General features: G+C 66.3%; 57 protein-coding genes and 1 pseudogene (2 of these 58 only partly in view). 37 read left to right on the top strand and 21 right to left on the bottom strand.

What is annotated here, in order from left to right:
• A protein-coding gene (locus TX88_RS27205; protein WP_044522199.1) for an acyl-CoA dehydrogenase family protein crosses the window boundary here: on the top strand, window positions 1–11 show its end. It extends 1,078 nt beyond the left edge of the window; the window shows 11 of its 1,089 coding nt (coding positions 1,079–1,089); its start codon lies beyond the left edge, outside the window; it ends in the stop codon at window positions 9–11.
• 4 nt (window positions 12–15) lie between these two features.
• A complete protein-coding gene (locus TX88_RS27210) occupies window positions 16–780 on the top strand; it encodes an enoyl-CoA hydratase/isomerase family protein (RefSeq protein ID WP_044522200.1) in 765 nt (254 codons plus the stop codon).
• Between the two features lie 105 nt (window positions 781–885).
• Here the strand turns inward: TX88_RS27210 and TX88_RS27215 are convergent, their stop codons facing one another.
• Both TX88_RS27215 and TX88_RS27220 read right to left on the bottom strand, forming a co-directional pair.
• Window positions 886–1,626: an SDR family NAD(P)-dependent oxidoreductase gene (locus TX88_RS27215; protein WP_044522201.1), complete on the bottom strand. Its 741-nt coding sequence runs from the start codon at window positions 1,624–1,626 to the stop codon at window positions 886–888.
• A 12-nt stretch (window positions 1,627–1,638) separates the two neighbouring features.
• A complete protein-coding gene (locus tag TX88_RS27220; RefSeq protein WP_044522203.1) occupies window positions 1,639–2,403 on the bottom strand; it encodes an SDR family NAD(P)-dependent oxidoreductase in 765 nt (254 codons plus the stop codon).
• 79 nt (window positions 2,404–2,482) lie between these two features.
• On the opposite strand from TX88_RS27220, the gene TX88_RS27225 reads away from it, so the two are divergent.
• On the top strand, window positions 2,483–3,643 hold the full coding sequence (locus TX88_RS27225; RefSeq protein ID WP_044522205.1) for a thiolase family protein: 1,161 nt from the start codon (window positions 2,483–2,485) through the stop codon (window positions 3,641–3,643).
• An 11-nt stretch (window positions 3,644–3,654) separates the two neighbouring features.
• A complete protein-coding gene (gene meaB / locus TX88_RS27230; RefSeq protein ID WP_044524106.1) occupies window positions 3,655–4,536 on the top strand; it encodes a methylmalonyl Co-A mutase-associated GTPase MeaB in 882 nt (293 codons plus the stop codon).
• Here the strand turns inward: meaB and TX88_RS27235 are convergent.
• The 3 genes from TX88_RS27235 to TX88_RS27245 are packed head-to-tail and all read right to left on the bottom strand — an operon-like array spanning window position 4,525 to window position 7,465.
• Window positions 4,525–5,082 carry a TetR/AcrR family transcriptional regulator gene (locus TX88_RS27235; RefSeq protein ID WP_044522206.1) on the bottom strand — a complete coding sequence of 186 codons (558 nt, stop codon included), beginning with the start codon at window positions 5,080–5,082 and terminating at the stop codon, window positions 4,525–4,527. The genes meaB and TX88_RS27235 overlap by 12 nt on opposite strands.
• Window positions 5,083–5,099: 17 nt before the next feature.
• Complete coding sequence (locus TX88_RS27240) at window positions 5,100–6,725, bottom strand: FAD-dependent oxidoreductase (protein WP_044522212.1); 1,626 nt, start codon at window positions 6,723–6,725, stop codon at window positions 5,100–5,102.
• 14 nt (window positions 6,726–6,739) lie between these two features.
• A complete protein-coding gene (locus TX88_RS27245) occupies window positions 6,740–7,465 on the bottom strand; it encodes an IclR family transcriptional regulator (protein WP_044522216.1) in 726 nt (241 codons plus the stop codon).
• Between the two features lie 130 nt (window positions 7,466–7,595).
• On the opposite strand from TX88_RS27245, the gene TX88_RS27250 reads away from it, so the two are divergent.
• From TX88_RS27250 to TX88_RS27335, 18 genes are read left to right on the top strand one after another with little or no spacing between them, the layout of a single operon-like run.
• A complete protein-coding gene (locus tag TX88_RS27250; RefSeq protein WP_044522217.1) occupies window positions 7,596–8,507 on the top strand; it encodes an alpha/beta fold hydrolase in 912 nt (303 codons plus the stop codon).
• Window positions 8,483–10,186: a bifunctional 3-(3-hydroxy-phenyl)propionate/3-hydroxycinnamic acid hydroxylase gene (locus tag TX88_RS27255; RefSeq protein ID WP_044522222.1), complete on the top strand. Its 1,704-nt coding sequence runs from the start codon at window positions 8,483–8,485 to the stop codon at window positions 10,184–10,186. The genes TX88_RS27250 and TX88_RS27255 overlap by 25 nt, the downstream gene beginning before the upstream one ends.
• Window positions 10,143–11,066 carry a 3-carboxyethylcatechol 2,3-dioxygenase gene (locus tag TX88_RS27260; RefSeq protein ID WP_044522223.1) on the top strand — a complete coding sequence of 308 codons (924 nt, stop codon included), beginning with the start codon at window positions 10,143–10,145 and terminating at the stop codon, window positions 11,064–11,066. Before TX88_RS27255 ends, TX88_RS27260 begins: the two co-directional genes overlap by 44 nt.
• Entirely contained in the window at window positions 11,063–12,877 is a 1,815-nt protein-coding gene (locus TX88_RS27265; RefSeq protein ID WP_044522224.1) for an FAD-binding protein, read from the top strand. The genes TX88_RS27260 and TX88_RS27265 overlap by 4 nt, the downstream gene beginning before the upstream one ends.
• Entirely contained in the window at window positions 12,874–14,181 is a 1,308-nt protein-coding gene (locus tag TX88_RS27270; protein WP_044522227.1) for an LLM class flavin-dependent oxidoreductase, read from the top strand. Before TX88_RS27265 ends, TX88_RS27270 begins: the two co-directional genes overlap by 4 nt.
• Before the next feature lie 16 nt (window positions 14,182–14,197).
• Window positions 14,198–15,055: a coniferyl-alcohol dehydrogenase gene (locus tag TX88_RS27275; protein WP_044522229.1), complete on the top strand. Its 858-nt coding sequence runs from the start codon at window positions 14,198–14,200 to the stop codon at window positions 15,053–15,055.
• A 14-nt stretch (window positions 15,056–15,069) separates the two neighbouring features.
• Window positions 15,070–16,056 (top strand): cyclase family protein, encoded by a 987-nt coding sequence (locus TX88_RS27280; protein WP_110918245.1) that lies wholly within the window; start codon window positions 15,070–15,072, stop codon window positions 16,054–16,056.
• Between the two features lie 6 nt (window positions 16,057–16,062).
• Window positions 16,063–16,644: an NADPH-dependent FMN reductase gene (locus TX88_RS27285; protein ID WP_044522235.1), complete on the top strand. Its 582-nt coding sequence runs from the start codon at window positions 16,063–16,065 to the stop codon at window positions 16,642–16,644.
• A complete protein-coding gene (locus TX88_RS27290; RefSeq protein ID WP_044522238.1) occupies window positions 16,641–17,477 on the top strand; it encodes an alpha/beta fold hydrolase in 837 nt (278 codons plus the stop codon). Before TX88_RS27285 ends, TX88_RS27290 begins: the two co-directional genes overlap by 4 nt.
• Window positions 17,474–18,289 (top strand): SDR family NAD(P)-dependent oxidoreductase, encoded by an 816-nt coding sequence (locus TX88_RS27295; protein ID WP_044522239.1) that lies wholly within the window; start codon window positions 17,474–17,476, stop codon window positions 18,287–18,289. The genes TX88_RS27290 and TX88_RS27295 overlap by 4 nt, the downstream gene beginning before the upstream one ends.
• 53 nt (window positions 18,290–18,342) lie before the next feature.
• Complete coding sequence (locus TX88_RS27300; protein WP_244438687.1) at window positions 18,343–19,086, top strand: TetR/AcrR family transcriptional regulator; 744 nt, start codon at window positions 18,343–18,345, stop codon at window positions 19,084–19,086.
• On the top strand, window positions 19,083–19,277 hold the full coding sequence (locus TX88_RS27305; protein ID WP_044522241.1) for a ferredoxin: 195 nt from the start codon (window positions 19,083–19,085) through the stop codon (window positions 19,275–19,277). Before TX88_RS27300 ends, TX88_RS27305 begins: the two co-directional genes overlap by 4 nt.
• Window positions 19,278–19,298: 21 nt before the next feature.
• Entirely contained in the window at window positions 19,299–20,516 is a 1,218-nt protein-coding gene (locus TX88_RS27310) for a cytochrome P450 (RefSeq protein WP_044522243.1), read from the top strand.
• 52 nt (window positions 20,517–20,568) lie between these two features.
• The gene (locus tag TX88_RS27315) at window positions 20,569–21,741 is read left to right on the top strand and encodes an amidohydrolase family protein (protein ID WP_044522245.1); all 1,173 of its coding nucleotides are present in this window, start codon (window positions 20,569–20,571) and stop codon (window positions 21,739–21,741) included.
• A complete protein-coding gene (locus TX88_RS27320) occupies window positions 21,738–23,006 on the top strand; it encodes a M24 family metallopeptidase (protein WP_044522248.1) in 1,269 nt (422 codons plus the stop codon). Before TX88_RS27315 ends, TX88_RS27320 begins: the two co-directional genes overlap by 4 nt.
• Window positions 22,996–24,129, top strand: coding sequence for a M24 family metallopeptidase (locus tag TX88_RS27325; protein ID WP_044522252.1), 1,134 nt, complete (start codon window positions 22,996–22,998; stop codon window positions 24,127–24,129). The genes TX88_RS27320 and TX88_RS27325 overlap by 11 nt, the downstream gene beginning before the upstream one ends.
• Window positions 24,122–25,081 carry an enoyl-CoA hydratase/isomerase family protein gene (locus TX88_RS27330; RefSeq protein WP_044522255.1) on the top strand — a complete coding sequence of 320 codons (960 nt, stop codon included), beginning with the start codon at window positions 24,122–24,124 and terminating at the stop codon, window positions 25,079–25,081. The genes TX88_RS27325 and TX88_RS27330 overlap by 8 nt, the downstream gene beginning before the upstream one ends.
• Before the next feature lie 4 nt (window positions 25,082–25,085).
• A complete protein-coding gene (locus tag TX88_RS27335; protein ID WP_044522257.1) occupies window positions 25,086–27,503 on the top strand; it encodes a CaiB/BaiF CoA transferase family protein in 2,418 nt (805 codons plus the stop codon).
• A 20-nt stretch (window positions 27,504–27,523) separates the two neighbouring features.
• Here the strand turns inward: TX88_RS27335 and TX88_RS27340 are convergent, their stop codons facing one another.
• Complete coding sequence (locus TX88_RS27340; RefSeq protein ID WP_044522259.1) at window positions 27,524–28,801, bottom strand: hypothetical protein; 1,278 nt, start codon at window positions 28,799–28,801, stop codon at window positions 27,524–27,526.
• A 99-nt stretch (window positions 28,802–28,900) separates the two neighbouring features.
• On the opposite strand from TX88_RS27340, the pseudogene TX88_RS35405 reads away from it, so the two are divergent.
• A pseudogene (locus TX88_RS35405) lies at window positions 28,901–28,990 on the top strand (oxidoreductase); the annotation flags it as partial.
• 10 nt (window positions 28,991–29,000) lie between these two features.
• On the opposite strand, the gene TX88_RS27345 reads toward TX88_RS35405, so the two are convergent.
• From TX88_RS27345 to TX88_RS27355, 3 genes are all read right to left on the bottom strand, one after another.
• Window positions 29,001–29,846 carry a mycofactocin-coupled SDR family oxidoreductase gene (locus tag TX88_RS27345; protein WP_044522260.1) on the bottom strand — a complete coding sequence of 282 codons (846 nt, stop codon included), beginning with the start codon at window positions 29,844–29,846 and terminating at the stop codon, window positions 29,001–29,003.
• 148 nt (window positions 29,847–29,994) lie between these two features.
• A complete protein-coding gene (locus TX88_RS27350; RefSeq protein WP_044522262.1) occupies window positions 29,995–31,044 on the bottom strand; it encodes an NAD(P)H-dependent amine dehydrogenase family protein in 1,050 nt (349 codons plus the stop codon).
• Between the two features lie 49 nt (window positions 31,045–31,093).
• Window positions 31,094–31,813 carry a TetR/AcrR family transcriptional regulator gene (locus tag TX88_RS27355; RefSeq protein ID WP_084622191.1) on the bottom strand — a complete coding sequence of 240 codons (720 nt, stop codon included), beginning with the start codon at window positions 31,811–31,813 and terminating at the stop codon, window positions 31,094–31,096.
• 208 nt (window positions 31,814–32,021) lie between these two features.
• Here TX88_RS27355 and TX88_RS27360 point away from each other — a divergent pair, with 208 nt between their 5' ends.
• Both TX88_RS27360 and TX88_RS27365 read left to right on the top strand, forming a co-directional pair.
• Window positions 32,022–32,804 carry an enoyl-CoA hydratase gene (locus TX88_RS27360; RefSeq protein WP_044522267.1) on the top strand — a complete coding sequence of 261 codons (783 nt, stop codon included), beginning with the start codon at window positions 32,022–32,024 and terminating at the stop codon, window positions 32,802–32,804.
• A 16-nt stretch (window positions 32,805–32,820) separates the two neighbouring features.
• Window positions 32,821–34,302, top strand: coding sequence for an adenylate/guanylate cyclase domain-containing protein (locus TX88_RS27365; protein WP_049925453.1), 1,482 nt, complete (start codon window positions 32,821–32,823; stop codon window positions 34,300–34,302).
• Window positions 34,303–34,347: 45 nt separating this feature from the next.
• On the opposite strand, the gene TX88_RS27370 is transcribed toward TX88_RS27365, so the two are convergent.
• The 7 genes from TX88_RS27370 to TX88_RS27400 are packed head-to-tail and all read right to left on the bottom strand — an operon-like array spanning window position 34,348 to window position 40,177.
• Window positions 34,348–35,097, bottom strand: a complete 750-nt coding sequence (locus tag TX88_RS27370; protein WP_244438716.1) for an acyl-CoA dehydrogenase family protein — start codon at window positions 35,095–35,097, stop codon at window positions 34,348–34,350.
• 60 nt (window positions 35,098–35,157) lie between these two features.
• Window positions 35,158–36,279, bottom strand: a complete 1,122-nt coding sequence (locus tag TX88_RS27375) for an acyl-CoA dehydrogenase family protein (protein WP_044522268.1) — start codon at window positions 36,277–36,279, stop codon at window positions 35,158–35,160.
• Entirely contained in the window at window positions 36,276–36,722 is a 447-nt protein-coding gene (locus TX88_RS27380) for a nuclear transport factor 2 family protein (protein ID WP_019344217.1), read from the bottom strand. The genes TX88_RS27375 and TX88_RS27380 overlap by 4 nt, the downstream gene beginning before the upstream one ends.
• Complete coding sequence (locus tag TX88_RS27385; protein WP_044522270.1) at window positions 36,706–37,947, bottom strand: metal-dependent hydrolase family protein; 1,242 nt, start codon at window positions 37,945–37,947, stop codon at window positions 36,706–36,708. The genes TX88_RS27380 and TX88_RS27385 overlap by 17 nt, the downstream gene beginning before the upstream one ends.
• A gap of 2 nt (window positions 37,948–37,949) precedes the next feature.
• Window positions 37,950–38,279: a hypothetical protein gene (locus TX88_RS27390; protein WP_044522272.1), complete on the bottom strand. Its 330-nt coding sequence runs from the start codon at window positions 38,277–38,279 to the stop codon at window positions 37,950–37,952.
• Window positions 38,272–39,621, bottom strand: a complete 1,350-nt coding sequence (locus TX88_RS27395; protein WP_044524114.1) for an aromatic ring-hydroxylating oxygenase subunit alpha — start codon at window positions 39,619–39,621, stop codon at window positions 38,272–38,274. The genes TX88_RS27390 and TX88_RS27395 overlap by 8 nt, the downstream gene beginning before the upstream one ends.
• Before the next feature lie 25 nt (window positions 39,622–39,646).
• Complete coding sequence (locus TX88_RS27400) at window positions 39,647–40,177, bottom strand: carboxymuconolactone decarboxylase family protein (protein WP_044522274.1); 531 nt, start codon at window positions 40,175–40,177, stop codon at window positions 39,647–39,649.
• A 237-nt stretch (window positions 40,178–40,414) separates the two neighbouring features.
• Between TX88_RS27400 and TX88_RS27405 the strand changes: the two genes are divergently transcribed.
• From TX88_RS27405 to TX88_RS27445, 9 genes are all read left to right on the top strand, one after another.
• The gene (locus tag TX88_RS27405) at window positions 40,415–41,710 is read left to right on the top strand and encodes an amidohydrolase family protein (RefSeq protein WP_044522276.1); all 1,296 of its coding nucleotides are present in this window, start codon (window positions 40,415–40,417) and stop codon (window positions 41,708–41,710) included.
• Window positions 41,711–41,762: 52 nt separating this feature from the next.
• Window positions 41,763–42,941, top strand: coding sequence for an acyl-CoA dehydrogenase family protein (locus TX88_RS27410; RefSeq protein WP_044522278.1), 1,179 nt, complete (start codon window positions 41,763–41,765; stop codon window positions 42,939–42,941).
• A 17-nt stretch (window positions 42,942–42,958) separates the two neighbouring features.
• On the top strand, window positions 42,959–43,717 hold the full coding sequence (locus TX88_RS27415; RefSeq protein WP_044522284.1) for an SDR family oxidoreductase: 759 nt from the start codon (window positions 42,959–42,961) through the stop codon (window positions 43,715–43,717).
• A 4-nt stretch (window positions 43,718–43,721) separates the two neighbouring features.
• A complete protein-coding gene (locus TX88_RS27420) occupies window positions 43,722–44,942 on the top strand; it encodes a CaiB/BaiF CoA transferase family protein (RefSeq protein WP_280113242.1) in 1,221 nt (406 codons plus the stop codon).
• Between the two features lie 18 nt (window positions 44,943–44,960).
• Window positions 44,961–46,118: a thiolase family protein gene (locus tag TX88_RS27425; RefSeq protein ID WP_044522293.1), complete on the top strand. Its 1,158-nt coding sequence runs from the start codon at window positions 44,961–44,963 to the stop codon at window positions 46,116–46,118.
• 15 nt (window positions 46,119–46,133) lie between these two features.
• Window positions 46,134–47,282, top strand: a complete 1,149-nt coding sequence (locus tag TX88_RS27430) for an acyl-CoA dehydrogenase family protein (protein ID WP_044522296.1) — start codon at window positions 46,134–46,136, stop codon at window positions 47,280–47,282.
• Window positions 47,283–47,408: 126 nt separating this feature from the next.
• A complete protein-coding gene (locus TX88_RS27435; RefSeq protein ID WP_044524116.1) occupies window positions 47,409–48,053 on the top strand; it encodes a TetR/AcrR family transcriptional regulator in 645 nt (214 codons plus the stop codon).
• Window positions 48,054–48,067: 14 nt separating this feature from the next.
• Window positions 48,068–48,571, top strand: a complete 504-nt coding sequence (locus tag TX88_RS27440; RefSeq protein ID WP_044524118.1) for a hypothetical protein — start codon at window positions 48,068–48,070, stop codon at window positions 48,569–48,571.
• A 67-nt stretch (window positions 48,572–48,638) separates the two neighbouring features.
• Window positions 48,639–48,908 carry a hypothetical protein gene (locus TX88_RS27445; protein WP_044522298.1) on the top strand — a complete coding sequence of 90 codons (270 nt, stop codon included), beginning with the start codon at window positions 48,639–48,641 and terminating at the stop codon, window positions 48,906–48,908.
• Window positions 48,909–48,995: 87 nt separating this feature from the next.
• Here the strand turns inward: TX88_RS27445 and TX88_RS27450 are convergent, their stop codons facing one another.
• Window positions 48,996–50,210, bottom strand: coding sequence for a cytochrome P450 (locus TX88_RS27450; RefSeq protein ID WP_044522299.1), 1,215 nt, complete (start codon window positions 50,208–50,210; stop codon window positions 48,996–48,998).
• A 178-nt stretch (window positions 50,211–50,388) separates the two neighbouring features.
• Here TX88_RS27450 and TX88_RS27455 point away from each other — a divergent pair, with 178 nt between their 5' ends.
• Window positions 50,389–50,745: a limonene-1,2-epoxide hydrolase family protein gene (locus TX88_RS27455; protein WP_049925454.1), complete on the top strand. Its 357-nt coding sequence runs from the start codon at window positions 50,389–50,391 to the stop codon at window positions 50,743–50,745.
• On the opposite strand, the gene TX88_RS27460 is transcribed toward TX88_RS27455, so the two are convergent.
• Genes TX88_RS27460 through TX88_RS27475 form a run of 4 tightly spaced genes read right to left on the bottom strand, consistent with a single transcriptional unit; the run spans window position 50,702 to window position 54,706 of the window.
• Window positions 50,702–51,703 carry an NADPH:quinone oxidoreductase family protein gene (locus TX88_RS27460; RefSeq protein WP_044522301.1) on the bottom strand — a complete coding sequence of 334 codons (1,002 nt, stop codon included), beginning with the start codon at window positions 51,701–51,703 and terminating at the stop codon, window positions 50,702–50,704. The genes TX88_RS27455 and TX88_RS27460 overlap by 44 nt on opposite strands.
• Window positions 51,700–52,689, bottom strand: a complete 990-nt coding sequence (locus TX88_RS27465; protein WP_044522305.1) for a phosphotransferase family protein — start codon at window positions 52,687–52,689, stop codon at window positions 51,700–51,702. The genes TX88_RS27460 and TX88_RS27465 overlap by 4 nt, the downstream gene beginning before the upstream one ends.
• 32 nt (window positions 52,690–52,721) lie before the next feature.
• Entirely contained in the window at window positions 52,722–54,035 is a 1,314-nt protein-coding gene (locus TX88_RS27470; protein WP_044522306.1) for an acyl-CoA dehydrogenase family protein, read from the bottom strand.
• A 14-nt stretch (window positions 54,036–54,049) separates the two neighbouring features.
• Complete coding sequence (locus TX88_RS27475) at window positions 54,050–54,706, bottom strand: TetR/AcrR family transcriptional regulator (protein WP_209447115.1); 657 nt, start codon at window positions 54,704–54,706, stop codon at window positions 54,050–54,052.
• A gap of 64 nt (window positions 54,707–54,770) precedes the next feature.
• Between TX88_RS27475 and TX88_RS27480 the strand changes: the two genes are divergently transcribed.
• Window positions 54,771–55,523 (top strand): SDR family NAD(P)-dependent oxidoreductase, encoded by a 753-nt coding sequence (locus TX88_RS27480; RefSeq protein ID WP_044522308.1) that lies wholly within the window; start codon window positions 54,771–54,773, stop codon window positions 55,521–55,523.
• Window positions 55,524–55,657: 134 nt separating this feature from the next.
• Window positions 55,658–56,013, top strand: the 5' end (the start) of a protein-coding gene (locus tag TX88_RS27485) for a cytochrome P450 (RefSeq protein WP_044524121.1). 925 nt of this gene lie beyond the right edge of the window; 356 of the gene's 1,281 nt are visible here — the first part of the coding sequence; its start codon is at window positions 55,658–55,660; the stop codon falls past the right edge of the window.

The following is a 56,013-nucleotide window of genomic DNA, read 5'->3' on the forward strand; positions in this document are numbered from 1 at the left end:
TGGGAGTCTAGATACATGTACGGAATGCCAGACGAAATCGATGTGCAGGCCGACGGCGCGCTGCGGATCATCACGCTGAACCGCCCCGATGCGCTCAATGCGGTCAACGACAACTTGCACGTCGGCCTCGCTCGGTTGTGGGAGGCGCTCAACGAGGACGCCGACGCGCGTGCCGCGGTGATCACCGGTGCCGGCCGCGCGTTCTCTGCGGGCGGCGACTTCAACTACCTCGACGAGTTGCGGCGTGATGAAGCCTTGCGCCAGAAGACGATCAAGCACGGACGCGACCTCGTCATCGGTATGGTGCGCTGCCGCATCCCGGTCGTCGCCGCGGTGAACGGCCCGGCCGTCGGGCTGGGCTGCAGCCTGGCCGCGCTGTCCGACATCGTCTACATGGCCGAGACCGCACACTTCGCCGATCCGCACGTACAGATCGGACTGGTGGCCGCCGACGGCGGTCCGCTGGTGTGGGGCTCGCAGATCAGCCTGTTGCAGGCCAAGGAGTTTGCGCTCACCGGCGTGCGGATCAAGGCCCAGCGGGCCCTGGAGCTCGGGCTGGCCAATCACGTGGTCGAGGATCCGCTGGCCGAAGCGATCGCGTGCGCGAAGAAGCTGATCGATCTGCCCAAGCAGGCGGTCGAGGCCACCAAGCGGTTGATGAACATCCAGCTGGAGCAGCAGGTGATGGCGTCGCTAGACTACGCCAACCTCGCCGAGTACGTCTCGTTCGGCACCGCTGATTTCAATCGGATCGTGGACGGCCTGATCGCCAAGAACTGATCACCTCGCCCCGCGAGCGACCGCAAATGTACGCAATTCACGGCGTGTTGGCGTACAGACACGGTCGCTCGCGGGGCAACTAGGGGCAACTAGGCAACTAGGCAACTAGAAGGTGAGCGCCTCGGAGCGCTGGACGGTACCGGTGACGCCGCCGGCATCTTGACCGGCCAGGCGTACCGCCGCGAGTCCCATCGCCTCGGGTGGCTCGATCATCTCCGGCGGGATCTGCAGCCCACTGCCGCCGGCCTGCCACCCCTCGGTCAGAACCACGCGTGACGGGCTGAGGCAGTTGACCGCGATGTTGTCGTCACGCAGATCGGCGGCCAGGCCGAGATAGAGGCGTTCGGCCGCGGCTTTGGACACCCAGTAGGCGTTGGCACCGTGCTCGACCATGTCGACTCCGGTGGTGGTGATCGCGATGAGCGAACCGCCGCCGCGTTCGCGAACGTGCGGGATGACGGCCTTGGTCACCAGGAACACCCCGGTGAGGTTGACGTCCAGGCACAGTTGCCATCGTTTGAGCGGTGTCGTCTCGACCGGGCCGAGCCACAGCACGCCGGCGTTGGCGACCAGGATGTCGATACCGCCGAACTCCGAAACCGCCGCGGCGACAGCCTTGTTGACCGAATCCTCGTCGGTGACGTCACAGGCGACCGGTAGCGCGCGTCCGCCCGCATCGTTGATGTCCGCGGCCACCGAGCCGATGGTGCCGGGCAGCTTGCCCGGCTGTTCGGAGCGGGCGGCCACGGCCACCGCGGCACCCTCGGCGGCCAGTGCGGCAGCGATCGTCGCGCCGATGCCGCGGCTGGCACCGGCGACGAAGGCGACCTTTCCGGTCAGGTTCATCGCGACAGACTATTACTTGGGCGGGAAGCGCAATGCCCCATCCAGGCGGATGATTTCGCCGTTGAGATAGTCGTTTTCGATGATGCTCTGGGCCAGTTGGGCGTACTCGACCGAGCGGCCCATGCGCTTGGGGAACGGCACCTGCGGACCCCAGTACTGCTCGAGCTGATCGGCGGCCTTGCCGTAGGCGGGGGTGTTGATGGTGCCGGGGGCGATGGTGCAGACCCGGATGCCCAGGGGCGACAGGTCGCGTGCGGCGACGAGCGTCATGCCGAGCACGCCGCCCTTGGCCGCCGAGTACGGCAGCTGGCCGATCTGGCCCTCGAACCCGGCGATCGAAGCCGTGTTGACGATGACGCCGCGACCGCCTTCTTCCAGCGGTTCGGTCTTGGCGATCGCCGCGGCGGACAAGCGCATCACGTTGAACACCGCGGTCAGATAGAACTCGACGGTCTTCTTGAACCCGTCGAGGTCCAGCGGGGACCCGTCCTTGCCGACCAATCGGCCGCCGGCGGCGGGCCCGCCGTGGGTGTCCACGGAGATGCGGAGCGGGGCAAGGGCTTCGGCCTCGGCGATGGCGGCGAGCACCGACTCCTCGGAGGTGGCGTCGGTGCTCACATAACGCACACCCAGCTCTTTCTCCAGGCTGGCGCCCTTCTCGTCGGCGAGGTCCGCGACGACCACCTTGGCTCCCGCTGCCTGCAGGCGGCGGACGGTCGCCTCACCCAGGCCACCCGCACCGCCGACGACGATCGCGGAACTACCGGCGATTTGCATACGGTTCCCCTTCTTGCAACTGAGACTCTCTGGCTGCGAGAATAGCATTCTCTTACCGGGTGAACCAGGGAGCAGATCAATGCCTGAAGCCGTCATCGTGTCCGCGCTGCGTACTCCCATCGGCACAGCGAAGAAGGGCACGTTGCGCGATACGGACGCCTACGCGCTGGCCGATCATGTGGTGCGCGCTGCGGTCGACGACCTGGCCGGGCGCGGCACCGTCCCGGTCGACGACGTGATCCTGGGCGAAGGTCTCTACGGTGGCGGCGTCATCGCCCGCCACGCCGCGATCACCGCCGGTCTCGCGACGGTCCCGGGAGCGTCGATCAATCGGCACTGCGCTGCCGGTCAGGCGGCCGTGCAGAGTGCGGCGGCCGGCATCCGCGCCGGGATGGACCGGCTGATCCTGGCCGGCGGGGTGAACTCGGCCTCAACCTCACCGCGGTTCGTCCGTGCGGCAAGCAGTGCCAAGGACGCCGAGTGGGTCAACTGGTTCCCGCCGACGCATCCCGACCGGCCGGACGCACCCAATATGGACATGTCGATCACGGTCGGTTGGAACGCCGCGGTGAAGGCCGGGGTGAGCCGCGAGGAGATGGACCAGTGGGCATTGGGCTCACACCTCAAGGCCATTGCGGCGATCGACGAGGGCAGGTTCAAGGAAGAGATCGTCCCAATCGAGACTCCGTACGGGTTGTTCGACACTGATGAGCATCCGCGCCGTGACACCACACTGGAGAAACTGGCGGCACTCAAACCGCTGCATCCAGAGATCGACGGGTTCTCGATCACCGCGGGAAATGCGTGCGGCGCCAACGACGCGGCCGCACTGTTGACCATCGCCAGCGACAAGCTCGGCCTGCCGGCCCTGGCCACCATCAAGTCCTGGGCCTCGGTGGGCGTCGACCCGGCCTCGACCGGGCTGGCCCCCGTCGAAGCCATCACCAAAGCCCTGGGCCGCGCGGGCCTTTCGTTGTCGGACGTGGATCTGTTCGAGATCAACGAGGCTTTTGCGTCGATGTGCGTGGCCACCATCAAGCTGCTCGACATCAACCCGGAGATCGTGAACGTCAGCGGCAGCGGGTGCTCGCTGGGCCATCCGGTGGCCGCCACCGGGGCGCGCATGCTGGCCACGATGGTCCATGAGCTACGCCGGCGCGGTGGCGGTATCGGCGTGGCCGCCATGTGTGCCGGGGGCGGTATGGGCTCGGCGACGGTCATCGAGGTGCCTGCACCGTAATGTCGACCGTGATGACCAGCCCACCCAGCATCGAGGAGCTCATCACCGCGGCGCGCGGCGGGTCCCAGCGTGCCGTCGGGCGATTGCTGAGCCTGGTCGAAAGCGGCCGTCGCGACGAGGTTCTCGCGGTGCTCGGCCCGGCATCTCCGCGCGTCATCGGGGTGACCGGGCCGCCCGGAGCCGGAAAGTCGACGACGGTCGGCGCGCTCGTCGGCGCGTACCGGGAGCGCGGTCTGCGGGTCGCGGTGCTGGCGGTGGATCCGTCGTCGCCGTACAGCGGCGGTGCGTTGCTCGGGGACCGGATCCGGATGGCCGCCCACATCAACGATCCCGACGTGCTGATCCGCTCGGTGGCGACCCGTGGGCATCTGGGCGGGCTGGCTGCCGCGGTACCCGCGGCGATCCGCCTGCTGGCCGCGCTGGCCTACGACCTGATCGTGCTGGAGACGGTGGGCGTAGGGCAGTCCGAGATCGAGATCGCCGCGATCGCCGACCCGACCGTGGTGATCCTCAACCCCGGCGCCGGTGACGCCGTGCAGGCCGCCAAGGCCGGACTGCTGGAGGTCGCCGACCTGGTGGTGGTGAACAAGGCCGACCGCGAAGGTGCCGATCAGACTGCGCGTGACCTTCGGGCCGAGGCGACCGTTCCGGTGCTCAAACTCGTTGCGGCTCAAGGGGAGGGGCTGGCTGAGCTGGTCGAGGCCATCGACGCGCACCACCGATCCGACACCCCGGCGCGCCGCGCCGCGCGGGCCAGGACCCAGATCCTGTCGCTGGCCCAGACCTTGCTGCGCAATCACGGTGAGCTGGACGGGCTGGCTGCCGCCGTGGCCGACGGCATCACCGATCCGTACAGCGCTGCGGCGCAATTGATCGCGGATTCAGCCGGGTAGGCCCAAGACGCGTCGCATCGTCTGCAGCAACTCGGCGCGCAGGGTGTCATCGTCGACGTCGGTCACCAGCGGGTGCATCACCGCGACGCTGATCACGCCGGACAACACCGCCGCATGGACCCGCGCGCCATCGCCGGACTGGTCGCCGAGCATGGCCGCGTAGAGCCGGTCGATGAACTGCTGGAACGGTTCGTGTTCGGCGAGCAGTCGCACCACGACCGGATCGAACTGCAGTGTGCTGGCGGCACGTCGACGCGATACGGCCATGTCGATCACCCGGGTGAGCAGCACTTCCCGAGCCCGGGTGGGCGAGCCCTCGGCCTCGGCCGCCTCCAGCGCATCCTCCAGTTGGCCGAGTTCACGCTCGGTGAGCGCGATGACGATGGCTTCCTTGGTCTTGAACTGGTGGTAGACAGCGGCTTTCGTGACACCGAGCGCGTCGGCGATCATCTGCAACGACGTGCCGCTGACCCCGTGCTCGGCGATCAGCTCCAGCGCCGCATCGAGGATGCGGGTCTGAGCTGCGCTGCGCGGGTTCCCGAGCACGACTCGACCGTAACCGATCAGCTCACCGACTTGCCCGTGGCCGCGGCATAGCCGCTGCGGTAACCGAACACCATTGCGGGGCCGAGGGTGCCGCCCGCCCCGCCGTAGGCCTTGCCCGTCACCCCGCCCATGGCGTTGCCCGCGGCGAACAGGCCGGGGATCGGGGCGCCGTTGACGTGCAGGACCCGGCCGTCGCGGTCGGTGCGCGGCCCGCCCTTGGTGCCCATCGCGCCGATCTTGACGGGCACGGCGTAGAACGGCGCGGTGTCGAGGGGCCCGAGCGTCTGGCCTGCCGGGGTGGGGGCCGAGTTGTCGCCCCAGTACCCGTCGTACGCGCTGGATCCGCGGCCGAAGTCCGGGTCGACCTCGCGGGAGACATTGTCATTCCACAGGTTCAGGGTCTCGGCCAGGCCCTGGGCGTCGATACCGGTCTTGGTGCCGAGTTCGGCGAGGGTGGCCGATTCGCAGAACCAGTCCGGCACCGGGTCGCCGGGTTCGACGCCGAGGAAGCCGTAGCGCTGCAGGTGCACGGAGTCGAACACGATCCAGGCCGGGTCGTTGGCGTAGCCGGTCTTGGGGTCGAGGTACTGGAAGGCGCCCGCCATCGAGTTGTATTCGCCTGCCTCGTTGAGGAAGCGCTTACCCGCCCGGTTGACGATGACGCTGCGCGGCCGGGTGCGTTCCAGTCGCACGCTGCGGCTACGGGGATGACCGTCGATGGTGTCACCGGGGATCTGCACGATCGGAACCCACCACGCCTCACCCATGTTGGCCAGGTCGGCGCCGTGTGCCATCGCCATCCGCAGCCCGTCGCCGGTGTTGTTCGGTGGGGACACCGCGCCGCGCATCGGGCCGCGCAGGTAGGCCTCGACCAGTTTCTCGTCCCACTCGAATCCGCCGGTGGCCAGCACGACGCCGCTGCGGGCGCGCACAGTCACCTCGGCGCCATCGACACTGATCCGCACCCCGGCGATACCGTCGGCGTCACCGACCAATTCGATCGCCCGGGCCTCGGTGACCGGCTGGATGCCGCGATCGAGCAGGCCGCGCAGCAGACCGGCGATCAGTGCAGTGCCGGCGACACAGAGGTCGGCGTCGGGATCGTCGTAGACGGCGTGAATGCGGGCGCGGGTCTCCGCGTCGATGCCGACGTTGCTGAAATCTGCTGGGAACGAGGTGATCCGGTCTCGCCAGGCACCGAGCTTGCCCTGATCCACCGGGCCCGCGCTCAGCGAGCGGCCGCCGCCCGGGCGCCCGCCGGGAAGCTCGGGCTTGTAATCGGGAAAGCCCTCGGCGACGGCGAAACGCAGCTCGCTGTGTTCCTCGACGAAGTCGAGCATCGCCGGACCGGTCCGCACGAAGGTGTCGACCAGATCGGCATCCATGTAGCCCAGCGATTGGGCCTGCAGGTAGTCGATCGCGTCGGCGACCGGCAGCGGCCCGTCGGCGCTGCGGTCGTGGGCCGGGATCCAGACGATGCCGCCGGAGACCGCAGTGGTGCCGCCGACCGTGGTTGCCTTCTCGTAGATCGCGACCGAGGCGCCGTTGACCGACGCGGTCAGTGCAGCGGTGAGCCCCGCGCCACCGCTGCCCAGTACGACGACGTCGACCGAGTCATCCCACTCAAATTCGGTATGAGTCATTTGTCATTCCCTTATCAGTACAGAATCGCCGATAGTTCGTTTGCTGCCCGGACCACCGCGTCCTTGCCGCCCAGCACGACGTCTTCGCGGTGCGAGATGAGATTGATGCAGGTGGGCGGCGACGGCAGACGCCGGCGCACGGGCACCGCCAGGCCATAGGTGTCCGGTTCGATCTCGCCGTGGGTGATCACCCAACCCTGTTCGCGGGTCTCGCGGACCAGTTCGCGTTCGCCGGGACGCGGCGGCATGCTGGCCAGCAGTGCCACTCCGGCGGCGCCGCGCTCGAGCGGATGGCGGCTGCCCTCGTGGAATGACAGTTGGTAGAACACCTGCGTCGGGACGATCACCGCGACCGCCACCTGCTGATCGCCCTCGGCCACCAGCAACGACACCGTGCTGCCGAGCTCGTCGGCAAGTGCGCGCAGGGTCGGGACGCTGAGCTGGCGCATGTTGTTGTCGAAGGACGCCCCGAGTGCGGCCAGCCCGGCGCCCGGCCGGTAGCGGCCGTCTTCGCCCTTTGTCACGTACCGGAACTGACTGAGGGTGGCCAGCAGCCGGTAGGCGATCGTGCGATGGGCGCCGACGTGGTCGGCGACCTGTTGCACGGTGAGCCCGGTCGGGGCTGCGGCGATGGCCGCGAGCGCGCTCAATCCGCGCGCCAGCGTCTGTGAACCGGGCACCCCGTTGGGGGTGCTGTCGGTCTTCGTTTGTGCCTGCGGCTGGGTTGCCTTGGCCGGCATCGCGCCCCTCCTTGACAGATAGAACCGCGAGAGTGATGCTCTGATAATAATGCACGCTGATGTGCGCTATATGAGCAAAGTGCTTACAAATTTGGAGAATAGCATTCTCCTTACCGTCGGAGAGGGGAACATGACAAGCACTGCCGCCGGGCCGGCATCCGGTTCCGTTTCGGCCACCGAGCATGAGAGCGTCTGGGCTGATCTGCAGGGCGTGGCGTTCTCGCAGGGTTACCTCGATGTGGGCGGCATCCGCACCCGCTACCTGCATGCCGGTGACCCGAAGCTGCCCGTGCTGGTTCTGCTGCACGGGTCGGGCGGACATGCCGAGGCCTATGTGCGCAATCTGAAATCTCATGCCGAGCATTTCTCGACGTGGTCGATCGACATGCTCGGGCACGGCTACACCGACAAGCCCGGCCATCCGCTGGAGGTCGCGCACTACGTCGACCATCTGATCGCCTTCCTCGACACGATCGGTGCGCAGCGTGCCCACATCTCGGGTGAATCGCTGGGCGGCTGGGTGGCCGCGCGGGCCGCAGCCGATCACCCGGACCGCGTGGATCGGTTGGTGCTCAACACCGCCGGTGGTTCACAGGCCGACCCCGAGGTGATGAAGCGGATCATCACGCTGTCCATGGCGGCCGCGGAGAACCCGAGCTGGGAGACCGTGCAGGCCCGGATCAAGTGGCTGATGGCCGACAAGACGAAGGATTACGACGACATCGTGGCGAGTCGTCAGGCGGTATACAGCCAGCCCGGTTTCGTCGCCGCGATGAGCGACATCATGGCACTGCAGGATCCGGAGATCCGCGCGCGGAACCTGCTGGGGGAGAAGGAATACGGATCGATCACCGCGCCCACTCTGGTGCTGTGGACCAGTGATGACCCGACCGCCGACGTCAGCGAGGGCCGGCGCATCGCGTCGATGATCCCCGGTGCCCGGTTCGAGGTGATGCCGGACTGCGGGCACTGGCCGCAATACGAAGACCCTGAGACGTTCAACCGGTTGCATCTGGAATTCCTGCTGGGGAAGCCGGCGTGACCGACCAAGAGGTCGACGTCATCATCGTCGGGGCCGGGCCGGTCGGCCTGACCCTGGCGAATGTTCTTGGCATCCAGGGTGTCCGAACGCTCGTGGTGGAGGAACGCGAAACCCTCATCGACTACCCCCGGGGAGTCGGACTCGACGACGAATCGCTGCGCACCTTCCAGTCCATCGGCCTGGTCGAGGCTGTCCTGCCGCACACCGTGCCCAACCAGATCCTGCGGTTCTACGACGGTCACCGCCGGCTGCTGGCCGAAATGGCGCCTCCGGATGCACGATTCGGCTGGCCCAAGCGCAACGGCTTCGTCCAGCCGCTGGTCGACGCGCAGTTGCTGGTCGGGCTGGACCGGTTCGAGCACGTGCAGGTGGCCTGGGGTCGCCGGATGGAAGCAGCCGTCGAGACGGCCGACGGAGTGACGGTCGAGTTCGGCCCGGACGTGCCCGCGGTGCGGGCGCGCTATGTGGTGGGGTGCGATGGCGGCCGGAGTGCCACCCGCCGCCTGATGGGGGTGTCGTTCGACGGCACCACTTCGCCGACCCGCTGGGTGGTGGTCGATCTGGCCAACGATCCGCTGGGACATCCGAACAGCGAGGTCGGTGCCGACCCGGATCGGCCGTACGCCTCGATCTCGATCGCGCACGGCATCCGCCGGTTCGAGTTCATGATCCATGCCGACGAAACCGACGAGCAGGCCGAGAATCCCGAATTCGTCGCCCGGCTGCTCGCTCCGTTCGTACCGCATCCCGACAAGGTCGACGTGATCCGTCGCAGGGTCTACACCCACCATTCCCGTATCGCCGGGAACTTCCGGAAGGGCCGGTTCCTGCTGGCCGGCGATGCCGCTCATCTGATGCCGGTGTGGCAGGGCCAGGGTTACAACAGCGGCATCCGGGATGCGGCCAACCTCGGTTGGAAGCTGGCCGCGGTGGTCAACGGCCACGCCGGCGACGCACTGCTGGACAGCTACGACATCGAGCGCCGCAAGCACGCCAGGGCCATGATCGACCTGTCGACGTTGGTGGGGCGGGTCATCTCGCCCACCAACCGCAAGATCGCGGTGGTGCGGGACAAGCTGATTCGCGGTGCGTCGGTGGTTCCGGCGCTCAAGCGCTACGTGCTGGAGATGCGGTTCAAGCCGATGCCGCGGTACGACCAGGGCGCGGTCTACCACCCGAAGCCGCCGACGCCCGAAGCTCCGGCCGGCACGTTGTTCATCCAGCCGCGGGTGGACACCCGCGAGCAGTCGAACGTGTTGCTGGACGACGTGATCGGCCTGAACTTCGCGGTGCTGTGCTGGAACAACAATCCACGCGCGTTGCTCGGCGAGCAGGCCTATCAGCGCTGGAAAGCCCTGGGCGCGAAGTTCATCGCGGCCCGCCCGCAGACCCAGCTGTTCTGGATCGGGCACGACGCGGACAGCGATGACGGCTCCGTGGTGATCGTCGGTGACCGCACGGGTGCGCTCAAAGCATGGTTCGACGTGCACGCGGAATCTGTCCTGGTGCTGCGCCCGGACCGCTGCATCGCCGGTGCCGACATCGCCCAGCGTGCCCCGGAACTGAGCAACGCCCTGTTCGACGTACTGCATGTGCTGGAGGGAGGTGCGAACGATGCCGGTAGCCCTGTGCTGTATGTCCCACAGCCCACTGCTGAATCTTCCGGGACCGTCGGCTGATCTCCTCGACGAGATCGGCTCGGCGCTCTCCGCCGCGCGGGAGTTTGTTGCCGACTACGACCCCGAACTCGTCATCACCTTCTCGCCCGACCACTACAACGGGTTCTTCTACCGGCTGATGCCCCCGTTCTGCATCGGTACCGCCGCAACGGGAGTGGGGGATTACGGGACGTACCAGGGTGCGCTGAACGTTGCCGGTGACATCGCCCAGCAGTGTGCGGAGGCCGTGTGGGAGTCCGGGGTGGACGTCGCCGTCTCGACGAGCATGGACGTCGACCATGGCACCGTGCAGCCTCTTCAGGAGTTGTTCGGCGAGGCGACCGCGCGTCCCATCGTGCCGATCTTCATCAATTCCGTTGCCACCCCGCTGGGTCCGCTGTCGCGGTCCCGCGCGCTGGGGGCGGCGGTCGGCGCCTACCTGGCAACCCTCGACAAGCGGGTGCTGGTGCTGGGTTCCGGTGGGCTGTCGCACGACCCGCCGGTGCCGACGCTGGCCACCGCACCGCCGGCTGCCCTGGACCGGATCGTGCACGGGGTCCCGATGACCGCCGAACAGCGTATGGCCCGGCAGTCCGCGGTGAGCCAGGCCGCTCACGACTTCGCCCATGGGCAGAGTGCGCTTCGGCCGCTGAATCCCGAATGGGACCACAGTCTGCTGGAGATCTTCGACGAGGGCCGGTTGACGGATCTGGACGGCTGGTCCAACACCTTCATCGCCACCGAAGGTGGCAATTCGGCGCACGAGATCCGCACCTGGGTTGCCGCATTCGCGGCGCTCGCAGTCAACGGGCCGTACCGGACGGGGAATCACTTCTACCGGGCGGCACCGGAATTGATCGCAGGATTCGCAATCAGGACGGCGGTAGGAATCGCAGCATGAGTTCAGACACCAGTGCACAGACCGCCGAGCAGACGTTCGACAAAACCGTCGACGTGCTCGTCGTCGGCTCCGGCGGCGGCGGTATGACGGCTGCGTTGGCAGCCGACGCGGCCGGTCTCGATACCCTTGTGATCGAAAAGTCCTCCCACTTCGGCGGTTCCACCGCGCTCTCGGGCGGCGGGATCTGGGTACCCGGGGCGCCGTCACAGCGTCGTGCCGGCCATGTGCCCTCACCGGACGGGGTTTTCGACTACCTCAAGCAGATCACCGAAGGCACGGTCAGCGACGCCCGGCTCCGCAAGTACGTCGAGGCCGCGCCGGAGATGATGGACTTCCTCGAGCGCAACAGCGATTGGTTCGAGTTCGTCTGGAAACCCGGCTACGCCGACTACTACCCGGAACTGCCCGGCGGATCGGCGCAGGGGAGCACCATCAACGTCCCGGCCATCGACCTGCGAAAGCTCGGTGAGCACGAGCAGGAGCTGCTCGCCCCGCTGGCGCTGGCGCCCAAGGGAATCTGGTTCGCCCCCAAGGATCTTCGGCTCTTCTACCAGGTCCGGCAGAACTGGCGCGGCAAGGCCGTACTGCTCAAGCTGATCTGGCGGATGGTGCGGGCCAGGGTGTTCGGTGACCGGATGGCCGCCATCGGCCAGTCGCTGGCCGCCCGGATGCGGCTGGCGCTCAAGCAGCACGACATCCCGCTGTGGCTGGACGCGCCGATGACCTCGTTGATCACCGGTGCGGACGGCGCGGTACTCGGCGCGGTCATCGAGCGCGACGGCAAGCCGCTGCGGATCCGGGCCACCGGGGGCGTGATCCTGGCCTCGGGTGGGTTCGACCATGACATGGCGTGGCGCAAGGAGCATCTGCCGGTGCTCGAAAAGGACTGGAGCTTCGGCAATCCGGCTGCCACCGGCGACGGTATCCGGGCCGGGGAGAAGGCCGGCGGTACCACTGAACTGCTGGACGAGGCGTGGTGGTTCCCGGCGATCTGCTGGCCCGACGGCCGGCTGCAGTTCATGCTGAACGAGCGGATGATGCCGGCGCAGTTCGTTGTCAACGGCGACGGCAAGCGGTTCATCAACGAGGCCGCCCCATACATGGACTTCGCCCACGCCATGATCAAGGGGCAGGAATCAGGTGGCGGGCATATCCCGTGCTGGCTGGTCACCGACATCGACTCGTTCCACCGGTACGTCGTGGGCGGGCACCTGCCCATCCCCAAGATCCCGTTCGCTCCCGTGCCCACCGGCCGCAAGGTGCCGAAGGCGTGGCTGGATTCGGGTGTCGTGGTCGAGGGGGACAGCTGGGAGGAGTTGGCCCGCAAGATCGGTGTGCCCGAACAGAATCTGCGGGCCACCGCCGAGCGGTTCAATCAGCTCGCGCACGCCGGCCACGACGACGACTTCAACCGTGGCGACAGCGCCTACGACAACTACTACGGGGATCCGACCTTGCCGAACCCGAATCTGCGCCCGCTCGGCAAGCCGCCCTACTACGCGTTCCAGATCATCCTCGGCGACCTGGGCACCTCGGGCGGCCTGCGCACCGATGAAAACGCCCGGGTGCTGCGCTCCGACGAGACCACCGTGGACGGGCTCTACGCGGTGGGCAACGTGTCGGCAGCGGTCATGGGCCGTAGCTACGCCGGTGCGGGCGCCACGATCGGGCCTGCGATGGCATTCGGGTACGTGGCAGCCAGACATATCGCTGACCGGAGTGCCCAACAGTCTGTCGCGCAACCAGTTTCACAAACAGCCAACCAACAAATCCAGGACACCGTCAGTAACCCCTCAGGAGGAAATCGATGAAGATCTCGCTGTTCTACGAGTTCGCGCTGCCGCGCCCGTGGTCCGACGATGATGAACTCCAGATGTTCCAGGACGGCCTGGACGAAGTGGAGGCCGCCGACAAGGCCGGCTTCTCCACTGTCTGGCTGACCGAGCATCACTTCCTGGAGGAGTACTGCCACGCCACCGCACCGGAGATGTTCCTGGCCGCGGCCAGCCAGCGGACGAAGGATATTCGGCTCGGCTTCGGTGTCATGCACCTGCCGCCGCCGATCAACCACCCCGCGCGGATCGCCGAGCGGGTTGCGACCCTGGATCACTTGTCGCGCGGTCGAGTGGAGTTCGGCACGGGTGAGGGATCCTCGGTCGCCGAGCTCGGCGGTTTCAACATCGATCCCGCCGACAAGCGGACCATGTGGGAGGAAGCCCTCGAGGTGTCCATCCGCTGTATGACCGAAGCCCCGTTCACCGGGTTCAAGGGCGAGCACGTCGAGTTGCCCGCCCGCAATGTGATCCCCAAGCCACTGCAGTCACCGCACCCGCCGGTCTGGGTGGCGTGCACGCGCCCGTCGTCGGTGCAGATGGCGGCCCAGAAGGCCATCGGTGCGCTGAGCTTCGCCTACACCGGTCCCGAGGCGCTCAAGGAGCGGGTTGACGGGTACTACAAGGAATTCGAAGAACAGGGTGCTCCGATCACGCCGGCGATCAACCCCAACATCCTGGCCATCGGCGGCGACCTGTCGATGATGGTGGCCAAATCCGACGAAGAGGCGCTCAAGCGGCTCGGCATCGGCGGCGGCTTCTTCTCGTTCGGCATCATGCACTACTACCTGACCGGCATGCACACCCCCGGCCGCACCAAGGTGTGGGAGCGGTACGAGCAAGCGGTCAAGGAGGATCCGTCGCTGGCCTATGGTCCCGGCCGCGGCGCCATCGGTTCGCCCGACACCGTGCGCGAATTCCTGCGCGGTTACGAGGCGAGCGGGGTCGACGAGATCATCCTGCTGCTCAACCCGCGCAGTCACGAGGGCACCATGGAGTCCATCGAGATCATGGGCAAGGAGATCCTGCCCGAGTTCATCGAGCGGGACGCAAAGGCGGTGGCGGACAAGGCCAAGCGCCTGGCACCGGTGATCGAGAAGGTCGAGTCGCGTCGCCGTCCGTCGGACGCCCCGTTGTTCGACGAGACCTACGCCTTCGGTGGGCTGCCCACCGGTCGCGACAAGTTCACCGCAGGTGAGATTCCCGAGGCGATGGCCGAGATCAACGAAGGCCGGGTCAAGGCGGCCCAGGCCGAGAAGGAAGCTCGCGGGAAGTCGGATTGAGAAGAAGTCGGCGATCGTGACCGCACTCGACGAGTTGGTGCGCTACGACGGCAAACACGTCGTGGTCACCGGCTGCGGGTCGGGCATCGGCGCCGAGGTCACCCGTGCGTTGGGTGAGCTCGGCGCCCGGGTGACGGGCCTGGACATCCGGCCACCCGATCACCTGCCCGATGAGTTCATCGAACTCGACCTGGCGGACCCGGAGTCCGTCGACCGTGCCGCCGGCGCGGTCGACGGGCCGGTGGACGCCCTGTTCAACGTGGCCGGCGTGTCCTCCGGTATCGGCAATCCACTGCTCGTGGTGCGCATCAACTTCCTGGGAACGAGACAGTTCACCGAGGCGGTGGAACAACGCATCGCGGCGGGCGGATCGATCACCTCGGTGTCCTCGCTGGCGGCGTCGGGCTACCGCGAAAACCGTGGCACCACAGCCGGGTTGATCCGGACGCGATCGGTCGACGAAGGGCTGCGGTGGTGCGCCGACCATCCCGAGGCTCTGGCCGACGGTGGCTACCGGTTGTCCAAGGAGGCGATGATTCTCTACGGGATGTGGCGGGCCACCGAACTCGGTGCCCGCGGTATCCGGATCAACTGCACGGGGCCGGGCGTCACCGACACCCCCATCCTCGACCAGCTGCGCTCGGCCTACGGCCAGCGGTATCTCGATTCGTTCACCACCCCGCTGGGCCGTAACTCCGAGGCCGCAGAACAGGCGTCGCTGCTGGCGTTCCTGGGCAGCCCGGCAGCCAGTTACGTGACCGGGCAGGTGATCTGGGCCGATGGCGGCATTCTGGCCCAGCGGGAGGCGGCTCTGGTCGATGCTGTAGACGGAACGGTCGGCGACACCGCCGACGACTCGGTGCAGAGGAGCTGAGCTTGGCCGGGACGATGAGCGACTTTCGCAAGGTCGCCGACGATGTGCGCAACTGGGGCCGCTGGGGCGATGCCGACGAACTGGGCACGCTCAACCTGATCACCCCCGACAAGGTCGCGCAGGGCGCGTCACTGGTCACCCAGGGCAAGGTGTTCGCGCTCGGCGGGGACTTCTCCTCGGCCGGCCCGCAGGGGGCGTTCCAGTTCCGGCAGAACCCGACCCATGTGATGACCGTGGACGGCGGCGACGCCAACACCCTGGCGCAGTACGGTCCGCAGTGGCTGCGCAACTCGGTGGCTCACGAGGTCAGCGAGTTCTTCGTGGACAACCCGTTCCGCTTCAACGACGACATGATCGTGATGCCGCTACAGGCCGCCACCCAGTGGGATGCGTTGTCGCACGTCTACTACGAGGACAAGCTCTACAACGGATTCCCGGCGGATTCGGTCACCAGCTTCGGTGCCTTCCACTGCGGTATCGACAAAGTGGACGGCAAGGGCATCACCTCTCGCGGCGTACTGCTGGATGTCGTCCGTCACCGCGGGGCCGAGCAGTTCCTGGAACCGGGCAATCCGATCACGCCGGCCGAGCTCGACGAGGTGGCCAGGGCGCAGGGAGTTACCGTCACGCCCGGCGACATCGTGGTGGTGCACACCGGTTGGTGGACAAGATTTTTGGCGAACGGCGACGGAACAGAGCCGGGATCGGGACTGGATTGGCGTTGCGCGTCGTGGCTGCACGATCACCAGGTGGCGGCTGTGGCGGCGGACAACCTGATGGTCGAGGACCCCGACCCGGCCAACGGTGTCGAGGGCACATTCCTGCCGATGCACATGCTGTGTCTGCGGGACATGGGCCTGATGCTCGGTGAGTACTGGGACCTCGGCGCACTGGCGGCCGACTGCGCGGCCGACGGCGTCTACGAGTTCCAGCTCATCGCCCCGCCGCTGCGCGTCACCGGTGCCGTCGGTTCGCCGGTGAATCCCATTGCGATCAAGTGAGGAAAGATGACGTCAACTGAGAAGGTGCCGTTCGTGGTCGGGCTCGGCGGCACCCTGCGCGCCGACTCTTCGACCGAGCGCGCCGTCCGGTACTGCCTGGAGTCCGTGGAACGGCAGGGCGGCAGGACCCGGATGTTCGCCGGGCCTGACCTGGAACTGCCGATGTATGCGCCGCATTCGTTGGAGCGCACGCCCGCGGCCCTGGAGTTCGTCTCCGCGCTCCGTGACGCCGACGCCGTGGTGGTGGGCTCGCCGGGCTATCACGGTGCGATCTCCGGTCTGGTCAAGAACGCGTTGGACTACATCGAGGATCTGCGGGAGGACCCGCGGGTCTACCTGGACAACACCCCGTGGGGCTGCATCGGTTGCGCCTACGGCTGGCAGGCCGCGGTCGGCACACTGGGCCAGCTGCGGTCCATCGGTCACGCGTTGCGGGCCTGGCCCACCCCGCTGGGCGTGGCGATCAACTCCGCGGACAAGATCTGGGCTGAGACAGGCGAACTGGCCGACGGTACGGTGCGCGGTCAACTCGAGATGCTGGCCACCCAGCTGCTCACGTTCGGCCAGGCAGGCGGAGCCGCGCAGTGACGGCTCAGCGCACGTTCGCACGGAAGGCCATCGACGTCGACGGTCTGACCACCGGCTACCTCGAAGCCGGCCAGGGTGATCCCGTCGTCCTGTTGCACGGCGGCGAGTTCGGCGTCAGTGCCGAATTGGGTTGGGAGCGCGCCATCGACGCGCTCGCCGAGCACTACCGGGTGCTGGCCCCGGACATGCTGGGTTTCGGCGAGAGCGCCAAGGTCATCGATTTCAACGACGGCCGGGGCATGCGGATTCGGCACATCGCCCGGTTCTGCGCCGAACTCGGGGTTACTGAGGCCCATTTCGTCGGTAACTCGATGGGGGCGATCAACCTGCTGGTCGACACCACCTCGGATGCGCCGCGGCTCCCAGTGCGATCGCTCACCGCGATCTGCGGGGGAGGGGAGATCCAGCGCAACGAACATTCGGCGGCGTTGTACGACTACGACGCCACGCTGGACGGGATGCGACGCATCGTCACCGCACTGTTCGCCGATCCGGCCTATCCGGCCGACGAGGCCTATGTCCAGCGGCGGTACGAGTCGAGCATCGCGCCGGGAGCCTGGGAATCCTTGGCCGCGGCCCGGTTTCGGCGGCCCGGCCTGGACGCACCGGCAATGCCGTCGGCGCAGCGGGCGTATGAGCGCATCGGTGTGCCGACCATGATCATCGAGGGGGATCGTGACAAGCTGCTGCCGTCCGGTTGGGCCGCCGAAATCGCCGGCCAGATCGCCGGTGCCCGCAGTGCGGTGATTCCCGGTGCCGGGCACTGTCCGCAGATCGAACAGCCCGCCGCGCTCATCGCGGTGCTGCTGGAATTCCTGAAAGAGGTTTCATGAGTAACGAGCTGGCCGGAAAAGTCACGGTCGTCACCGGCGGTGCGTCGGGTCTCGGTGAGGGATTGGTGCGGCGGTTCGCCGCCGAGGGCGCCAAGGTGATGATCGGTGACGTCGACGAGGACCACGGCAAGGCGCTGGCCGACGAACTGGGGGAGAACGCCCGGTTCCTGTTCACCGACGTCGGCGACGTCGAACAGGTGGGTCGGCTGGTGTCGGCCGCGGTGGACACCTTCGGGGCCCTGGATGTCATGGTCAACAACGCGGGGGTCTCGGGCACCATGCACCGTCGCTTCCTCGACGACGATCTCGCCGACTTCACCAAGGTCATGGGCGTCAACGTGCTCGGCGTGATGGCCGGTACCCGCGATGCCGCGCGATACATGGCCGAACACGGCGGAGGTTCGATTCTCAACCTCACCTCGATCGGCGGCATCCAGGCCGGCGGCGGGGTGATGACGTATCGCGCGTCCAAGGCCGCGGTCATCCAGTTCACCAAGTGTGCGGCGATCGAGCTGGCCCATTACGAGATCCGGGTCAACGCCATCGCTCCGGGCAACATCCGCACGGCGATCGTGGCCAAGTCGGCCTCGCCCGAGGAGCGCGAGCGCATCGAAGAGTTCGAGGCAGGGATCCGGGCCCAGATGCGCAACGACCGCCCGCTCAAGCGCGAAGGCACGGTCGAGGACGTGGCCGAGGCCGCGCTGTACTTCGCGACCGACCGGTCGCGGTACGTGACGGGAACCGTGTTGCCGATCGACGGGGGCACCGTCGCGGGCAAGGTCATCGTCCGGAAGCCCAAGCCCCAGGCCTGACCTGGGCCGTTGACCGGGGGCGTGACGCTGGAAACCCCGGTTTTCCAGCGAATATGTCCAGCGTCGTCCGGCCTTGGATTTGTTTAAATCAAGTGCTTGACTTAATTACAGGAGGGGCGTTGACTGTAACGGTGACAGCAGCCAACCGGACCGCCCGCGCCGATCGGGCGAGCATTACCCAGGAGGCGATCCTCAAGGCGGCTGAGCGCCTCTACGCCGAACACGGAGTGTTCGCGGTGTCCAACCGTCAGGTGAGCGAGGCGGCCGGTCAGGGCAACAACGCCGCGGTCGGCTACCACTTCGGCACCAAGACCGACCTGGTCCGCGCGATCGAACACAAGCACCGTGGTCCGATCGAGTGCCTGCGCGAGCAGATGGTGGCCGACACCGGTGCTTCGTCCGGGCTCCGGGACTGGGTTTCCTGCCTGGTGCAGCCGCTCACCGACCACCTCACGGCGCTGGGCAACCCGACCTGGTACGCCAGGTTCGCCGCTCAGGTGATGACCGATCCGGCCTACCACAACATCGTGGTCCGCGACGCTCTCAGTTCGGAGTCGCTGGTGCAGGTCATCGAGGGGATGAACAACTGCCTGCCGGAACTGCCCGCCGAGGTTCGCGCGGAACGCAACATCATGGCGCGCAATCTGTTGATGCACAGCTGCGCCGACCGTGAACGGGCGATGGCGCAGGGCGGCAACGTGCCGCGAGCGTCCTGGCAGGGCGCTGCGTCGGGATTGATCGATGCGATCGTCGGCCTGTGGATGGCGCCGGTCACTCAAGAAAGCGACCTCATATGAAAGTCACGGTCGACCAGGACAAGTGCGTCTCGTCGGGGCAGTGCGTGCTCAACGCCAGCGAGGTGTTCGACCAGCGCGACGAAGACGGTGTCGTCGTCCTGCTGGAACCCGAACCCGATCCGGACCAAACCGACAACGCCCGCCGCGCCGCGGCGGCCTGCCCAGCCCTGGCCATCGAGATTCAAGACTGACTTGAGGAACGGAACCACCACATGTCTGAGACGCTGACCGAAGTCGACATCCCCGAATACCCGATGGAGCGCGATGTGCGGTGCCCGTTCGCGCCGCCGCCGCCCATGCTGGGCAACCCCAAAGGCCTGTTCCGCGTGAAGATCTGGAACGGCAGCACCCCGTGGCTGATCACCGGCCACGAGGAGGCCCGCACGCTGTTCTCCGACTCCCGGATCAGTGTGGACGACCGGATCGAAGGCTTCCCGCACTGGAACGAGCACATGCTCTCCACCGTCGACAAGCGTCCGCGCTCGGTCTTCACCTCCGATGCCGAGGAGCACACCCGGTTCCGCCGCATGCTGTCCAAGCCGTTCACGTTCCGTCGCGTCGAGGGATTGCGCTCGGCCATCCAGAAGGTCACCGACGAGTGCATCGACGAGATCCTGGCCGGCCCGCAGCCCGCCGACCTCGTCGCCAAGCTGGCCCTGCCGGTGCCCACTGTCGTGATCAGCGAGATGCTCGGTGTCCCTTACGAAGACCACGAGTTCTTCCAGGAGCACGCCAACGCCGGCCTGGCCCGCTATGCCGCGGCGGACGCCATGCAGAAGGGCGCGATGAGCCTGCACCAGTACCTCATCAACCTGGTCGAGGAGAAGCAGGCGAACCCGTCCGAGGACGCGGTGTCCGATCTGGCCGAGCGCGTGACCGCCGGCGAGATCAGCGTCAAGGAGGCCGCCCAGCTCGGCACCGGCCTGCTGATCGCCGGCCACGAGACCACCGCCAACATGATCGGCATCGGCATCCTGGCGCTCCTGGAGAACCCCGAGCAGGCCGACTTCCTTCGTAACGCAGAGGATCCGAAGGTGATCGCCAACGCGGTCGAGGAACTGATGCGTTATCTGTCCATCATCCAGACCGGCCAGCGCCGGGTGGCGCTGGAGGATATCGAGATCAGCGGCGAGACCATCCGCGCCGGTGATGGCGTCATCATCGATCTGTCCCCGGCCAACTGGGACGCCAAGGCCTACCCGGAGCCCGACAAACTCGACCTCAGCCGCGACGCCGCCCAGCAACTGGGCTTCGGCTACGGCCGCCACCAGTGCGTCGGTCAGCAGCTCGCGCGCGCCGAACTGCAGATCGTCTTCCACACCCTGCTGCGCCGGATCCCGACCCTGCGCCTGGCCGTTCCGCTCGACGAGGTGCCCTTCAAGCACGACCGCCTCGCCTACGGCGTCTACGAACTTCCCGTGACCTGGTAGCACACCCCCAAAAAAGGGAACATCCTTTCACAGCCCGATTGGAGCACCACCGATGTCTACCTTGACTCAGACCCTGTATCCGCCAGAAGGTTTCGGCGCACCGAAGAACCGCCGTGGACATGCGACGAAGGGAGGTCTCGCCGGATTGCCGCCGGGAACCGAGATCTTCTCGGCCGACAACCACATCTCGGTCGCCGACGACATCTTCTACGAGCGCTTCCCCGATGACCTCAAGGGTGCCGCCCCGCGGATCTGGTACGAGGACGGCGCCTACATGGTCGGGATGAAGGGCAAGGCCTGGACCGGCGGCGACTTCGGCCGGGTGCTCATGCAGTACGACGACCTCGCGGGCGCGGCGACCAACAACATCGCGGCCCGCATCCGTGAACTCGCCGAGGACGGTATCGACAGGGAGCTAGCGTTCCCCAACGCCGTGCTCGCCCTGTTCCACTATCCGGACAAGGGAATCCGCGAGCGGGTGTTCCGCATCTACAACGAGGTGATGGCCGAGCTGCAGGAGAGCAGCAATGGCCACTTCTATGGTGTCGGGCTGATCAACTGGTGGGACCCGGCCGGTACTCGCAGCACCCTCGAGCAGCTGAAATCGCTGGGGCTCAAGACGTTCCTACTGCCGTTGAATCCGGGCAAGGACGACGAGGGCAACATCTACGACTACGGCGGCACCGAGATGGACGCGGTGTGGGACGAGATCGAAGCCGCCGGCTTGCCGGTCAGCCATCACATCGGTGAGACCCCGCCCAAGACACCGTGTCAGAACAACAGTGTCGTGGTCGGCATGATGGTCAACGTCGACTCGTTCCGCGAGCAGTTCGCCAAGTACGTGTTCTCCGGAATCCTGGATCGGCATCCGAGCCTGAAGGTCGGCTGGTTCGAGGGCGGGATCGCCTGGGTGCCCACCGCACTGCAGGACGCCGAACACATGCTCGCCTCCTACCGGCACATGTTCAATCACGAACTGCAACACCCGGTCCGGTACTACTGGGACCATCACATGAGCGCCTCGTTCATGGTGGATCCGCTGGGCCTCCGGTTGATCGATGAGATCGGTGTCGACAACGTGATGTGGTCCAGCGACTACCCGCACAACGAGAGCACCTTCGGGTACTCGGAGAAGTCGCTGGCCACCGTGGTGGAAGCGGTCGGGTCCGAGGCCGCCGTCAAGATCGTGTCGACGAACATCCAGAAGTTCCTGGGCTTGGCATGAGTACTCTGACCAATTCCGGCGTCACCCAGATCGCCCGAACGGGCTTCACCCCGCTCGACATTCCCGACGAGCCCGACCTCGCCCGGATGCGCCGAGAGGTGGGTGCGCGTCTGCACGCCGCGATGGCCGACCAGGGTGTCGATGCGCTCGTGCTGCTCGGCAACAGCAATGTCATGTACGCCACCGGGATCGCCTGGCCGCTGGCCGACGCGGGGCTGTCGCATGTCGAGCGGCCGATCGCGGTGGTGCTGGCCGACGATGAACACCCGCACCTGTTCCTGCCGTTCCGTGAGGGCGCGGCCATGGAGACAGGGGTGCCCGATGACCACCTCCACGGGCCGGTCTATCTCGAATTCGACGAGGGTGTAGCGGAATTCGCGCAGATCCTGGCCGGCTTGGTACCCGCCGGCGCGACGATCGCGACCGACGAGTTGACCGGGGCGATGCGGCTGGCCGGCAGCGCGCTGTTCCCCAGCGCACCGGTGGATGCCGCCCCGGTGGTCGGTGCTGCGAAGCTCGTCAAGACGATCGACCAGATCGCCTGTATCCGCCGGGCCTGTCAGATCACCGAAGAGGCCATTGCCGAGATCCACAAGTCGCTGGCGCCCGGTGTGCGGCAGATCGACCTGTCTGCCGAATTCGTGCGCCGCACATTCGAACTGGGCGCCACGACCAACATGTTCGACTCGATCTGGCAGGCCATGCCCGCGTCGAAGGCGGAGGGCACCTGGACCACCACCGGCGATCTCGCCCTGCCACTGCTCACCACCGAGCGCGAGTTGCAGCGCGGCGATGTGCTGTGGACCGACGTGTCCATCGCCTACCACGGCTACTGCTCCGACCATGGGCGTACCTGGATCGTCGGCCAGGACCCGACGCCGGCGCAACAGAAGCAATTCGACAAGTGGAGCCGCGTCGTCGATGCGGTGCTGTCGGTGACCAAGGCCGGTGCCACCTGCGGTGACCTCGGCCGGGCCGCGACCGCGGCCGCCGGCGGACAGAAGCCGTGGTTGCCGCACTTCTACCTGGGCCACGGCATCGGCACCAGCGCAGCTGAGATGCCCATGATCGGAACGGATCTCGGCCAGGAATGGGACGACAACTTCGTCTTCCCGGAAGGCATGCTGCTGGTGTTCGAGCCGGTGGTCTGGGAGGACGGCACCGGCGGCTATCGCGGCGAGGAGATCGTGGTGGTCACCGAGGGCGGCTGGATGCCGCTGACCGCATATCCGTACGACCCCTATGAGGTGTCCCGTGGGAACTGAAATCGCGGCCGACGGCCGGGCGCTGCGCGTCAGTCGCCGGGAGCGCGCCATCGCGCAGATGGAGGCCCATGATCTCGACGCGCTGGTACTGGGCAGGCAGGCCAACGTCCGGTACATCTCCGGCGCCCCGCAGTTGTGGGTGGTGGGCACCCGTCCGTTCGGGCCGATCTGCACGTTCGTCCGCGCCACGGGTGAGATCCACCTGAACAGCACGTGGGACGAGGGCATTCCCGAGGAGATCCCCCACGAGAATCTCTACGGCTTCGCGTGGAACCCGATGACTCTGGTCGGTGTGCTGCAGAACATCAAGGGTGCCGATTCGGCATGGCGCATCGGAACCGACGCCCTGACACCGACCTTCGCCAAGCTGCTGCCGATGGCCTTCCCGAATGCCGAGCTGGTGGACGGTGAGCAGGCGATGCGGGCCGCGCGTCGCGTGAAGACCCCCGAGGAGATCCTGGCGCTGCGACGGGCACTGGCCGTCGCCGAGGAAGGGCTGGCAAAAGGCGTCGCCGAGCTGGTTCCTGGAACTACCGAGAAACGCCTGGCCGGTGCGATATTGGAGGCCGAGGCCGCCGGTGGGGTGAGCACCCCCGCCACCCAGGACGCCGCGTGGATCACCTCGAAGGACCATCCGTGGCGACGTGCCCAGGGCGACGGCCGCGTGAGCGAGGGCGATCTGGTGGCGCTGTCGGCGGGAGTGCTCGCGGACGGCTACGTCGCGGAGGTGGCGCGCACGGTGTTCGTGGGCGAACCGACAGATGCGGTTCGATCGCTGTACCGACGTCGGGATGACCTGTGGGACAGGCTGGTTGACGCCTGCCGCGCCGGTAAACCCACCAGCGCGTTGCTGGACGCGTACGAGCAGGCCGGCGAACCACTGCCGGCGATGCCGGTGGCGCACGGGCTCGGATTGGGATTCGACCCACCGGTGGTATCCCCGAACCTGCGGGCTACCGCAGAGGCCGACCTCCTCGAGGAAGGCATGGTCCTGGCCGTTACCGGCTATGTCTGGGAACAGGGCGTCGGCGCGGTGTTCACCCGCGACGCCGTCGTCATCGGCGCCGACGGACCCGAGGTACTGACCCAGGCCCCATCGAACAGTGAGGCGGCACATGCCTGAGCGTCCCAAACCAGAGGAGATCATCCTCTACGAGAAGGACCCCAAGACCAAGATCGCCACCATCACGTTCAACCGGCCCGAGTTCCTCAACGCGCCGACGTCGATGGCGCGGCTGCGCTACGCCGACGTGCTGCGGGCGGCCAATGCCGACAACGACGTGAAGGTGGTGATCATCCGCGGCGTCGGGGACAACCTGGGCAGCGGGGCAGATCTGCCGGAGTTCATGGAGGGCAACGACAATCCGGCGGCGCGTCTGGCGGAGCTGCGGCTCGAAGATGACGGGGTCGGGGAGGTGACGTACCCGCCCAAGGGCACGTTCCGCAACGGCGCGACGATCAGCTCGTGGTATGCCAATTCCCAGGCCGGCAACCGTGCCTTGCAGGACTTCAAGAAGATCAGCATCGTCGAGGCCAAGGGCTATTGCTACGGCTGGCACTTCTACCAGTGCGCGGACGCCGATCTGGTGATCTCGTCTGATGACGCCCTGTTCGGGCATCCGTCGTTCCGGTATCACGGCTGGGGACCGCGGATGTGGACGTGGGTCCAGATGATGGGCCTACGGAAGTTCCAGGAGATGGTCTTCACCGGACGTCCGTTCACCGCCGCGGAGATGTACGACTGCAACTTCCTGAACAAGGTGGTTGCCCGCGACCAGCTGGAAGACGAAGTGCAGAAGTACGCGCTGGCCTGTACCCGGAACCGGCCGGTGGACACCGTCTTTCAGCAGAAGATGTTCTTCGAGATCTTCAAACAGCAGCAGGGCGAATACATGGGCAGCCTGCTGAGTGCGTTCTTCGAGTCGATGGGCAACGGGGTGGCCAACGACAGCGACGACGACCTGGACATGTTCGAGTCGATCGATTCCGGGCTGTCGGCCGCGGTCAACGACAACGACAGCAAGTTCCCACCCGATTTCCGGCTGTCCAAGAAGAACAGGGCGAAACCCGAATAGACACATGAGCTCACCACTTGACGGCTACACCGTCATCGATCTGTCCAGCGGGATCGCCGGGGCGTACGCCACGAAGATTCTCGCCGATGGGGGCGCCGACGTGATCAAAGTCGAAGCCCCCGAGGGTGACCCGTTGCGCCGCTGGTCGGCGTCGGGTGCGCGCATCGGCCCGGATGAGGACGGCGCGCTGTTCACCTTCCTGGCCGGCGGCAAGCGGAGCGTGGTCGTCGATCCCGACGAACCGCGTCTGCTCGACCGGCTGGTGGCAGCGGCCGACGCCGTGATCTGGTCCCCGGAATCGCCTGTCGCTCAGTCGATCGCACCCGAGGACCTCTTTCGCCGGCATCCGCATCTGATCGTCACCACGATCACACCGTTCGGGTTGGACGGGCCGTGGAGCGGCCGGGCCGCCACCGAGTTCACCCTGCAGGCGTGGTCCGGTGGCGCGATCGGTATCGGTCGCGGTGTGCAGGACCGGGCGCCGGTGTCCATCGGCGGACAGGTCGGCGAATGGCTCGCCGGTGCGTACGCAGCGGCGATGACGCTCGCATTCCGGGCGCGGGCAGTCCGTGACGGCCACGGCGAGCTGGTGGACCTGTCGGCTCTGGAGGCGCAAGTCCTGGGCCTGACGTACTACCCGGTCACCTACTTCGAGATGTTGGGCCGCCCGTGGCGCAGCGAGCGCAGGCCCACGGTGCCCGGGGTCGCGCAAGCGGCCGACGGTTTGGTGGCACTTGGCTGCGGCACTGCCCAGCAGTGGTGGGACCTGTGTGCGATGTCGGGCCACGACGAGTGGATCGACGAGGCTTCGGAGCTCACGATCACCGAGCAGGCCAACCTGCACGCCGAGGAGCTCTACGCATGGGTGCGCAACCAGAATGTGGACGACGTACGAGATTTGGCGTCGGCGTTCCGGATTCCCAACTCGCCGGTCGGCAACGGTGAGAACGTTACGGCCATGGACCATTTCGTGCAGCGGCAGGCATTCATCCGCAATCCGCAGCGCGGATTCACCCAGCCCGCCGCGCCCTACCGGTTGTCAGGTGCTGCGTTGCGTGAAGCGGCGCCGGCTCCCCGCCTCGGCGAGCACACCGCAGACGTAGCGGCCGCGGACCTGACGCCGCGCGCTGAGCCGGTCGGTATGCCCGGCGGGGATCGGCTGCCGTTCAGCGGGTTACGTGTGCTCGACATGACCACGTTCTGGGCCGGGCCGTCGTGCACCCATCCGCTGGGCATGCTGGGCGCCGAGGTGATCCATCTGGAGTCGACCCCGCGGCCGGACGGCACCCGGTTGATCGCCGGGATCCCGGCGACCGTGGAGCAGTGGTGGGAGCGCTCGCCTATCTTCAGCGCGCTCAACACGAACAAGAAGAGCCTGACCCTGGATTTCCAGACCGAGCAGGGCCGGGACCTGTTGCGCCGGCTGATCGCCACCTGCGACGTCGTGGTGGAGAACTTCACCCCGAGGGTGATCGAGCAGATCGGGCTCGACTTCGACTCACTGCGGGAGCTGCGCGAGGACATCATCATGGTGCGCATGCCCGGCTTCGGTTTGGACGGGCCGTGGCGGGACAACCCGGCGTTCGCTTACATCATCGAGGACGCCTCCGGGCTGAGCTGGCTCACCGGCTATCCGGATCGCACTCCGTTCGAACCGTATTCGATCGGTGACCCCAACGCCGGCGTGCACGCGCTGTCGGGGCTGATGCTCGCGCTCGAGCACCGTCGCCGCACGGGACAGGGAGTGCTCGTTGAGGCCGCGATGGTCGACGCCGCGCTCAATGTCGCCGCCGAACAGGTCATCGAGTACTCGGCCTACGGCACGCTGCTGCAGCGCGACGGCAACCGCGGTCCGGCCGCGGCGCCACAGAACATCTACCAGAGTGCCGAGATCGACGAGTTCGGCAGAGCAGACAGTTGGGTGGCGATCGCGGTGAGCACCGACGCCCAGTGGGCCGCACTGCGCGCGGCGATCGGGCAGCCGGATTGGGTGATGGATCCGGCGTTGGATTCCGCCGACGGGCGGCGGGTTCAGCACGACCTGATCGACGCGGAGCTGGCTGCCTGGTGCCTACCCCGGACCGGTGACGAGATCGTCGAAACCCTCTGGCCGGTCGGTGTTCCGGTCGCCAAGGTGATGCAGCCGCACCGGCAGTTGGAGCTGCCGCAGCTGCGGTTCCGGCGCTTCTTCGAACATGTCGGGCATCCGGTGAACAACGCCGCACCGCACAGCACCCTGCCTGTCTCGCTGGCCAACGGGCCACGCGCGCTGCACCGGCAGGCGGCACCGCTGCTCGGCGAGCACAATCACGAACTGCTGGCCGAACTCGGGCTGTCCGACGACGAGATCGCCATGCTGGCCACCGACGGCGTGATCGGCACCGAACCCGGAGTCGGCGGACGCCGTAAAGCGGCTCGCTGAGCGAGCCACGGAGGCCAACCTCAGCGGCGCTGGAACTCGTCGAGCAACGCACCGAAATCCTGGGTGTCCCAGAGGTTAAGGACGTTGCTCAGCATCAGCAGCTGGGCCCGCACCGGCTCGTTGTCGGCGATCCGCGGGTCGAAGCGATCGACGTGCTGATCGGGTAGCGCGGCCGCGAGGTGGGCAGGCGCACCGAGGAGCCAAGTCACTCCCATCACCGCGGCGTACAGCATGAGCTGAGCGCGTAGCCTCCCAATGTCGAGCACGGGTCCGCCTGCGGCGTGAAACTCGGCGGCGAAGTGGGCCAACAGGCCGTCGAGATGCTGTTCCCAGATCTCAGTCTCGGCGCTGCACAGCGAACCCCACAGGGCCATCGCGACATTCATCACGCTGACGCAGCCCCAGTCCATCAACCCGCATCCCAACGTCCCGTCCGGTTCAGGCCAGAACCAGGCGTTGTCGACGTTGGCGTTCCAGTGGCACAGCGCCACCTGATCCACGGTGTCGTGCAGCCAGGTCATGACGGCGTCCTCGGCCGCCGCGATCCGGCCCACATCGGCGAGCATGCGGGCGGTGAACTCCGGGCGGCCGACGCTCGGGGGGAGCAGCGCCGGGTAGCGTGCCGCGAATGCGGTCAGCCGGTGGACCTGTTCGGCGAGTTCGTCGGGGGAGCGGTGCATCCGGGCCCCGACCGTCACTTTGGCCGCGTCGTAACGGAACTCATCGGCCACCGTGTCAGGAAGCGAGCCGGACCGGTGCGCACCGGCCAGTCGCGCCACCGAGGCCAGCAGGGCCCGGTAGTGACCGACAGCATCGGGCATCCGGTAGTCGAGGCATTTGTCGTAGTGCGGCTCAATCCCGGAGGCGCCGAAAGAGATCCGCTCGGTCAGCAGCATCCCGGTACTCGACCCCCGGTGGTAGTCGGCGAACAGGCACACCGGCACGGTAACGGGCAGCGGGGTACCGGCCGACAACGCCCCGAACGCCACCTCGAGCTCCATCTGCGACTTGCCCCGATCCCGCCGGGAGTTGTCGAAGTCGCGGGAGAACTTGACGAACAGTTCGGTGGGCAGCCCGTCGGCCGGAGCCGCGTAACGGACATCGAGCAGAACCTTGCGCCCGGTGCTGCCCCCGAGGCATTCCTGGAATCGGGTGATCGCCATGATCCGATTGCCTTGGGGGAGCACACCGAAAGCATGCAGGGCTGTGGTCAGGAAGGCCGGGCCGGCACTGCGGAGCGTGTCCGGATCGGCCGGGAATTCAAGCCCGGATCGGTCTCCGGTCACCCAGCGCTGCATCTGGCCTCGTCACCCGTCTCGCCCCGGCCTGAATGACCATGGCGTGTTCGCATTGCCGCTGCCGGTTATCGCTGACGCCGTCCCGCTGGGTCGGGCCGGCAGACGATTCACGTCGACGGTGGCACTCGGGCTGCGGGTGGCTGGTACCGCCACCCGCAGCCCGGCGCCGCCACACTCGGTCCGGGCTAGGGATCCGGACTTACTTGAGGCAGCTTCCCGCGTCGACCGGCAGGGTGACGCCGGTGATGTAACGCGCCTCGTCGGAGGCCAGGAACAGCACCGCGTTGCTGATGTCCACGGCCTCCACCCACGGGATGGGCAGGGTGTGGAACAGCTGGCAGATCGGCGCCATATCGTCGGGGCCCGGGTTCTCCAGGTCGGGCCGGAACATCTTGAACGTGCCGTCGTTGTGCAGCATCGGGGTCGCAACATGCGTGGGATGCACGGTGTTGCAACGGATGCTGTGCTGGCCCAGCTCCACGGCGAACCCGCGCATGAGGCCGACGACGCCGTGCTTGGCGGCGACATAGTTACCGCAGTGCGGGTAGGCCTTGAGGCCGCCGACCGAGCTGGTCAGGATGATCGAGCCGCCGCGGCCGCCTTCGATCAGGTGCGGCACACCGGCTTTGACCGACTTCCAGACACCCGAGAGGTTGATGTCGATCATCTCGTCCCAGTCGAGCTGGCTGGTCTCGTGCAGCACATCGCCGCCGTTGCCGATGCCGGCGTTGGCAACGATGATGTCGAGGCGGCCCAACTGCTCGACGCCGCTGTCCACGGCTGCCTTGATCGCGTCGGCGTCGCGCACGTCGACCTCGGCGGTGACGACGCGGCGGTTGAGTCCCTTGATGAGGTTGGCGGTCTCGGCCAGGTCATCGGAGGTGGAAGCCGGGATGGCGGTCTCCACACCGGGCCGGATCGGACCACAGATGTCGATCGCGATGATGTCGGCGCCCTCTTGCGCCAGCCGTATCGCGTGGCTACGTCCCTGGCCGCGGGCCGCCCCGGTGACGAACGCGACCTTGCCTTCCACCCGTCCAGTCATTGATTACCCCAGTTCTGTTTTCGTGTCTGCGACATACTCGGTGAAGTACTGTGCACCTGCTCAGCAACTCTGTCACCGGGGCGCCTGCCGTGTCAATGACAGATACGTTTAGGGCAATTTGTACTCTCCGCTTAGAAGAATGAAATTCTCACGAGCCCATTTCGGCGACGATCTGCGGCAGGTCCAGGGTCGAGCGGATCCCCGGCGCAGCGGCGCAGACGAAGGGCACCGCGTTGACCGCGCGGTTCGCTGTATAGCCGGGGGACACCGCAGCCATCCGATCGAGCGCAATCGGCATCCGCACGTCGATGTCCAGGGGCGCATCGCCGTCCACGGTGAGGTGCCACCCAGTGGGCCGCAGGTCCCAGTCCTCGGTGAGCTCTGTGCAGCAGTACCAGGTCGCCTGAAATCTCAGTAGCCGGCGCCCCGAGCGCATGCCCGATACGGTGATCCGCTGCGCTGCCACTGTTCCGGCACTCAGCTGTCCGGCCCGGATTGCGGTGTCGTGAGCTGCGAGGGCCCATTGCCCCTCGGTGTGCACCGAGTCCAGTGGCAGTCCGATCGCGTCGGCCACCAGGCGCAGCGACGGACCGAAACTGGCCTGCAGGTGGGCGGCGCGACGCTCGTCGAACGGGCCGGGAGGCCCGCCGAATCCCATGACGTCGAACAACAGCCCTGGCGAATCGCGTTGGGACAGATCGGCGTACTCGTCGATGGCCAGCAGGTCCAGCCGGCGCTGCACCGAGGTCAGTGCCAGCGGTATCGCCTCGGTGATGAATCCGGGGCTGCTTCCGGTGGCATACAACGTCGCGTTGCCGCGCGCGCAGGCGTCGCTGACGGCCGCGCGCAGTTCGGGCTCGATCGAAGCCGGGTGGTGGAACTGGCCGCACGTGCTGACGACATTGATCCCCGCGACCAGCAGGCGGCACAACTGCTCGATGTCGGGGGTCGCGGGCATGTAGAGCACACAGTCGGGTGCGGAGTCGAGGATGGCCTCGATGCGGTCGGTGGCGGTGATGCCGGTGGGGGCCAAGCCGCACAGGTCGCCCGCGTCGGTGCCGACCTTGCCGGCGCCGAAGACGTGAACACCGCTCAGTTCCAGGCGCGGGTGCTCGATGATCGAGCGCAGCGCGTGGGTTCCGATGGTGCCGGTCGCCCATTGCGCGACGCGATGGCGGTGAGTCCGGAGATCGGGCACACGCTTGAGTGTAAGGAGAGTTCTGTCTCTAGGAGAACGAAATTCTCAGCTAGCTGGCGGCGAATCCGTTGGCGACGAAGTCCCAGACCTCGTCGGCGGTGATCGGGTGGATCGACGCCTCATCGGTGCCGCCGCTGGACTGTGCGACGAACATCACCGTCTGCATGGTCATCGCGGCCATCCGTCGCGGGTTGATCCCCGTGCGCAGCTGGCCGGCCTCCGATGCCTCTTCCATGAGCTCGGTGAGCAGGGCCAGCAGCGGTGCGTGGGCGACCTTGACCTCCGACGGGTGCGACACCAGCAAACGCGGCGCGAAGTCGGTGAACAGCGGGCGCTTGGCGGCCGGATCGGGCCGAGACGACTCGAAAAGCAGCTGGATGGCGACCTTGAGCCGCTCGATCGGCTCGCCCTGGGTCGAGGTGGCGGCCCGGATCTGGTCGGCCGAGCGGCTCAATGCGTCCTCGAACAACGCGAGCAGGAGCTCGTGCTTACCGTCGAACTGCAGGTAGAAGCTCCGCAGCGACTGGCGGGAGCGGTCGACGACCTCTTGCACGGTGAAGTCGGTGCTGCCCTTTTCGATGATGATCGCCTGGGCCGCGTCCAGGAAGCGTTGCACGCGCTGGGCGGCGCGCAACTTTGCGGTTTTGATCGACCGCTCGACAGCTCGTTGCTTCCACGCGGGTTCTTCGCCAGCGGTAGTCACTGGCGGCTCCGACGCTTGTCGAGTGGGGAGAACATGAACTGACTGTACCGGAGAACGCCTTGCCATTGTGGTGCCAGACCCCCTCGCGGCCAACGTGTCGGAGATTGTAACTTTCGTACTGTGAGAATAGTATTCTCATGAAGGGAATTATAGAAGTCCTTTCAGAAGAAGGGTTTCACATCAAATCTGGCGCCGCCCGGGGTGCTGTTTGCGGGGTGGCTGCCGCGGTCGCGGAGGCGGCTGTCGTGTGGCAGCTGTGGACAGAAGGAAATACGTGTACATCGACTACGACGTTGCCGATTCGATCGCCACGATCACGCTCAACCGGCCCGAAGCGGCCAATGCGCAGAACCCGGAACTGCTCGATGAGCTCGACGCCGCGTGGACCAGGGCTGCCGATGACCGCGACGTCAAGGTGATCGTGCTGCGGGCCAATGGCAAGCACTTCTCCGCGGGACATGACCTGCGCGGCGGTGGGCCGGTGCCCGACAAGATCACGCTGGAGTTCCTCATCGAGCACGAGTCGCGCCGCTATCTGGAGTACACGCTGCGGTGGCGCAATGTGCCCAAGCCGTCGATCGCGGCGGTACAGGGACGCTGCATCTCGGGCGGCCTTCTGCTCTGCTGGCCGTGCGACCTGATCCTGGCCGCGGACGATGCGCTGTTCTCCGATCCGGTGGCCCTGATGGGCATCGGCGGCGTCGAATACCACGGCCACACCTGGGAGCTCGGTGCCCGCAAGGCCAAGGAGATCCTGTTCACCGGCCGGGCATTGACCGCTGAAGAGGCCGAGCGCACCGGCATGGTCAACCGAGTGGTGCCGCGTGCCGAACTCGACGCCCAGACTGCCGAGCTGGCCGCGCAGATCGCGCAGATGCCGGCGTTCGCGCTCCGTCAGGCCAAGCGCGCCGTCAATCAGACCCTCGACGTACAGGGCTTCTACGCCGCGATCCAATCGGTGTTCGATATTCACCAGACCGGGCACGGCAATGCGCTTAGCGTCAGCGGATGGCCGGTGCTGATGGATATCGACGGAATGAAGCAGAACATCAAGTAGGCCTGGGCCTCTGAAGATGGGGGCGATCCGGCTCAGCGTGAGTTACGCGGCCAGGCAGATCTATGCGCAGACCACGGCCGCGGCGGCGGTGACGCTCGTGGTGCTCGCACTGAGCCGCAACACCGTCGGTGATGCGCGCCAGCTGATGACCCAGGCGAACCTGGTCGCGCTGATCGCCCTGATGGTCGCGGCGGCGATCGTCGACACCATCGTCGGCTGGGTCAACGTCCATCCGACCTTCAAATGGTATGCCGCGGGCGAGAACCCGACGCCGCAACAGCAGCGCGCCGCGATGCGAATCGCGCCGCGTCAGACCATCATCCAGTTCACCACGTGGGCGGTGAGCGCCGTGGTGTACACCCTCATCAACCTCGATGCCGGGGGAGGTGTCGCGTATGTGATGGGGGGTGCGATCCTCTTCGGCGGCATAGCGGCCGCCTGTATGGGATTCCTGGTGACACAACGGATGTTGCGGCCGATCGTGGCGGCGTCGTTGACTGCGTCCTCGGCGACGCTCGTCCGGATGCCCGGTGTGCTGGCCCGCCTGATCACCATCTGGACGCTGTTCAGTGGGCTGCCCATATTGGGAATAGCGTTGATCGTGCTGGCCCGCTCCAACGGCTGGTTCGTGCAGAAGACGGCGCCGGTCGAGGCCGCGGTGCTCGTGCTGGCCATCGTCTCGCTGATCTTCGGTCTGCGGTCGATGTTTCTGGTTGCGCGGTCCGTCTCCGACCCGATCGGAGAAGTCGTGCTGGCCATGAAAGCCGTCGAAAGAGGCTGGTCGGGTGTCTCGGTCAAGGTGTATGAGTCCTCCGAGATCGGCCGGCTCCAGTACGGATTCAACCGGATGCTGGCCGGCCTGGCCGAGCGGAACCGGTTGCGCGACCTGTTCGGCCGGTATGTCGGCGTCGACGTGGCCCGCCATGCCCTGGAGCAGGGTGCGGCGGTCACCGGCGATGTGCGGGAGGCCGCAGTGCTCTATGTCGACCTGGTCGGCTCGACGGCGTTGGGTGCCTCGCGTCCCCCGCAGGAGGTGGCGCAGCTGCTGAACGGATTCTTCAAGATCGTCGTGGACACGGTCGAGCGCCATCACGGCCTGATCAACAAGTTCGAGGGCGATGCCGTGCTGGCCGTCTTCGGTGCGCCGTTACGGTTGGACAACCCGGCGTCCTCGGCGCTGGCCACCGCACGGGCGCTGGTGCCGCGGCTGCACGAGCTACCGGATGTGGAGTTCGGTGTCGGCATATCGTGCGGCTCCGTGTTCGCGGGGAACATCGGCGCCGAGAACCGCTACGAGTACACAGTGATCGGCGACGCGGTCAACGAGGCGGCGCGGCTGGCCGACCACGCCAAGGACCGCGAGTCGACGGTGTTGTGCTCGGGAAGCGCGCTGGCCCATGCCGATGCCGACGAAGGGCAGCACTGGGTGGTGCGCGGTTCGACGGTGTTGCGTGGCCGTTCGACGGCGACAGTCTTCGCCGAACCGGTCACTCCCTAGCGCGAGTGGTCCCCAGCTTGCGGGGGACCACTCGGCAGAGAAACGCTACAGCTGGGCCAGCCGCGGCACGGTCCCGCGGGCCCGCAGACCGGCGCCGGCCTTGCGGGTGAGTTCCCTTGAGCTGCCGAGCAACCCGTCGAGCACGAGAACCCGCTTCACATGATTGTGCAGCTCATGCTCCTCGGTGAACCCGATGCCGCCGAGTACCTGCTGGCAGTGCTTGGCGGCGGTCAGCGCGGCTTTGCCCGCGGCGGCCTTGGCCAGCAGCGAGTTCAGGTCGACGTTGTCCGCGCTGGGCAGGCTCAGTGTCGCCTCGGCACCTTCGATGGCCACGAGTGTCTCGGCCAGCCGGTGCCGCACGGCCTGGAAGGACGAGATCGGCTTGCCGAACTGGACCCGGTCCAGTGCGTGCTGTCGGGCCAGGGCCAGCATTCCGCGGGCCGAGCCGACCAGCCACCAGCCCAGCGCGCGGCGCGCCTCCGATACCCGCAGCAACTGGCCGTCGGGCACTTCACGCAGCGGCAGGCCGCCCATCGTCTGGTTGGCGCCGGACGGCTGATCTTCGCGTTCCCACACCACCCAGATGCCACCGGCATAGGGCATCGGCGGCGTACCGCCGGGCAGGCCGCCGATGGTCTCAAGCAGTACATCGTTGAGAATCGAGGCGTGCGAACCTGTTTCGCCCAGCAGGCGGAACACCAGAGGCATGGCCACCTCTGGCATGTCGGACAGCATCTCGGCCCAGCCGAGTTCGGCCAGCGCGGCGTCCAGCTTGGCTCCCGAGGCCGACAGCATGGTCTTGCGCAGGGTGTCTTCGAGCAGGCCGAGTGATTCGGTATCCAAATCGGTCACGCCTCACTCCTTCCCGAGGTCCAGCAGGCGACGCGCGATGATGTTGCGTTGCACTTCGGCCGTGCCGCCGTAGATTGTCGACGCGCGCGAATACAGGTACTCGGTGCGCCATTCGGAGTCTTCGAGTTCGATGACGCCGGGCATCAGATTGCGCGCGGTGTCGTAGAGCAGTTGTTCGGCAGTCGCCAGCAGCACCTTGTCGATCGAGGTGTCGGGTCCGAGCTTGTGGCCCTTGGCCAGCCGGTGCTGGGTTGCCGCCGAACGGCAGCGCAGCGTGTGCAGGGCCAGGTAGACGTCTCCGAGGTCCGGATCCACCACCTGCCCTTGCCGTTTCACCGCTTCGACGAGCGCGTCGAACCGCGAGTACAGGTAGGCGATGCGCTGCCAGAAGCACGTCGAACGCTCGTAGGGCAGCAGGTCCATCGCCAGCTGCCAGCCGTCGCCGGGCTTGCCGAGCATGCGGCTCGCGTCGACCTCGACATCGTCGAAGTACACCTCGCAGAACTCATCGACATCGTGCATGGTGCGCAACGGCCGGACCGTGACGCCGGGGGAGTCGGTGTCGACGAAGAACGCGGTGATCGCCTGGTGGTTGGGGGTGTCCGCATCGCCGGTGCGGGTCAGCAGGATGCACCGGTGCGAGTACTGCGCGAAGCTGGTCCATACCTTCTGCCCGTTGATGACCCATTTGTCACCGCGCTGTACGGCGCGGGTGGTCAGAGATGCCAGGTCGCTGCCCGAGCCGGGTTCGGAGAACCCTTGGCACCATTGCTCTTCGCCGGACAGCAGTTTCGGCACCATCTCGGCGGCCAGTTCCTTGGGCGCGTAGTCGATCATCGTCGGCGCCAGCACTTCCAGCATCGAGTAGGGGCCGGGTTCGGCCAGCCTGCGGCCCACGACCTCCTCGCCGACGATGGCGCGCAGCATCTCCGGACCACCCAGGCCGCCGGCGTGCTCGGGCCAGCCGTAGCGGCTCCAGCCACCGTCGTAGAGCGCCTTCTGCACGCGGGCGAACTGACGCATATGACCTTCCAGCGAATGGTCATCGGGTGGCGTCAGGTCATTCTCGGCGAGCCAATCCTGCAGCGCCGTGCGGAAAGCCGCTGGTTCGAATAGATCGCTCATCCGGCTTCCGGCCTGCCGATCGCGTGCGGCCGGCCGTGGTCGTGATCGCCACTACGCCGGATGAAGGTCATCGCGCGGGTCTTCAATCGCCAGCCCTCGGCGGTCCGCTCGTAGGTGTCGCGGTAATAGCCGATGCGCATGTCGTGCTTGGAGTGCTCGATGAAGCACAACGGCTGAGTGCCTGACGCGGTATCGGCCCCTTCGACCAGGTCGATCAGGGCGGTACCGGTCATGAACAGGCCCTTGGGCGCGGCGTCCACCAGTACCGGGAACCGATTGAGCGTGTAGGTCTCGCCGAATGCGCTGTAGGTGCCGTCGGGGGTGAAAACACTGATCAGACCGTCGATGTCGCCCTGGGTGATGGTCACCGCGTATTTGGCGAGCACCTGCTGGATCTCGATCAGATCCTCGGTCCGCGTCGGGGAATCAGTTGATGTGCTCATTGCGGAAGACCTTACCGCCTTTCATTACAAAATCCACATGTTGTGTAACGGTGATGTCCTCGAGTGGATTGCCCGGCACCGCGATGATGTCGGCGAGCAGCCCTTCTGCCAGCCTGCCCCGGTCGGTGACGTTGATCAGATCGGCGGCGATCGTGGTGGCTGACCGCAGCACCGCGGCCGGCGGCATGCCCCACTCGACCAGCGTGACGAGTTCGTCGGCGTTCTTGCCGTGCGGGATGGCCGGCGCGTCGGTACCCACAGCGATCTTCACCCCGGCCTCGTACGCCGCCTTGATGGAGGTCTCGGCCTTGGGAAACATCTCGGCTGCCTTGTCCTGCAGCACCTTCGGTGCCTTCGAGACATCCATGGCCTGGGCCAGCCGGCGGGTGGTGACCAGGAACCGGTCGTTGTCGACTAGCTTCTGGATGGCCTCGTCGTCCATCAGGAATCCGTGCTCGATGCAGTCGATGCCGCAGTCCACGGCATGTTTGACCGCCTCGGCGCCGTGGGTGTGGGCCGCGACGCGCAGCCCGCGCCGGTGCGCCTCGTCGACGATGACGCGCAGTTCCTCGTCCGAATAATGTTGTGCCCCGGCCTCACCGGTGAGTGACATGACGCCGCCCGAGCAGCACACCTTGATCAGCTGGGCCCCGTGCTTGATCTGATAGCGCACCGCCTTGCGGATCTCATCGACCCCGTTGGCGATACCTTCCTCGATGGTCAGCTCCAGCACGCCCGGCATGAATGCCGCGAACATCGTCGGATCCAGGTGCCCGCCGGTGGGCGTGATGGCGTGACCGGCGGGGATGATGCGCGGACCGTCGATCCACCCCGCATCGATGGCCTTGCCCAGGGCGACGTCGAGCAGGTAGCCGCCGGTCTTGACGAACAACCCGAGGTTGCGCACGGTGGTGAAGCCGGCGCGCAGGGTGCGGCGGGCGTTGCCCACTGCGCGCAGCACGCGGGTCGGGGGATCGTCCTGCACCTGGGACAGGCCGGGGTTCTCACCGCGGCCGCCCATCAACAGGTTGACTTCCATGTCCATGAGGCCGGGCAGCAGGATGGAGTCGCCCAGATCGATGACTTCGTCGTCAGGACCTATGACGGGGTCTGATTTGCCGTCTCCGACGGCGATGATCCGGTCCCCGTCGACACGGACAATGCCGGGACGAATGATCGTCCCGGCATCGACGTCGACCAGACCCGCAGCTTTGAGGGTCAGCACGATCAGACCACCGGCTCCTTGATGAGGTTGATGTAGGCCGCGCCGCTGTCGAGCACTCGCGGTTGCTTCCACACCTCGATCGGGAAGCTCACCATGACGACGGATTGACCGAGGTGCACCAGCGCCTTGGCGTCGTCCGGCATGCTCGCCAGCGGGAAGCGGGCATCGACGTAGACCATGATGTCTTCGAGGCGCTCCATGCCTGCGTCGTAGAGTTCTTGCATCTCGTCCATCGTCGAGTTGAGGCGCTTCTGATAGCGCTCCTCCTCGGTGGGCAGGCACCAGTCGCTGAACCGCTCCAGGTCGGCGAATTCTTCAGGCAACTTAGACATTTGCGGCATCCTTTTCTGCGGCCTTCGCACTCGGGGCGGCGTGATTGCCGTTCGTCGAACCATTCCCGTTGGCCTTGGCTTCTTTGTACCGGTCGACGTAATTGTGAGCGGTGTGGTGCAGGTGGCGCAGCAGGATCTCCTGGTCGCACAGCGGGAAGTCGAGCACGGCCCGGGTGCCGATCTGCGTCTGGGTGGCTTCCAGGGTGTTGGCGTCCTGGAACGCGTACTCCTTGAACGTCACCGCGGCCAGTTCCTGGGACAGCCGTTCGCGCAGGTTCTTCGGCGGCACGAAGTACAGGTCGGCCTCGAAGATGTGGCTGTCCACACCGGTTGGCCAGTAGTTGTAGGTCAGGTACCAGCCCGGCGCCCAGAAGAGCAGGGTGAAGTTCGGGAAGAACTCGAACGAGTCCTGGCCCCACGTCGCATGCCGGCCGGGGTTGATCGCCGGCGGCAACTCGTCGGGCAGGATGCCCTTGATGTCGGGGCGGTCCCACGGCCCGAACAGGCCACTGTGCAGGATGCGCTCGATGGGCTTGACCATCTTGAGGTCCTTCGGCGGGCTCATGCCACCCCAGGACGAGATCATCGAGTGATCGCCCTTGATGTCGTAGTGCAGCGCCTCGAAGCCGAACTTGGCCAGCTTCTCGGCCTCCTCCTTCTCCGCCTGCTTCATGTGCAGGATCGGCGCGTGGTAGAACTCGACGAACGCGTCGATGAACAGCTTCCAGTTGGCCTTGATCTCCGAGCGGTAGCTGTAGTGCTCGGTCATCTCGTGGAACGGATATCCCTTGAGGCCCTCGGCGAACTCACCCAGGTACTCCTCGAGCGACACCGCGTCGTCGTCGAAGTTGACGAAGATGAAGCCCTCCCACACCTCGCAGCGCACGGGCTTGAGCGGGTAGTCGGCCTTGTCGACGTCGAAGAACTCCTGCTCCTGCTGGATGAACGTCAGGTCGCCCTTGAGGTCGTAACGCCAGGCGTGGTACTTGCAGACGAACTGTCGGCAGCTGCCGGAGACCTCTTCGCCCGGGTAGTCGTTCCAGACCAGCTTGTTGCCGCGGTGGCGGCACAGGTTGTAGAACGCGCGGATCTGCTCGCCGTCGTTGACGATGATGATCGAGGTGCCGGGGCCGACCGACGGCAGCTCACGGGTGATGTATCGGCCCTTCTTGGGAATCAACTCCACCCGGCCCATCTGGAGCCAGGTCTTGCGGAAGATGGCCTGCTGCTCCAGTTTCCACTGCTCGGGATCGATCGAATCCTCGTAGTTGACCGGGCCGGTGCCCAGTTCGGGCCAGTTCTCGGTCCAGCTGCCGGCATCCGGCTTCGGGAAGAACGCCATCATCTACCTCTACTTTCTTCTTGAGTCAGTGGCCGGATTCCGGCGCAATTCCAAAGGTGTTGTAGGCCATGGCCATGAGGCCGTAGCCGCCGATTGTGAAGACGAGGTCCATGCGCTGGCGCTCGTCGAGGTGCTCGCTCAGGGCGGCCCAGGTGCCGTCCGAGATCTCCGATTGCCCGTCGAGCTCGTCGACGGAGTCGAGCACCAACTGGTCGAGAGGGGTGGAGCCTTCGCCGCTCGTGCTACTCGCGATCTGCTCATCCGTGAGGCCCTCGGACTTGCCGATGAATGCGTGGTGCGCCCACTCGTATTCGCACTTCTTGCGGTGGGCGATCCGCAGGATGGCAAGCTCCCGCATCTGCGGATCCAATGTCGAGCGGAACAGCAGATGATTGCTGAAGCGCAGGAACGCCTTGGTCAGCGCGGGGTGGCGGGCCAGGGTCGACAGCGCGGTTCCCGCACCCTCGGGATTGAGCCGCTCCTCCGGAAGCATGACCGACAGTGCTCGTCGCACGTCGTCGTCCCACTCCTCGGCGGGTAACGGGGGCAGGCGCACGGGGCGGCTCTCCTCTCGATGAACCATGGCTGACTCTCGTTGGTGAGAATCAGGTTCTCATTTCCGACTAAGAGGTTTCCATCTTTTGTGTCGATGGTCAACAAGAACCGGCCAGATTGCGTGGTGACCTGGCTAAATCTCCTCGTCAACAGCCTCAGACATTGATTCTCTCTAGATGAGAAGCTAGTTTTCTCCCATAGAGAACCGATGTGACGGCCAATGGGACGGAGCGAGGCAGTGAACAAAGACGACATGATCTTGATCAGCGTCGACGACCACATCATCGAACCGCCGAACATGTTCAAGAACCATCTTCCGGAGAAGTACCGCGATGAGGCGCCACGGTTGGTGCACAACCCGGACGGCAGCGACACCTGGCAGTTCCGCGACACGGTGATCCCGAATGTGGCGCTCAACGCGGTGGCGGGCCGGCCCAAGGAGGAGTACGGCCTGGAGCCCCAGGGGCTCGATGAGATCCGCAAGGGCTGCTACGACCCCAATGAGCGGGTCAAGGACATGAACGCCGGCGGCGTGCTGGCCACCATGAACTTCCCCTCGTTCCCGGGTTTCGCAGCCCGGTTGTTCGCCACCGAGGATGCGGAGTTCTCGCTGGCGCTGGTGCAGGCGTACAACGACTGGCACATCGACGAGTGGTGCGGATCCAACCCCGGACGGTTCATTCCGATGGCCATTCCGGCGATCTGGGATCCGCAGCTGTGTGCCGACGAGGTGCGCCGGGTATCGAAGAAGGGCGTGCACTCGCTGACCTTCACCGAGAACCCGTCGACCCTGGGTTACCCGTCCTTCCACGACCTGGAGTACTGGAAGCCGTTGTGGGAGGCCCTGGTCGACACCGACACCGTGATGAACGTGCACATCGGATCGTCGGGAAAGCTGGCGATCACCGCCCCGGATGCCCCGATGGACGTGATGATCACCCTGCAGCCGATGAACATCGTGCAGGCCGCGGCCGACCTGCTGTGGTCTGCGCCGATCAAGGCATACCCGGGCCTCAAGATCGCGCTGTCCGAAGGCGGCACCGGGTGGATTCCGTACTTCCTGGACCGGGTGGACCGCACCTACGACATGCACTCGACGTGGACGCACCAGGACTTCGGAGACAAGTTGCCCTCGGAGGTGTTCCGGGAGCACTTCATGACCTGCTTCATCTCCGACCCCGTCGGCGTGAAGAACCGCCACGAGATCGGGGTGGACAACATCTGCTGGGAGATGGACTACCCGCACAGTGACTCGATGTGGCCCGGGGCCCCCGAGGAGTTGAGCGCGGTGTTCGAAACCTACGAGGTTCCCGACGACGAGATCAACAAGATCACCCATGAGAACGCCATGCGGCTGTACCACTTCGATCCATTCGTCCACGTCCCCAAGGAGCAGGCGACCGTTGGTGCGCTGCGTAAGCAGGCCGAGGGGCACGACGTCTCCATCCGCGCGTTGAGCCACAAGGAGAAGACCGGCACCACCTTCGCCGACTTCCAGGCCAACGCCAAAGCCGTTGCCGGCGCGCGAGACTGAACGCCGAGACGATCGGCCGAGAAAAATAGGAGAGCACACAGTGTCGGGCGGTATGAACTTCGAGCTGACCGAGGACCAGCAGCTGATCCGCAATTCCGTTGCGGAGCTGGCGGGCAAGTTCGACGATCACTATTGGATGACCAAGGATCAGGCCCACGAGTTCCCGCAGGAGTTCTACGACGCCATCGCCGGCGGGGGATGGCTCGGGATGACCATCCCCGAGGAGTACGGCGGGCACGGCCTCGGCATCACCGAGGCCACCATCCTGGCCGAGGAGGTGGCCCGGTCCGGCGGAGCCATGAACGCCGCCAGCGCGATCCACATGTCGATCTTCGGGATGCAGCCGGTGGTGGTGTTCGGCTCCGAGGAGATGAAGAAGGCGACGCTACCGCGCATCGTCGACGGAGATCTGCATGTGTGCTTCGGCGTCACCGAACCCGGTGCAGGCCTGGACACCTCGCGCATCACCACGTTCGCCAAGAAGGACGGCGACGGTTATGTGGTGAACGGCCGCAAGGTGTGGATCTCCAAAGCGCTTGAGTCCGAGAAGATCCTGCTGCTCACCCGCACCGAGTCCCGTGAGGATGTGGAGAAGCGCGGAGGCAAGCCGACCGACGGGTTGTCGCTGTTCCTGACCGACCTCGACCGCGACCACGTCGAGATCCGGCCCATCAACAAGATGGGCCGAAATGCGGTGAGCTCCAACGAGTTGTTCATCGACGATCTGCGCGTGCCCGCCGAGCACCTGATCGGCGAGGAAGGCAAGGGGTTCAAGTACATCCTGCACGGGCTCAACCCGGAGCGGATGCTGATCGCGGCTGAGGCCCTCGGCATCGGTCGCGTGGCGCTCGACCGTGCGGTGAAGTACGCCAACGAGCGGGTGGTGTTCGACCGGCCGATCGGCATGAACCAGGGCATTCAGTTCCCGCTGGCCGACTCGTTGGCCCGGCTCGACGCCGCGGAGTTGATCCTGCGCAAGGCCACCTGGCTCTACGACAACGGCAAGCCCTGTGGGCGTGAGGCCAACATGGCCAAGTACCTGTGCGCCGATGCGGGATTTGGCGCCGCCGACCGTGCGCTGCAGACCCACGGCGGCATGGGTTACTCCGAGGAATACAACATCTCCCGGTTCTTCCGGGAGTCCCGGCTGATGAAGATCGCACCGGTGAGCCAGGAGATGATCCTGAACTTTCTCGCCGCCAACGTTCTGGGCCTGCCCAAGAGCTACTGAGGAGATATCGAAGTTCCATGAGGACCTATTTCGACCTGACCGGACGCTCGGCGCTGGTGACCGGGGCCGGAGCGGGGATCGGCGCGGCGGTTTCCGAGGCGCTCGCCGCGGCCGGTGCCTCGGTGCTCGTCACCGACATCAGCGGTGATGCCGCGGCCGCGGTCGCCGAGCGCATCAACACGGCCGGCGGCAAGGCGGACAGCGCCGCGCTGGACGTCAGTGACCGCGACGCCGCGGTGGCCGCGGCCGCGCAGGCCGCCGCGCTCGGTGAGGGCAACCTGCACATCGTGGTCAACAACGCCGGCGTCACATCACCGGCGATGTTCCCGAAGCTGACCGACGAGACGTTCCGGGTCACCTTCGACATCCACGTGATGGGCACCTTCCACGTCACCCAGGCCGCCCTGCCGCACATGCCGACCGACGGGACCGGCCGCGTCATCAACGTCACCTCGTCGGCCGGGATCACCGGCACCCTGGGACAGGTCAACTACTCGGCGGCCAAGGCCGGCCTGATCGGCTTCACGAAATCGCTGGCACGTGAATTGGCGGCCAAGAACATCATGGTCAACGCGCTGGCGCCGCTGGCGGCCACGCCGATGACGGAAACCATCCGCACCAACGAGAAGTTCGCGGCCAACATGATGAACCGCATCCCGCTCAAACGGTGGGCCGAGGCCGACGAGGTCGCGGGCGCGTTCGTCTTCCTGGCCTCCGATGCCGCGTCGTACATCACCGGGCAGGTTCTGCCGGTCGATGGCGGCATGGTTATGTGAATTCGTGATTGCAGCTCAAGACGGCCCCTTGGCCGGTATCACCGTCATCGCGATGGAGCAGGCGGTCTCCGCGCCGATGTGCACCCGGGTGCTGGCCGACTTCGGTGCCAGGGTGGTCAAGATCGAGAATCCCAAGGGTGGCGATTTCGCCCGCGACTACGACGATGTCGTGCTGGGGCAGGCGGCCCATTTCGTCTGGGCCAACCGGGGTAAGGAATCGATCACCCTCAATCTGAAGTCGCCGGAGGGCATGGAGGTGCTGCACCGGTTGCTCGACGGTGCCGACGCCTTCGTGTCCAACCTCGCTCCCGGCGCCACCGCGCGCCTGGGGCTCGGGCCCGAGGACCTCAAGGTGCGCCATCCCCAGGTGATCCCCGTCGAGATCGATGGTTACGGGCCCGGTGGGCCCCTGTCGCACAAGCGCGCCTACGACCTGCTGGTGCAGGCCGAGTCCGGTTCGTGCGCGTCGACCGGCTATGCCGGGATGCCGGCCAAACCCGGTGCGGCGGTTGCGGATATCACCACGGGGCTGTATTCGGCGCTGTCGATCATGGCGCTGTTGCTCGGCCGGGCACGCAAGGGCGACACCGGTGCCGCACCGGCCGTGGCGGTCAGCCTGTTCGACACCATGACCGACATCATGGGATACCAACTGGCCTACACCCAGCACTCCGGCATCGACCAGGTTCCGCTGGGGATGAGTTCGCCGGCTGTGGCTCCCTACGGCGCGTTCGACACCCGCGACGGGCAGACGGTGGTGCTGGGAACCACCAACGACCGGGAATGGCAGCGGTTGGCCCGCGAGATCATCGAGCGGCCCGATCTCGCCGACGACGCGCGTTTCGCCACCAACTCCGATCGCTGCGCGCATCGGGACGAACTGAACAAGGCCATCGAATCCTGGTGCGCCCAGCATGATCTCGATGACATTCAGCAGATCGCCGATGACGCCGGGATCGGCAATTCGCGCTACAACCTGCCCAGTGAGGTCATCGCACACCCGCATCTGAAGGCGCGGGACCGGTGGCGTCAGGTGGGCACCCCCAACGGGGAGATCTCGGCCCTGTTGCCGCCGCCGGTGATCAGCGGCATGGAGTTGGGCATGGGTGCGGTGCCCGGGCTCGGCGAGCACACCGATGCCATCCTGGCCGGGATCGGCCTGAGTGCCGAGCAGATCGGCACCCTGCGGGAGCAGGGCGCAATCGGCCCGGCCTACCAGTCTTAATTCCAGAGGAGAATCGCAATGCGCGAAACCGTCATCGTCGAGGCCGTCCGTACCCCGGTGGGCAAGCGTAACGGCGGCCTGTCCGGATTCCATGCCGCCGACCTGTCGGCACTGGTGCTCAATGCGCTCGTGGAGCGGGCGGGCATCAGCCCCGACATCATCGACGACGTGGTCTGGGGCTGCGTCTCGCAGGTCGGCGATCAGTCCAGCAATATCGGCCGCTACTCGGTGCTGGCCGCCGGCTGGCCCGAACACATTCCGGGGACCACGGTCAACCGGGCGTGCGGATCGAGCCAGCAGGCACTGGATTTCGCGGTCCAGGCCGTCATGTCGGGCCAGCAGGACGTGGTCGTCGCGGGTGGTGTGGAGGTGATGAGCCGGGTCCCGCTGGGCGCGGCCCGGGCCACCGGTACTCCGTACGGTCCGAAGGTGTTCGAGCGGTACAAGGACTTTGCGTTCAATCAGGGCATCTCGGCCGAGATGATTTCGCAGAAGTGGGGTTTCAGCCGGACCCAGCTGGACGAGTACTCCGTCGCCTCGCACGAGCGGGCAGCGGCGGCCCAGGACCGCGGTGCCTTCGAGAACCAGATGATCACCGTGTTTCCCGACCCGGCCGATCAGTTGGACCCGGTGGTTGCCGACGAAGGGGTGCGCCGGGGTACCACGGTGGAGAAACTTGCCGGGCTCAAGCCGGCATTCGCCGAGGACGGCGTGATCCACGCGGGCAACTCGTCTCAGATCTCCGACGGCGCCGCGGCGCTGCTGGTGATGACCGAGGAACGTGCTGTGACGATGGGTCTTTCGCCGATCGCGCGGTACCGCGCGGGTGCGGTGACGGGAGCCGATCCGGTGCTGATGCTGACCGGGCCGATCCCGGCCACCGAGAAGGTGCTGCACAAGGCCGGCGTGCGTCTCGACGAGGTCGGCGTGTTCGAGGTGAACGAGGCCTTCGCCCCGGTGCCCATGGCGTGGCTCGCCGAGACAGGCGCCGACGAGGCCAAGCTGAACCCGCTCGGCGGCGCCATCGCGCTGGGGCACCCGCTCGGGGCGTCGGGCGCGGTGCTGATGACCCGGATGATCAATCACATGCGAGACAACGGAATTCGGTACGGCCTGCAGACCATGTGTGAGGGCGGCGGTACCGCCAACGCCACGCTGGTCGAGCTCATCGACTGACGCTAGGGAGAAGTAGTGCAACGCAATCTGTTCACCGAGGATCATGAGGCCTTCCGCGCACTCGCGCGCGACTTCATCGAAAAGGAAGTCGTCCCTGCCTATCCCGAGTGGGAGAAGGGCGGCCGGATGCCCCGTGACGTCTTCAAGCACATGGGTGAACTCGGCATGCTCGGGATGGCGATCCCCGAGGAGTACGGCGGCGCAGGCATCGACGACTACCGGTACAACGTGGTGCTCCAGGAGGAGGCCGCGCGCGCCCTGGTGACGTTGTCGACGGTGCGCACGCAGCTCGAGGTGATCCTGCCGTACTTCCTGCACTACGCGAACGAAGAGCAGCGGCAGCGCTGGTTCCCCGGGCTGGCGGCGGGCACGCTGCTGACCGCGGTCGCGATGACCGAGCCGGGCACCGGATCGGATCTGGCCGGTATGCGCACCAGCGCGGTACGCGACGGTGACGAGTACGTGCTCAACGGCGCCAAGACGTTCATCACCGGTGGCATCCAGGCCGATCTGGTGGTCGTGGTGGCCCGGACGTCCACCGACCCGGAGAACCGGCGCAAGGGGTTGACGCTGCTGGTCGTCGAGGACGGCATGGCGGGCTTCGAGCGGGGCCGCGAGCTGGAGAAGATGGGCTGCAAGGTGCAGGACACCGCGGAGCTGTCGTTCAGCGATGTGCGGGTGCCGGTGGCCAACGTGCTGGGTGAGGAGGGCGAGGCGTTCAGCTACCTCGGCCACAACCTGGCCCAGGAGCGCCTCACCGTGGCCGTGGGGTCGGTGGCCCAGGCCCGCTCGGCCATCGCCGCGGCGATCGGCTACACCAAGGACCGCAAAGCGTTCGGCCAGCCGGTCGCGTCCTTTCAGAACACCAAGTTCGAACTGGCGGCGTGCTCGACAGAGGTCGAGGCGGCCCAGGCGATGCTCGATCGGGCGGTGGCGCTGCACGTCGACGGAGAGCTGTCCGGTGCCGACGCGGCCCGGGTGAAATTGTTCTGCACGGAGATGCAGGCGCGGGTGATCGATCGTTGCCTGCAGCTCTTCGGCGGGTACGGCTACATGATGGAGTACCCCATCGCGCGGCTCTACACGGATGCCCGGGTGGCGCGAATCTACGCCGGGACCAGCGAGGTCATGAAGGTGATCATCGCCAAGTCGCTGGGGCTCTGACCCGGCTTTCCCGGCGGTTGTGACGGCCGCCGGGAATTTCTTTCTCTGAGACACTTGTCACAGACGGTCAAACCAACCTACTGTGTGTTCACTAGGTTGGTTCGACGAAGGAGTCCGGTGGCTTCGGTGGCAGGTGCAGAGGCGTCTTCTGGGGGCGCGCGGCCCTACGCGACGCTCCTGGCCAAAGGGGAAGACCGCAGGCAGCGGATACTTTCTGTGGCTGAGAAGCTGCTGGCCCGCAATGGGTGGCGCAACACCTCGCTGGCCCAGATCGCCCGGGAAGCCGGGGTCACGCCGGCCGGTCTGCTCCACCATTTCGAGTCCAAGGAGCAGCTGCTCAACGCCGTCCTCGACGCGCGCGACCACGACGACGACACCCACGCGGACCGGTCCGGGAACCTCGCCGACGAGATCAAACGGGTGGCCGACCGGTTCGTCCGGGCGCCCGAGCTGGTCGGCACGTTCACCGTGCTGCTGGTGGAGAACATCCAACCCGACGCGCCACTGCACGATCGTTTGCTCAAACGGCAACAGGATGCGCGCGACATCGTCGCCGACATCATCACCCGCGGCCAGCTCGACGGTCGCTACCGCTCCGACTTCGACGCGGCCACCAAGGCCGTGGAGATCCTGGCATTCATCAATGGAATGGAGACCTCATGGCTACTCGATCCCTCGCTCCCGTTGACGGACGTGTTCAAGAGCTACGCCGAGATGCTGGGGCGGGAAATCGAGCAGCCGGACGGCCGCAACGGGGCGGCCGGCCAGTGAGATTGGAGGACGACATGCGGTATCGGCTTGATGTGGTCGCCCCCTGCGTGGTCGACGCGGTCCGGTTCGCCGGTGGTTGGCTGGTCGACCGGGTGATGGCGGGGTGGGATGTCACGGTGCTGATCGGTGCCGACGAGGATGTCCGTCCGCTGGCGATTCTCGGGGTGGAGACCATGCCCCTGGAGTCGGTCCTGGAGTCCTGGGAAGACCGCCCGCACCCGCAGACCGTCGCGGTGGCCGCCGATCTGTTCAACACCGACGAGCGGGTTCGGCGCGGCGTCCTGGGCGCGCTGGAGCAGGGGCACACCGAAGTGACATTGTGGGGCGACGAGTGTCCGGCGGACCTGAGCGTCGACCCGGTACGTCACGAACTATCCGCTGCCGCACGCGCTTTCAAGGCGCAGGCACTCGCGGCGGTCAACGATCCCGAGGCCAAGGTCGTCGGTACCACCGAGGCATTCCGGTGCGGCACGATGATCAGCCGCTCGGTGCCCGCAGACCTGATTCCGGCCAGCTGACGGAACGTTTCTGCCAACCGCAGATCAATTTCTGCCAGCGGAATTAACCCTCTGACCTCGATGTTTGATGGAACAGACCGGCGAAATGCAGTACCGGATCGCCGACCTGTGGGGCCGTAGCGCGACGCTCGGCGCCACCCGCAAGACATCGGAAGAGGGCACCACAATGAAGAAGATCGGAATCTCCACCCTGATCGCCGGCGGTCTGACCGCAGCCGTGTTCGGCTTCGCCGCGCCGGCCCAAGCCGACCCGGGCACCCCCATCGGACCGCACTACAGCGTCGACAACCACGACGAGGTCAACACCACGAACGGCTTTGTGGACCTTCCCTTCTGACCCTGCGCACAGATTGCCGGCACTGCGTACAGATCGCGAAAATCGCCAAATTCGCGATCTGTACGCAGTCTTGATGTCGGACGAGCGCTAAACGAAGGTAGGCATCGCGGCCCAGCCCCGCACCGCCGCGGTTTCCGACGGCTTGGCGTTGGCCCAGTCGACCTCCCACTCGGGGAAGCGTTTGAGGATCTCCTCCATGGCGATGCGGCCTTCCAGGCGCGCAAGCGCGTTGCCCATGCAGAAATGCGTGCCCGCACCGAAAGTCATGTGCGAGTGATGTTCCCGGTGGATGTCGAACACATCGCCGTCGGGCGCGAACCGACGATGATCGCGGTTGGCCGCGCCGACGAGCATCAACATCGCCGAACCCTCCGGCACGGTCTGGCCGTAGTACTCGACGTCGCGGGAGACGTAGCGGGCGATCTGTAGGGCCGGCGGCTCCCAGCGCAGGATTTCCTCGATCGCGTCGGGGATCAGGTCCGGGTTGTTCACCAGATCGCGGCGCTGATCGGGATATTCGGCCAGCGTCTTGCCGGCCCAGCCGATCAGCCGGGTGGTGGTTTCAGAGCCCGCGGTGGCGATCACGGTCAGGTAGAGCAGCAGCTCGTCGCGGCGCAGCGTGCGCACCGTGCCGGTCTCATCGGTGAACTCGGCGTTGAGCAGGTCGGTCATGATGTCGTCGGACGGGTGTTCGGTCCGCCAGTCGATGAACTCCGCGAACACCTCACCGGTGGCCAGCGCATCGACGGTCTGACCCTGCAGGGTCTCCTCGCCGTGATCGGTGATGGCCCGCTGCCGGTCTTCCGGGATGCCCAGCAGCATGCCGATGACCCGCATCGGCATCTGCTCGCCGAGATCGTTGACGAAGTCGAACTTGTCGGTCCCGACCAGCGGATCCAGGCAGCGTGCGGTGAACTCACGGATCTGCGGTTCCAGCGCGAGCACCTTGCGCGGTGTGAACACCCGCGACAGCAGGTTGCGGTGGATGTTGTGGATCGGCGGATCCTCGAAGATCAATGTGCCGGGCGGGATCTCCATGCCGGATTTGATGATCTCGAGCAGCGCACCGCGACCGGAGATGAACGTCTCGTGGTCGATGACGCCCTTGTTGACATCGTCGAAGCGGCTCAACGCGTAGAAGTCGTGCTGCTCGTTGTAGTAGAGCGGGGCTTCCTCCCTGATCCGGGCGAACACCGGGTAGGGGTTCATGTTGAGTTCGATGTTGTACGGGTCGTAGTACAGATCGGCTTCGGTCGAAGTTGGCACGGCTGATCTCCTGACCAGATTGAAAGGGCTGTGCATCTGCTTAGCAGGCCAAAGGCGGCCGGGTCAAGGAATCGGCCGATAGCGCCCGATTTCGGACGGATTCGAAACTGTCCGTTGCGGATTGAAGTGCGAGTCGCCCCGGAATTGATGTCTATCGGAATTACACTCGGCCGGGCTAGTGTAAATATCAGTCACAACGGCCGATGGGGGACTGATGACCGCTGAGGAGATCGTGCGGGCCGAGATCGCGGCATGGGGGAGCAACGACGTCGACGAAGTCATGAGTCACTTCGCCGAGGACGCCACCTTCGACATCGGGCCCGACTGGCCGAAGCTCTCGGGGCGCGACGCGATCCACGACATGATGAAGGTGTTCTTCGCCGGCGGAAACTGTGTCGACCTTGAGATCCTGCACCTCGCCGTGGCCGGGGACGTCGTGCTGATGGAGCGGCGCGATCACTGGATCGTGGACGGCAAGCAGATGAGCTGGCCGGTGATGGGCGCCTATGAGGTGCGGGACGAGAAGATCACGGCCTGGCGGGAGTACTTCTATCCGCCGAAGGAGTCCTGAGGTCGAGCACGACCTTGCCGACCGCTTTACCGGAGGCTACTTCGCGCAGCGCCGCGGTGGTCTCGGTCAGCGGATAAACCGCACCGATGTGTGGCCGAACGGTCCCGCCGGCCAACAACTCCCGCAATTCCGCTTCATTGCGGGCAAACTCGTCCGGGTCGATGTCCTGGAACTGGAAGCCGAGGACCGCGATTCCCTTGACCAGCACCAGGTTCAGCGGAATCCGGGGGATGACGCCCGAGGCGTAGCCGATCGTCACGAACCGGCCACCGCGGCGCAACGCGCGCAACGCCGGTTCGGAAAGGTCGCCGCCTACGGGGTCGAGCACCGCGTGCGCGCCGTCAGGGAGTGCCTCTCGTAGGGCGGCGCGCAGGTCGCCCCGGGTGTGGTTGACGAGCGAGGCCGCGCCGTATTGTTCTGCGGTGGAGAGCTTTTCGTCCGACGATGCGACCGCGGTGACCCGGGCGCCGAGCGCCGTCGCGAGCTGCACGGCCGCCAGGCCCACTCCGCCGCCGGCTCCGAGCACGATCACGTCGTCGCCCGGTCGGGTCCGGGCCACCGACCGGAGCGTGTGATAGGCGGTGCGGTGGGCCACTCCGAAAGCCGCCGCGGTGCGGTCGTCCACGCCGTCGGGGATCCGGGCCAGTCCGGCGGTCGCGACACACACCTGTTCGGCGAACGCCCCGAACAACCCGGTGCCGGTCACCCGGTCGCCGACGGCGAAACCGTCGGTGTCACCGGCTACTTCGGTCACCACCCCGGCGAACTCGCTACCCGGGATGAACGGCACGGGCACCGTGATCTGATACTGGTCGGCCACCAACAGCACGTCGGGAAAGTTCACCGCGGCCGCGCCGACCTGAACACGTACCTGGCCGGACGCGATCGGGGGAGCGGGGAGTTCCTCGAGACGGACCACCTCCGGTGGCCCGTACTCGGGGCAGACCGCGGCCCTCACCGGTAGTCGCTGGATTCGGCGAGTTCGGCGGCCGAGGCCATCAGGTCGGTCACCACCGGCCCGAACGCCAGCAGCTTCTCGTCGTCGCCGGCCCGCTGAAAACCCTGCTCCAGCACGATCGCCAGCTTCCATTTGGCCAGCACCAGGTAGTAGTCGAGGTCGTCGACCTGGCGTCCGGACACCTTCGCGTAGTGCGCGACGACGTCGTCGCGAGACGGCATCCCGCGCATGTCGACGTAACCCATTTCGGACGGCTCGGGGTTGTCCGGGTCGGAAGGCCAGCTCTGCACCATCCAGGCCAGGTCCAGCTTCGGGTCGCCGACGGTACCCATCTCCCAGTCCACGATCGCAGCCATCGTCGCCGGGGCGCCGTGGCGGTACATGACATTGGCGAATTGGTAGTCCCCGTGCATCAGACCGGGGATGAAGTCGAGTGGCTTGTGGGCCCGCAGCCAGTCCGTGGCCACCTCCAGCCCGGGCAGTTCGCGGTTCTTGATCCGGTCTAGGAAACCGATCCAGCGGGAGACCTGGCGTTCGTGGAAGCCGTCGGGCCGACCGAGATCACCCAGCCCTTTGGCCTGCCAGTCGACCTTGGACAGCAGCGCGATGCCCTCGGCCAGCTGATAACTCAGCCCGGGGCGGGTGCTCAGATCGGAGTCGAACGGCTCGGGCCAGCGGCCGTGGGTGTCCATCGGGGACCAGCCGTCGACGAATCCCATCAGATAGAACGGCCGGCCCAGTACCTCGGGATCGGCGCACACCCCGACCGCGGCGGTGTGCGGGACCTCCGTGCCGTCGAGCGCCTCGATGATGCGCCACTCCCGCAGGATGCCCTTGTCCCGGTCCGGCGGGGCCCCGGCCGGCGGCATCCGCAGCACGCAGGTGTGCTCGCCGCGGCGGATCTCGTAGATGACGTTCTGGGTTCCGCCGGACAGGAAGCGGGCCTCGAGCGGCTCGCCCTTGCCTTCGAGTCCGGCGTTGTCCATCCAGTCGGCAAGGCGCGCCGTATCTATTTCACTCACAGGTTGCCCACTGTGTTTTCGATGTCGGCCTCAAGGTATTCGGCGTACTTCGCCTTCGCGGCGTCGCGCTTGCGGGGTATCCACTCGGTGGGCCAGGTGTCGGTGGTCGGCTGGTAGTCCCGCAAGACCTGCCGGGCGACGGTGGTCTTGTGTACCTCGGTTGGACCGTCGGCCAGTCCCATCACGGCGGCGCCGGTGACCATGCCCAGGAACGGCATCTCGTTGGTGACGCCGAGCGCGCCGTGGACCTGCATTGCGCGCCAGGCGATGTCGTGCAGCACGGTGGGCATGGCCACCTTGACCGCGGCGATGTCCTTGCGGACCTTCTTGTAGTCGTTGTACTTGTCGATCTCCCACGCGGTGTAGAGCACCATCAGCCGGAACTGCAGCAGCTGAGCGTAGGAGTCGGCGATGTAGCCCTGCACGAATTGCTTGTCGGACAGCCGGCTGCCCTGGGTCTCGCGGCTCAGCGCGCGTTCGCACATCATGTCCAGCGCCTTCTGGGCCAGGCCGATCGTGCGCATCGCGTGGTGAATCCGGCCGCCGCCCAACCGGGTCTGCGCGATGACGAAGGCCTGTCCCTCGCCGCCGAGGAGGGCCTCGGCCGGTACCCGGACATTGTCATAGTGGATCAGCGCATGGCTGCCGTGGTTGTCGGCTTCGCCGTACAGTCCGACGTTGCGGACGATCTCGACGCCGGGGGTGTCGGTGGGCACGAGAAACATCGACATGCCCTGGTAGGCGCTGACTTCGGGATTGGTGACCACCATGACGATCAGGAACGAGGCCGTTGCGGCGTTGGAGGAGAAGAACTTCCAGCCATTGATCACCCAGTCGTCCCCGTCGCGTACCGCGCTGGTGGTGAACAGCGTCGGGTCGGCACCGGCATGCGGTTCGGTCATCGAATAGCAGGAGAACAACTCGCCCTCGAGCAGCGGATGCAGGTACTGCTTCTTCTGCTCCTCGGTCCCGTAATGCGCGATGATCTCGGCGTTTCCGGTATCGGGGGCCTGACAGCCGAACACGATCGGGGCCCACTGAGAGCGGCCGAGGATCTCGTTCAGCAATGCCAGCTTGAGCTGTCCGTAACCCTGTCCGCCGAGTTCCGGACCGAGATGCGTTGCCCACAGACCCTTTTCGCGCACCTGGGCCTTGAGGGGATCGATCGCCTCGCGACGCTTGCCCTCCAGTTGGGTGAACTGAAGGTGTGGAAAGGCCAGGTCGAGCGGCTCGACCTGGTCGGTGACGAATTCGTCGGCCCAGTCCAGTAGCTCCTGATACTGCGGGTCGGTCTCGAAATCCCACGCCATCGGGGTCCTCCGATCTAGTTGTTGGTGGTGTTGAAGCCGGTGATCATCGCGCTGATGTCACGCGCGACGACGTCGGTGAACGAGCGGTTGCCGAAACCCCCGCCGGCCCAGTGCCGGACGCCCTCGCTGACAAGGATCTGGGCCAGCCGGGACAGGTGGGACACGTCGACGTGGGCGCCGAGCTTGCCGTCGGCCTGGGCCCGGCTGAACAACTCGCCGAACATGTCGGCGTCCTGGGTATCCGGGTCGACGTCGCCGGCCAGGATCCGGTGTTCGTGCCGGTACCCCTCCAGGATCGTCTCGACGATCAGCTCGGGTGGATTGCGCGCCATCGACCGCTCAAGGCTGCGCAGTGCCTCGGTGATGACGGCGGTCATGTCGTAGTCGCCGACCAGCAGCGATTTCACCCGCTTCTGTGCCAACCGGGTGGAGGTCAGGCCCACCTCGAACAGCACGTCCTCTTTGGCCGGGAAATAGAAGTAGAACAGGGCCCGGGACACCCCTGCGGCCCGGCAGATGTCGGCGACCGTGGTCTTCGCGTAGCCGTTGGTGCGCCAGAGTGCCATCGCGGCCTGCACCAGATCGCGCTTGGTCCGGTGCGAGCGGGCCCGTTGGAAGGACGCGCGACGTTGACTGCTGTCAGCAACCTCGGTCGTGGTTCCCTTGGGCATATACGGCACTTTAACAAGGGATTCCGCTCTTGAAAATAGTTGACGTTTGTCTAACTATCTCCCTATGAGCCAACCCCTGCATGGTCGTAGGATTCTGGTCACCGGCGGCGCCTCGGGTATCGGGGCCGCCGCCGTGGACGTGCTGAGCGCCGCCGGCGCTCAGGTCGTGGCCACCTATCACCGCACTCCGCCACCGGACCGCCCGTCCGTGGCTTGGGTGCAGTGCGACCTCCGGGAAGCCGGAGCGGTTGATGCAATGACGGCCTCGGCGGTGCAGACCATGGGCGGCCTCGATGTGCTGGTGCACGCGGCGGGGTTGTGGCAACCGGGCATTCCCGGCCAGATCGAGGTGGCCGAGATCGACTACCTGGTCGACACCAACCTGAAGGCCACAATCCTCACCAATCAGGCCGCATACGCGGCGATGCGCGGAACGGGCGGACGCATCCTCAACTTCGGCTCGGCCGAGGCCGTCATGGGGAGCCCCATCTCGGCCGTGTACGCGGCGACCAAGGGGGCGGTACAGGCTTGGACGCGCTCGGCGGCCAAGGCCTGGGCGGCTGAGCGGGTCACGGTGAACGCGCTCGCGCCGGCGGTCGACACCCCGGGCGCAGACCGGTTGCGGGAATTCCTCGGGCCCGAGATGGCGAGACTCGTCGATCAGCAGATGAAGATGACGATCCCGCTGGGCGGCGCGCTGGGGGATCCGGCCCGCGACCTCGGGCCGGCTCTGGTGTTCCTGGCCGGCGACGGAGCGGGCTTCATCACCGGCCAGTTGATCGCTGTGGACGGCGGACTGACGATGCTGGGTGGTTAGTTGAGAATACTATTCTTGCAGCTTGTCGCTGATAGGTCGGGGTGCGACGTTGACGCGCCACCGGTGCTGTGGAAATCTACTATTCGTATAGGAGAGCCACATTCTCATACGTGTGGCTGGAACGGGAGCAGCTGATGGCGATCGACCCAACCGGTATCGATTTTTTTCGCGATGAACGATTGGTCGACAACCCGTACCCATTCTTCGAGGCGCTGCGGAACAAATGCCCGGTCACCCGGGAAGACCACTACAACGTGACCATGGTGACCGGCTGGGACGAGGCCGTGCAGGTCTACAACGACGAGGAGACCTTCTCGTCCTGCCTGTCGGTCACCGGGCCGTTCCCGGGTTTCCCGGTTCCGCTGGAGGGGCGCAGTGCCGAGGAGGTGACTGCGCTCATCGACAAGCACCGCAACGATCTGCCGTTCAGCGATCAGCTGCCGACGCTGGATCCGCCCACCCACACCGATCACCGCTCGCTGTTGATGCG

The sequence above is a fragment of the Mycolicibacterium septicum DSM 44393 genome, assembly GCF_000455325.1.
GTDB classification, from domain to species: Bacteria; Actinomycetota; Actinomycetes; order Mycobacteriales; family Mycobacteriaceae; genus Mycobacterium; species Mycobacterium septicum.

What these genes read in the sequence shown, in the direction of transcription:
- TX88_RS27210 (WP_044522200.1), top strand. Translation starts at nt 16, where the DNA reads ATGTACGGAATGCCAGACGAAATCGATGTGCAGGCCGACGGCGCGCTG.
- TX88_RS27215 (WP_044522201.1), bottom strand. Translation starts at nt 1,626, where the DNA reads ATGAACCTGACCGGAAAGGTCGCCTTCGTCGCCGGTGCCAGCCGCGGC.
- TX88_RS27220 (WP_044522203.1), bottom strand. Translation starts at nt 2,403, where the DNA reads ATGCAAATCGCCGGTAGTTCCGCGATCGTCGTCGGCGGTGCGGGTGGC.
- TX88_RS27225 (WP_044522205.1), top strand. Translation starts at nt 2,483, where the DNA reads ATGCCTGAAGCCGTCATCGTGTCCGCGCTGCGTACTCCCATCGGCACA.
- meaB (WP_044524106.1), top strand. Translation starts at nt 3,655, where the DNA reads ATGACCAGCCCACCCAGCATCGAGGAGCTCATCACCGCGGCGCGCGGC.
- TX88_RS27240 (WP_044522212.1), bottom strand. Translation starts at nt 6,725, where the DNA reads ATGACTCATACCGAATTTGAGTGGGATGACTCGGTCGACGTCGTCGTA.
- TX88_RS27245 (WP_044522216.1), bottom strand. Translation starts at nt 7,465, where the DNA reads ATGCCGGCCAAGGCAACCCAGCCGCAGGCACAAACGAAGACCGACAGC.
- TX88_RS27250 (WP_044522217.1), top strand. Translation starts at nt 7,596, where the DNA reads ATGACAAGCACTGCCGCCGGGCCGGCATCCGGTTCCGTTTCGGCCACC.
- TX88_RS27260 (WP_044522223.1), top strand. Translation starts at nt 10,143, where the DNA reads ATGTCCCACAGCCCACTGCTGAATCTTCCGGGACCGTCGGCTGATCTC.
- TX88_RS27265 (WP_044522224.1), top strand. Translation starts at nt 11,063, where the DNA reads ATGAGTTCAGACACCAGTGCACAGACCGCCGAGCAGACGTTCGACAAA.
- TX88_RS27270 (WP_044522227.1), top strand. Translation starts at nt 12,874, where the DNA reads ATGAAGATCTCGCTGTTCTACGAGTTCGCGCTGCCGCGCCCGTGGTCC.
- TX88_RS27280 (WP_110918245.1), top strand. Translation starts at nt 15,070, where the DNA reads ATGAGCGACTTTCGCAAGGTCGCCGACGATGTGCGCAACTGGGGCCGC.
- TX88_RS27285 (WP_044522235.1), top strand. Translation starts at nt 16,063, where the DNA reads ATGACGTCAACTGAGAAGGTGCCGTTCGTGGTCGGGCTCGGCGGCACC.
- TX88_RS27295 (WP_044522239.1), top strand. Translation starts at nt 17,474, where the DNA reads ATGAGTAACGAGCTGGCCGGAAAAGTCACGGTCGTCACCGGCGGTGCG.
- TX88_RS27300 (WP_244438687.1), top strand. Translation starts at nt 18,343, where the DNA reads ATGTCCAGCGTCGTCCGGCCTTGGATTTGTTTAAATCAAGTGCTTGAC.
- TX88_RS27305 (WP_044522241.1), top strand. Translation starts at nt 19,083, where the DNA reads ATGAAAGTCACGGTCGACCAGGACAAGTGCGTCTCGTCGGGGCAGTGC.
- TX88_RS27310 (WP_044522243.1), top strand. Translation starts at nt 19,299, where the DNA reads ATGTCTGAGACGCTGACCGAAGTCGACATCCCCGAATACCCGATGGAG.
- TX88_RS27315 (WP_044522245.1), top strand. Translation starts at nt 20,569, where the DNA reads ATGTCTACCTTGACTCAGACCCTGTATCCGCCAGAAGGTTTCGGCGCA.
- TX88_RS27320 (WP_044522248.1), top strand. Translation starts at nt 21,738, where the DNA reads ATGAGTACTCTGACCAATTCCGGCGTCACCCAGATCGCCCGAACGGGC.
- TX88_RS27330 (WP_044522255.1), top strand. Translation starts at nt 24,122, where the DNA reads ATGCCTGAGCGTCCCAAACCAGAGGAGATCATCCTCTACGAGAAGGAC.
- TX88_RS27335 (WP_044522257.1), top strand. Translation starts at nt 25,086, where the DNA reads ATGAGCTCACCACTTGACGGCTACACCGTCATCGATCTGTCCAGCGGG.
- TX88_RS27340 (WP_044522259.1), bottom strand. Translation starts at nt 28,801, where the DNA reads ATGCAGCGCTGGGTGACCGGAGACCGATCCGGGCTTGAATTCCCGGCC.
- TX88_RS27345 (WP_044522260.1), bottom strand. Translation starts at nt 29,846, where the DNA reads ATGACTGGACGGGTGGAAGGCAAGGTCGCGTTCGTCACCGGGGCGGCC.
- TX88_RS27355 (WP_084622191.1), bottom strand. Translation starts at nt 31,813, where the DNA reads ATGGCAAGGCGTTCTCCGGTACAGTCAGTTCATGTTCTCCCCACTCGA.
- TX88_RS27365 (WP_049925453.1), top strand. Translation starts at nt 32,821, where the DNA reads ATGGGGGCGATCCGGCTCAGCGTGAGTTACGCGGCCAGGCAGATCTAT.
- TX88_RS27370 (WP_244438716.1), bottom strand. Translation starts at nt 35,097, where the DNA reads ATGCTGTCGGCCTCGGGAGCCAAGCTGGACGCCGCGCTGGCCGAACTC.
- TX88_RS27375 (WP_044522268.1), bottom strand. Translation starts at nt 36,279, where the DNA reads ATGAGCGATCTATTCGAACCAGCGGCTTTCCGCACGGCGCTGCAGGAT.
- TX88_RS27380 (WP_019344217.1), bottom strand. Translation starts at nt 36,722, where the DNA reads ATGAGCACATCAACTGATTCCCCGACGCGGACCGAGGATCTGATCGAG.
- TX88_RS27390 (WP_044522272.1), bottom strand. Translation starts at nt 38,279, where the DNA reads ATGTCTAAGTTGCCTGAAGAATTCGCCGACCTGGAGCGGTTCAGCGAC.
- TX88_RS27395 (WP_044524114.1), bottom strand. Translation starts at nt 39,621, where the DNA reads ATGGCGTTCTTCCCGAAGCCGGATGCCGGCAGCTGGACCGAGAACTGG.
- TX88_RS27410 (WP_044522278.1), top strand. Translation starts at nt 41,763, where the DNA reads ATGAACTTCGAGCTGACCGAGGACCAGCAGCTGATCCGCAATTCCGTT.
- TX88_RS27415 (WP_044522284.1), top strand. Translation starts at nt 42,959, where the DNA reads ATGAGGACCTATTTCGACCTGACCGGACGCTCGGCGCTGGTGACCGGG.
- TX88_RS27425 (WP_044522293.1), top strand. Translation starts at nt 44,961, where the DNA reads ATGCGCGAAACCGTCATCGTCGAGGCCGTCCGTACCCCGGTGGGCAAG.
- TX88_RS27440 (WP_044524118.1), top strand. Translation starts at nt 48,068, where the DNA reads ATGCGGTATCGGCTTGATGTGGTCGCCCCCTGCGTGGTCGACGCGGTC.
- TX88_RS27445 (WP_044522298.1), top strand. Translation starts at nt 48,639, where the DNA reads ATGGAACAGACCGGCGAAATGCAGTACCGGATCGCCGACCTGTGGGGC.
- TX88_RS27450 (WP_044522299.1), bottom strand. Translation starts at nt 50,210, where the DNA reads ATGCACAGCCCTTTCAATCTGGTCAGGAGATCAGCCGTGCCAACTTCG.
- TX88_RS27455 (WP_049925454.1), top strand. Translation starts at nt 50,389, where the DNA reads ATGACCGCTGAGGAGATCGTGCGGGCCGAGATCGCGGCATGGGGGAGC.
- TX88_RS27465 (WP_044522305.1), bottom strand. Translation starts at nt 52,689, where the DNA reads ATGGACAACGCCGGACTCGAAGGCAAGGGCGAGCCGCTCGAGGCCCGC.
- TX88_RS27470 (WP_044522306.1), bottom strand. Translation starts at nt 54,035, where the DNA reads ATGGCGTGGGATTTCGAGACCGACCCGCAGTATCAGGAGCTACTGGAC.
- TX88_RS27475 (WP_209447115.1), bottom strand. Translation starts at nt 54,706, where the DNA reads ATGCCCAAGGGAACCACGACCGAGGTTGCTGACAGCAGTCAACGTCGC.
- TX88_RS27480 (WP_044522308.1), top strand. Translation starts at nt 54,771, where the DNA reads ATGAGCCAACCCCTGCATGGTCGTAGGATTCTGGTCACCGGCGGCGCC.